The 45742-nt window shown below is 34.0% G+C and carries 36 protein-coding genes and 3 pseudogenes; all 39 read right to left on the reverse strand.

Annotation, left to right across the window (positions count from 1 at the left end; translation table 11 throughout):
* Positions 1-253: pseudogene (locus tag HMPREF3264_RS07170) on the reverse strand (DNA recombination/repair protein RecA); the annotation flags it as partial.
* A gap of 164 nt (positions 254-417) precedes the next feature.
* Positions 418-1569 (reverse strand): CinA family nicotinamide mononucleotide deamidase-related protein, encoded by a 1152-nt coding sequence (locus HMPREF3264_RS07175; RefSeq protein ID WP_070872713.1) that lies wholly within the window; start codon positions 1567-1569, stop codon positions 418-420.
* 185 nt (positions 1570-1754) lie between these two features.
* Positions 1755-2336 (reverse strand): CDP-diacylglycerol--glycerol-3-phosphate 3-phosphatidyltransferase, encoded by a 582-nt coding sequence (gene pgsA, locus HMPREF3264_RS07180; RefSeq protein WP_002442602.1) that lies wholly within the window; start codon positions 2334-2336, stop codon positions 1755-1757.
* Positions 2337-2367: 31 nt separating this feature from the next.
* On the reverse strand, positions 2368-2760 hold the full coding sequence (locus tag HMPREF3264_RS07185; RefSeq protein WP_002442599.1) for a helix-turn-helix domain-containing protein: 393 nt from the start codon (positions 2758-2760) through the stop codon (positions 2368-2370).
* An 18-nt stretch (positions 2761-2778) separates the two neighbouring features.
* Positions 2779-3606, reverse strand: a complete 828-nt coding sequence (locus tag HMPREF3264_RS07190; RefSeq protein ID WP_070872715.1) for a YmfK family protein — start codon at positions 3604-3606, stop codon at positions 2779-2781.
* Between the two features lie 184 nt (positions 3607-3790).
* Entirely contained in the window at positions 3791-4495 is a 705-nt protein-coding gene (ymfI, locus tag HMPREF3264_RS07195; RefSeq protein WP_070872717.1) for an elongation factor P 5-aminopentanone reductase, read from the reverse strand.
* Entirely contained in the window at positions 4495-5781 is a 1287-nt protein-coding gene (gene yfmH, locus HMPREF3264_RS07200) for an EF-P 5-aminopentanol modification-associated protein YfmH (RefSeq protein WP_070872719.1), read from the reverse strand. Before yfmH ends, ymfI begins: the two co-directional genes overlap by 1 nt.
* Positions 5781-7046, reverse strand: coding sequence for an EF-P 5-aminopentanol modification-associated protein YfmF (gene yfmF, locus HMPREF3264_RS07205; RefSeq protein WP_070873269.1), 1266 nt, complete (start codon positions 7044-7046; stop codon positions 5781-5783). The genes yfmH and yfmF overlap by 1 nt, the downstream gene beginning before the upstream one ends.
* Positions 7047-7092: 46 nt before the next feature.
* Positions 7093-7803, reverse strand: coding sequence for a GntR family transcriptional regulator (locus HMPREF3264_RS07210; protein ID WP_002442591.1), 711 nt, complete (start codon positions 7801-7803; stop codon positions 7093-7095).
* Between the two features lie 2 nt (positions 7804-7805).
* Complete coding sequence (locus HMPREF3264_RS07215) at positions 7806-10217, reverse strand: DNA translocase FtsK (RefSeq protein WP_070872721.1); 2412 nt, start codon at positions 10215-10217, stop codon at positions 7806-7808.
* Positions 10218-10480: 263 nt separating this feature from the next.
* Complete coding sequence (rnjB, locus tag HMPREF3264_RS07220) at positions 10481-12124, reverse strand: ribonuclease J2 (protein WP_070872722.1); 1644 nt, start codon at positions 12122-12124, stop codon at positions 10481-10483.
* A 271-nt stretch (positions 12125-12395) separates the two neighbouring features.
* Positions 12396-14495, reverse strand: coding sequence for a polyribonucleotide nucleotidyltransferase (gene pnp, locus HMPREF3264_RS07225; protein ID WP_070872724.1), 2100 nt, complete (start codon positions 14493-14495; stop codon positions 12396-12398).
* Positions 14496-14628: 133 nt separating this feature from the next.
* On the reverse strand, positions 14629-14898 hold the full coding sequence (gene rpsO, locus HMPREF3264_RS07230) for a 30S ribosomal protein S15 (protein WP_002442583.1): 270 nt from the start codon (positions 14896-14898) through the stop codon (positions 14629-14631).
* Between the two features lie 261 nt (positions 14899-15159).
* On the reverse strand, positions 15160-16131 hold the full coding sequence (gene ribF, locus HMPREF3264_RS07235) for a riboflavin biosynthesis protein RibF (RefSeq protein WP_070872726.1): 972 nt from the start codon (positions 16129-16131) through the stop codon (positions 15160-15162).
* Between the two features lie 15 nt (positions 16132-16146).
* Complete coding sequence (truB, locus tag HMPREF3264_RS07240) at positions 16147-17064, reverse strand: tRNA pseudouridine(55) synthase TruB (protein WP_070872728.1); 918 nt, start codon at positions 17062-17064, stop codon at positions 16147-16149.
* Between the two features lie 147 nt (positions 17065-17211).
* Entirely contained in the window at positions 17212-17562 is a 351-nt protein-coding gene (gene rbfA, locus HMPREF3264_RS07245) for a 30S ribosome-binding factor RbfA (RefSeq protein WP_037541413.1), read from the reverse strand.
* A gap of 161 nt (positions 17563-17723) precedes the next feature.
* Positions 17724-19889 (reverse strand): translation initiation factor IF-2, encoded by a 2166-nt coding sequence (gene infB, locus HMPREF3264_RS07250; RefSeq protein ID WP_044466282.1) that lies wholly within the window; start codon positions 19887-19889, stop codon positions 17724-17726.
* Between the two features lie 4 nt (positions 19890-19893).
* The gene (locus HMPREF3264_RS07255; RefSeq protein ID WP_002442572.1) at positions 19894-20211 is read right to left on the reverse strand and encodes a L7Ae/L30e/S12e/Gadd45 family ribosomal protein; all 318 of its coding nucleotides are present in this window, start codon (positions 20209-20211) and stop codon (positions 19894-19896) included.
* A complete protein-coding gene (rnpM, locus tag HMPREF3264_RS07260; protein ID WP_002442571.1) occupies positions 20208-20492 on the reverse strand; it encodes an RNase P modulator RnpM in 285 nt (94 codons plus the stop codon). The genes HMPREF3264_RS07255 and rnpM overlap by 4 nt, the downstream gene beginning before the upstream one ends.
* A gap of 16 nt (positions 20493-20508) precedes the next feature.
* Positions 20509-21720 (reverse strand): transcription termination factor NusA, encoded by a 1212-nt coding sequence (gene nusA / locus HMPREF3264_RS07265; protein ID WP_070872730.1) that lies wholly within the window; start codon positions 21718-21720, stop codon positions 20509-20511.
* Between the two features lie 20 nt (positions 21721-21740).
* Positions 21741-22208 (reverse strand): ribosome maturation factor RimP, encoded by a 468-nt coding sequence (gene rimP, locus HMPREF3264_RS07270; protein ID WP_037541410.1) that lies wholly within the window; start codon positions 22206-22208, stop codon positions 21741-21743.
* Between the two features lie 181 nt (positions 22209-22389).
* Positions 22390-26699, reverse strand: a pseudogene (locus HMPREF3264_RS07275) (PolC-type DNA polymerase III).
* A 252-nt stretch (positions 26700-26951) separates the two neighbouring features.
* A pseudogene (locus tag HMPREF3264_RS07280) lies at positions 26952-28654 on the reverse strand (proline--tRNA ligase).
* 19 nt (positions 28655-28673) lie between these two features.
* Complete coding sequence (gene rseP, locus HMPREF3264_RS07285; protein WP_070872732.1) at positions 28674-29960, reverse strand: RIP metalloprotease RseP; 1287 nt, start codon at positions 29958-29960, stop codon at positions 28674-28676.
* Positions 29961-30200: 240 nt separating this feature from the next.
* Positions 30201-30983: a phosphatidate cytidylyltransferase gene (locus tag HMPREF3264_RS07290; protein ID WP_002442562.1), complete on the reverse strand. Its 783-nt coding sequence runs from the start codon at positions 30981-30983 to the stop codon at positions 30201-30203.
* 3 nt (positions 30984-30986) lie between these two features.
* Complete coding sequence (locus tag HMPREF3264_RS07295) at positions 30987-31757, reverse strand: isoprenyl transferase (RefSeq protein WP_037541408.1); 771 nt, start codon at positions 31755-31757, stop codon at positions 30987-30989.
* A 283-nt stretch (positions 31758-32040) separates the two neighbouring features.
* The gene (gene frr, locus HMPREF3264_RS07300; RefSeq protein ID WP_070872733.1) at positions 32041-32595 is read right to left on the reverse strand and encodes a ribosome recycling factor; all 555 of its coding nucleotides are present in this window, start codon (positions 32593-32595) and stop codon (positions 32041-32043) included.
* A gap of 16 nt (positions 32596-32611) precedes the next feature.
* Positions 32612-33334 carry a UMP kinase gene (gene pyrH, locus HMPREF3264_RS07305; RefSeq protein ID WP_002436299.1) on the reverse strand — a complete coding sequence of 241 codons (723 nt, stop codon included), beginning with the start codon at positions 33332-33334 and terminating at the stop codon, positions 32612-32614.
* Between the two features lie 137 nt (positions 33335-33471).
* Complete coding sequence (gene tsf / locus HMPREF3264_RS07310) at positions 33472-34350, reverse strand: translation elongation factor Ts (RefSeq protein ID WP_002442557.1); 879 nt, start codon at positions 34348-34350, stop codon at positions 33472-33474.
* Between the two features lie 153 nt (positions 34351-34503).
* The gene (gene rpsB / locus HMPREF3264_RS07315) at positions 34504-35292 is read right to left on the reverse strand and encodes a 30S ribosomal protein S2 (RefSeq protein WP_002442555.1); all 789 of its coding nucleotides are present in this window, start codon (positions 35290-35292) and stop codon (positions 34504-34506) included.
* Positions 35293-35543: 251 nt separating this feature from the next.
* Complete coding sequence (codY, locus tag HMPREF3264_RS07320; protein WP_037541406.1) at positions 35544-36317, reverse strand: GTP-sensing pleiotropic transcriptional regulator CodY; 774 nt, start codon at positions 36315-36317, stop codon at positions 35544-35546.
* 22 nt (positions 36318-36339) lie between these two features.
* A complete protein-coding gene (gene hslU / locus HMPREF3264_RS07325) occupies positions 36340-37743 on the reverse strand; it encodes an ATP-dependent protease ATPase subunit HslU (protein ID WP_002442550.1) in 1404 nt (467 codons plus the stop codon).
* Positions 37744-37827: 84 nt separating this feature from the next.
* Complete coding sequence (gene hslV, locus HMPREF3264_RS07330) at positions 37828-38370, reverse strand: ATP-dependent protease subunit HslV (protein WP_002442548.1); 543 nt, start codon at positions 38368-38370, stop codon at positions 37828-37830.
* A 3-nt stretch (positions 38371-38373) separates the two neighbouring features.
* Entirely contained in the window at positions 38374-39264 is an 891-nt protein-coding gene (gene xerC, locus HMPREF3264_RS07335; protein ID WP_037541405.1) for a tyrosine recombinase XerC, read from the reverse strand.
* A gap of 233 nt (positions 39265-39497) precedes the next feature.
* On the reverse strand, positions 39498-40805 hold the full coding sequence (trmFO, locus tag HMPREF3264_RS07340; protein ID WP_070872735.1) for an FADH(2)-oxidizing methylenetetrahydrofolate--tRNA-(uracil(54)-C(5))-methyltransferase TrmFO: 1308 nt from the start codon (positions 40803-40805) through the stop codon (positions 39498-39500).
* A 26-nt stretch (positions 40806-40831) separates the two neighbouring features.
* On the reverse strand, positions 40832-42907 hold the full coding sequence (gene topA / locus HMPREF3264_RS07345; RefSeq protein ID WP_176746836.1) for a type I DNA topoisomerase: 2076 nt from the start codon (positions 42905-42907) through the stop codon (positions 40832-40834).
* Positions 42908-43084: 177 nt separating this feature from the next.
* Positions 43085-43957 carry a DNA-processing protein DprA gene (gene dprA, locus HMPREF3264_RS07350; protein WP_070872738.1) on the reverse strand — a complete coding sequence of 291 codons (873 nt, stop codon included), beginning with the start codon at positions 43955-43957 and terminating at the stop codon, positions 43085-43087.
* A 263-nt stretch (positions 43958-44220) separates the two neighbouring features.
* The gene (sucD, locus tag HMPREF3264_RS07355) at positions 44221-45129 is read right to left on the reverse strand and encodes a succinate--CoA ligase subunit alpha (protein WP_070872739.1); all 909 of its coding nucleotides are present in this window, start codon (positions 45127-45129) and stop codon (positions 44221-44223) included.
* 21 nt (positions 45130-45150) lie between these two features.
* Positions 45151-45742, reverse strand: a 592-nt coding sequence (locus HMPREF3264_RS07360) for a succinate--CoA ligase subunit beta (protein WP_371106823.1), incomplete at its 5' end; no start/stop codon positions are given.

Below are 45742 nucleotides of genomic sequence, written 5' to 3' on the forward strand. Positions count from 1 at the left end.
TTTTTTGTACTTCTGCAATTGCATGTAATGCTACAGTTGTTTTACCTGAACTTTCAGGTCCATATATTTCAATAATTCTTCCTTTAGGATAACCACCCACTCCTAGTGCGTTATCCACTGTGACAGAACCACTTGATGTGCTTGAGACTCTGCGACCTTTATTATCGCCTAATTTCATTACTGCACCTTTACCAAATGATTTCTCCATATTTTTTATTACTGTATCTAAAGCTTTTTGACGTTCATTATCCAAAGCGAGACCTCCTAATTCAGAAAGTAATCTGTTTAATATCTTACCCTTACTATACAAGCTATCAAATCAAAACACAAGCATTTTGCGAATATTTGTTCGTGTAATTTGTGATTTTACCAGAACAGAAACGAACAAACGTACTTATATTTTGCACTAAAAATGAATTATTCTTGTTGTTCGAACCATTTTAATAATCTTATCATCGCATAATTTTGACTTCTGTTTCTTAATAAATTTCGACTTTGAGCCATTTTGAAGGTATCTATATTCAAGTTTTCACCATCATATATCGCTAAATATACCTCTCCGTCTTTATTTAATAACACAATACCCAATTCTGTTTGATATAAATCTCTTACATATTGAGCTGCACTTAAAAGCTGAGCATGTATGTTTTCATCATTTTCTACAAAAACAGAACTATGCGGTAAAATGCCTTTAAGTAAATTGTCTGTATCTACATTTTTCAGCCTTGTATATAGCGCACCATTGGTTACACCATCGTATATTGCGAATGTACGTTTCACCTTAGACATAACCGATTCTTCAATCGTAATATCATCCGATCCAAAGTAATATTCTCCTATTCGATTAAGAATTTCTTTCTTAATAGGTTGGATGAGTTTCTCACATTCTGTTTGCGTATCTGCGTTAGCTGTTAATCTAATGTATACTTCGTGTGTCCCTGCTAAAGGTGCGATAGTTGGGTTTGACTGATTGTCTATAAGATCCATCAATATCGTTTCAACTTTAGATTCACCAATACCTGCAAATCTTAATAATTCTGAAAAGATAACCCTGTCATCATCTAATAAGTAAGGCAATAGCTCATTTTTAGCCATGGGTTTCATTTCTTTAGGTAGACCTGGTAATAGCACAACTTTTTTATCTTCTTTTTCTACTAACATACCTGGTGCCATACCTGTTTTATTAGGTAATACTTTAGAACCTTCAATGACTAAAGCTTGTTGTTTATTATTTGGAGTCATCTCCTGACCTTGTTCTCTAAAATAACTTTCAATGTAACTTAAAGATGATTCATCAGTAACTAATTCTCTGCCCAATACTTTCGCTACAGTATGTTTTGTTAAATCATCTTTTGTAGGACCTAATCCTCCAGTTAAAACAAGTGTATCAAAACGCTTTAGACCTTGTTTGATAACATATTCTAATCTTTTAGGATTATCACCAATAACTGTATGCTCAACAACACTTTTACCAATACTATTGAAAAGTTTAGAAAGATATTGACCATTTGTATTAGCAATTTGGCCTAAAAGTAATTCAGATCCTACAGCAATTATTGAAATTTTCATTGAACTTTTACCCCTTTATCTATCGATTTCCACAATAAATTCATTATATATTTTTTAGAGTTATAAATCTAAAATAAGCGTTTAAAAAGTGCACGTGCAATTCAGATATCTACTTCTAATATATTAAAAAAGGCTGAGATAACTAACGATATCTCAACCTCAAATCTAAACATATTAAATTATAATTATTTTGATTGTTTAAAGACGTCTCTACCTTTATAAAAATACTCAATACCAGAAAGAATAGTAAAGAATACACCAATATATAATAAAGTAACGCCTAATGGGAAATGAATAAAGTGTACAAGTGGATCACCTAATAATATCCAGATAATTGCAACCATTGTCACAGCAGTTTTAATCTTACCTAATTGACCTGCAGCACTTACAAATCCTTGTTCAATTTGTAACAAACGGAGTCCTGTCACAGCAAATTCACGTGCAATAATAATGATTGCAACTACTGAGTTTGTAAAACCTAATTGAACCATTACTATCAACGCACTTGCAACAAGTAATTTATCTGCAAGAGGGTCTAAAAATTTCCCCATATTCGTTACAAGTTGCCACTTACGTGCTAAATAACCATCCGCAAAATCACTCAACGAAGCAATAATAAAGATGATTGCACTGATTAAAATTTCAATTCTAATATGATAACCGCCAAGGAAGGAAACTTGTCCAAATCCGAAGTCTACTAACGCAAATAGAATAAAAACGGGTATCAATATAACTCTAAATACCGTAATCTGATTCGGTATATTCATTTTAAATCCTCATTTCTAAAACTTTATTTATTTACAAAATTAATACTGCAAGTATCCAAATAATTAAAGATACAATAACAATCATACCTATTAACATGACAAGTTGAATGGTTTCTTTCGACTTGCTGCGATAAGAAGGTACTTGACCATTAGAAAAAGTTGTCATCAATTGATCCATTTGATGCTGATTGCTAGGTATTTCATCTCGATGTGCTTCAATCAGTTGATTAGGTTCAATATTAACAACATTGGCATATTTTCTAATAAATCCCTCTGTGTAATCTTTTTTGGCTAATAGGTCAAAATCATTATTTTCAATATGTATTAAAGTCTGACGCTTAAGCTGAGTTCGTTGCTCTAATTCATTTAACGTCATACCCAATCTTTCACGTCTACCTTTTAACGCTTCACCAACCGTTTTCACACAAAGTCCTCCTCACACTTATTCAAAGAAACCAAATCCCCCACCGAATGGGTCTCCAAATTCTAAACTATTTTTACTTTGAACCGTTTGTTTCTTCATTTCATCATAATGTATTTCTTGGTTCTCATTTTCTCTCAATTCTATAATATAGTCAAAATCATCCATACTGTAGTTACATGCTTCAACGAATAAATCCGGATGCTCTACGACCTTGATGGATGGCAATGTCATCACTTCTCTAACTAGGTCCTGATGTTTAGGGTTAGACTCACGAGCTGTCACAGCTCCATCAATAATATAGACATGGTTTGACTCATATTCACCCTTGATAAGTGAACTCCTTACCGTCTGTTTAATTAAAGTAGAACTTATGAATAACCATCTTTTATGTGCACAAACGCTTCCTGCTACAATAGATTCTGTTTTACCAACTCGAGGCATGCCTCGAATACCTATTAATTTGTGACCTTCCTCTTTGAAAAGTTCAGCCAAAAAGTCTACAAGTAAACCTAGGTCTTCTCTTTCAAATTTAAATGTTTTCTTGTCATCTGCATCTTGCTCTATGTATCTACCATGTCTAACCGCAAGTCGATCTTTAAGTTCAGAAATTCTTAATTTAGTAATATCAATTTCATTGATTTCTTTGACAATCTGTTCAAAACGTTCAACTTTCTCAAGTTTATCGGTTTTGATAAGTAGACCCCTTTTACCTTGATCAACACCATTGATTGTTACAATACTAATTCCTAGCATACCTAGTAAACTTGAAATATCACCGAGTAATCCAGCTCGATTGATAGTAATTTCATATTCTAAGTACCACTCTTTTCTTTCTGCAACTGTCATGATTCGACCACCCCTTGTTTACAATCACGCACTTGAAAGCTATTCAAAGTTTGATTTAATCACATTATAACATCGTTTATGAGAATCGCACTTAATAATTGTATTAATTTTCTTATAAAAATAAACAAGAATGATTAATCAAAGACAATAAATAGAAAGCTTCTATCCCGTAAGAGTAGCTAACTTATAAATACCAACCGCCATTAACTTTTTGAACGGTACCTGTAATGCTTCTAGACATTGGATGGCATAAATACGCACAAACGTGAGCAACTTCGTATGGTTCAATCATTCTGTTTTGAGGCAATTCTGCTACAATAGATTCCATTTCTTCTTTAGACCACGCCTTGCTCATGTTACCAGAGACAAAGCCAGGTGCAATTGCATTTACTGTCACTGAAGTGAGTGCTAATTCTTGGCTAAGTGCTTTAACGAAACCAATCTGAGCGCTCTTCATTGCAGAATAAATCGATTCCATACTAGCACCTGTTTCTCCCCATATTGAAGAAATCACAATGATACGTCCATGATTACTTTTTCTTAAAGTGTCAACAAAATATCTAGATATACGAATAAATTGTCTTACATGAAGTGCATAACTAAAGTCTATATCTTCATCGCTCATATCTTGCAACATACCATATAAGGCAGTTCCACTCGTATATATGAGGCAATCTATATCATTGAGATGCCCGAAATATTCCGATAATGTTATATCTTGAGCTAAATCACATTGGATAAATTCTACATTATTATTTTTATACTTTTCTTTTAATGAAGTTAAATCCGCAGTGTTGTAATGAATAATCACTTCATAACCTTCATCTAATAAGCGGTCTACAATTGCAGTGCCGATACTACCTGAACCACCAAATACTAGCGCTTTCATTACTCTTTCAGCTCCAAACGACTATCAACAAGATGATCAAAGTCAAGGAATAGCTTAGATGTTTCATTTACACTTTCTAAAGTAATATTTTCAACAATCTCTAACATATCAAAGACACTCACGCCTTCGAAATATAACTTTGCATATTGATTCGCAATATACTCAGGGGAGTTTAAACTAGAAATAAATTCGCCGATAAATTGTTTTTTCAATAAATCAAACGCTTCTTGATCCGCTAAATGTCCTCTGTATTTCTTAAGTTCATTAATTAATAATTCTTTCAACTCGTCGGGGTGTTGTGTCGCACTCGTAATAATAGAAAAACTGTAACTTGGTTCTAATACAAATTGGTAACCAAACGTTTCATCGATAAGATCTTTGTTTAACAAATCTTGATAAAAATCTGTTTCCTCGCCGAAAATCAACTCATAGAAAAATGTCATTTCTAAGTCTCTTTGAACGTATTTTTCTGAGCTTTCATTGAGTGGTTGATTTTTAAATCCTAGCATGAGTCGTGGCGATTGTAATTTCATCTTTTCAGTTACTGTATGTGTATTGACTTCTTCCGGTTCTTTAATTTGTGCACGCTCTATCTTAGGTTGATTAGTCTTGTTGCGTTGCTTTTCATGATTATCAACTAGATCAACGATACTTTGAGGATCAACATCGCCTACGACGAAGAGAACCATATTGGATGGATGGTAAAACGTTTCATAACATAAATATAAATCGTCTTTAGTTATGTCATAAATACTGTCTACACTTCCAGCAATATCAACTCGGATAGGATGTTTAGAGTACATAGCTCTTAGCGTATTGAACATCAATTTATAACCAGGTTGCTCTTGATACATCTTAATTTCTTCAGCGATAATGCCTTTTTCTTTATTCACTGTTTCTTCAGTAAAATACGGTGTTTCAACCATGGTTAATAAACGCTTAATATTACTTTCGATGTGATTTGTAGCACTAAATAAGTAACTTGTACGGTCAAAACTAGTGAAAGCATTCGCCTGGGCATTTTCTTCAGCAAATGCTGTAAATAAATCTTCTTCTTCTTTTTCAAAAAGTTTATGTTCTAAAAAATGAGCTACGCCGTCTGGAACCTTTACAAACTCATCACTACCAAGAGGTTTAAAGTGATTATCTAACGAACCAAATTGTGTTGTATAAGTTACAAATGTTTTTTGAAATCCTGGCTTAGGTATAATAAACAGTTTTAGTCCATTATCAAGTTCATGTTCAAAAACCTTTTCATCAATAAGTTCATAATTATGTACTTTCATTATTCACTTTGACCTCCCTTCGTTAAAACATAAATGGTATCAAGGACAGCTTCGTTAGCTAACTCAATTACATCTTCTTTTGTAACCTGATTAATTGCTTTAATAAAGTCTTCATCAGATTGATATTCGTCTAATAATAGTTGATTATGTAGCAATTCAATCATGCTTTTAGGTCTATCAGTAGATTCATGTCTGTGTGAAATAATAATTTTTTTAGCTAATTCTAATTTAGTTTCATCAAATTCACCATTTTTTAATTTATCGAATTCTTCTAAAATAGTATCTTTCGCGCGTTCATATTTATCAGCAGATACGCCACTTAAGACAAATAAGAATCCATTTTTACCATCAATTTGAGAATGGATCGAATAAGCTAAACTTTGCTTTTCACGAACTTCGTTGAACAATACAGAAGAGGGATCTCCACCAAACATCATATTAAACACGACAAACGCATAATAATTTTGTTTACCATAGTATGTTGGGAATCGATAACCAAGATTAAGTTTTGCTTGGTCCACTTCATCTTCTTCAATAATAACCTTTGGCGAACCAATATGATTTATTTGTGTTAATGGTGAACCCTTTTCTAACTCAAACGGTTTGATTTCAAAGTTATTTTGGATTAAATTTCTCGTTTCTTGTTCGTTAACATTTCCTACTACGTAAATTGCACATTCATCATTATGTATCATGGATTTATATGTATCATACAAGTTTTGAGCAGTCACTTGTGGTATTTGTTCCAATTGACCCGTAGCAATATATTTATATGGCTCATCTTCAAACATATAATTCATTAATTTTAAAAATGAATATTGCGCCTTATTATCTGTCATTGCTTCAATTTTCTTAGTAAGGAGAGATTTTTCTTGGGCCACATATTTTTCATTGAATTGTTCATCTTCAATTAAAGGGTTCCATATTAACTCTTTCAGCATTTCTAATCCCTTTTCAAATAGAGGCGTAGAATCCTTTAAGTAGCGCTCATTTACAATTTCTAGAGAAATAGTAATGACATGTTTATCTTTAAATTTAGTTACAAAACTATTGATATAAGCCCCATATAGGTTTGACAAATGTCTATTTAACGCTTTATCGTTAGGCCATTTTTGAGTGGCACGTACTAATACTTTACTTAGAATAGAACGAGACGTAATCGTTTCATAATCTAATGGTGCCATGAATTTAAATGTCACCATCGTTGTTTTAAATTTTTCAGTTGGTAAAACATTGATATGTATATTTGAATGGTCATGGTTCATTGTCTCCAAATGCCATACCTCCCTTTTCTGTAAAAACATTTACTATTTAATTTTTATTAACTTTAAACTTAACTAAACTACTTTTAAGATAGTTTAAAGAGTATAAGATGGGTTGTCCATTTTCATCATAATGTACAACTTTCAATAACATTAAACCTTCGTGTGGCGACGCGTTGAGCACTTCAGAAATGTGTGGTTCGTAACTAATCGCTTCTAAGTCCATTTCAGCATGAGTCACTTCGTGTCCTGTCGCATCTTTAATGGCTCTTAACATTGATCCGTTACTTTTCTGATAATCTAAACAAGTTAAGTATTGTTTCGCAATTTTATCTAAACAATAAACGACAGGTTTATGGTCAGCAGTTCTCAATCTCTCAATGATAGTGACTGGTTGCTTGGTTTCTATTCCTAAATGTTCTGCATCTAAGATTGTTGCTGGTTGTTCATCAAAATTTAGATACTCTATACCTGCTTTATACCCAGCTTCTTCAATCATAGTACTAATACTTATTAATTTGTCTAATGGATAAAAGAAGGGAGGTTGTGCTTTAACGCTTGTCCCCTCTTCAAAATTATCCGTGACTATTTGTTCTGTGATTAATTCACCAATGCCGTCATAAACATCATCAGTTTTAACATTTAATGCACGTGCAATTGATAAATTACTAGGTAACTTACCACCGTTTTCTAGCTCACCATTTTTAATCATATTTAAAATATATTGTTTTACTCTATATATAGCATTCATTTCCGACATTTTTACACCTCATCATTATCTAAATCAACTAGAATTTGTCTAGGCTTGCTCCCTTTTTGTGGGCCTATGACCTGATTACGTTCTAAATCGTCCATTAATCTTGAAGCACGATTATACCCAATTCTAAATTGTCTTTGTAATAAAGATGTACTAGCCTTCTGTTGTTCTATAACAAATAAATAGGCTTCATCGTATAAAGAATCTTCACTTTTCATCTCTGATTTATCGACTGGTGCATCTGGTTCCATTTCTTTCACATAATTCGCTTGTTGTTGTTCTACAACATAATTGACTACGTCTTGAACTTCTTTGTCACTCAAGAAAGCACCTTGAATACGTGTTTGCGTAGACTCTCCGTTACCTATATATAACATGTCACCTTTACCTAGTAATTTTTCAGCACCGCCTGAACCAATAATTGTTCTAGAGTCTGTTTGTGAACTTACCGCAAAGGCAATTCTTGATGGGATATTATTCTTGATAATACCTGTAATGACATCAACTGAAGGTCTTTGAGTGGCTACAATTAAATGAATTCCAGCAGCTCGAGCCATTTGAGTAATACGTTGAATCGCATTTTCAACTTCTTTTCCTGCAACCATCATTAAATCTGCTAACTCATCTACAATAACAACGATATATGGTAATTCGGATTGTTTCTCTTCAAGTTCTTCATTTTGTTTACGAATATATTGGTTATAACCTTCAATATTACGTGTAGAAGAATGTTGGAAAAGATCGTAACGACGTTCCATTTCAGCAACTACTTTTTCTAGAGCCTGAGATGCTTTATGTGGGTTCGTAACAACTGGTATAAGTAAATGTGGTATACCATTATATACGTTTAATTCTACCATTTTAGGGTCAATTAACATAAGTTTTACTTCATGAGGCTTTGCGTTAAGTAAAATACTTGTGATGATACCGTTAATACAAACTGATTTACCACTACCTGTTGAACCTGCAACAAGTAAGTGTGGCATTTCATTTAATTGGATAGATACAGGCTCACCAGAAATATCTCGGCCTAAACCGACTTCTAACTTATGTTGTGAAGGGAATTTCTCTTCTAACACTTCTTTTAAAGATACTAATGAAATCTTATCATTTGGTACTTCGATCCCTACTGCAGAACGACCGGGTATAGGCGCTTCAATACGTACATCTTTAGCAGCTAATGCTAAAGCAATGTCGTTGTGTAAGTTAACGATTTTACTTACTTTAACACCTTGGGCTGGTTGGATTTCATATTGAGTTACTGCAGGACCGATTTTAATTTGTGTGACTTTCGCATTGACACCAAAGTTTTTCATCGTTGACTCTAATACTTGACCTTTGCGTTGAACTTCAGCTTTAGAAGTTGATTGTTGTTTCGCAGGTTGATTCAGTAAAGTTAAAGGTGGCACAGTATATTCGACATTAGCCACTTCTCCGGCTTCTGAAATAGAACTTTCCCCGTCGTTGTTATTATTGATTTCCTCTTCTAAATTCGTCGAAACATCTTTTTTATGATTATTTTCTTGTGAATTTGATGTTGTTTCGCTGCTTTTAGCTTCATTGTCAAAGATTCGTTTTTTACGCTTATTCGGTTGACTATTGACTTGATCCTCTTGTTCGTTATGTCCATATATAGGTATATCATTCGTTTGTCCTACTTCTGGTAAATCACTTACATCTTTAACTTGTTCGTGTTGTAATCTCTCTTGATTTTTAGCGCGTTTCTTTTCTTCAGCACGTTCAGCTTTTAATTGTGCGCGTTCTTCTTTTTTAGCTTTATTTTGTTCCCTTTTTTCTTTAAAAGACTCTGAAGCATTTTCACTTGAAGACTTCATGTTTTCAAATAAATTTTTAGTCACATCTCTATGTCTTAAGTTCATTAAAAGAATAATACTTGAAGCCACTAATAAAATCGTAATAATAATAACTCCTACAATAGAGATGAGCGGAATAAACAACTTAAGTAAGTAAAAACCAATGAGTCCTCCACCAAAATTTGGAAAATGCGTATGTTCATATGATCGATATACATATGAAAGTACTGGTTCTCTTTCAGATGAGATACCTTTTGTAAAATGATAATAAAGTTGTGCTATAAATAATAAAGCTAATTGTAAGATAATTGCCCCAACACTACGACGCGTTTTAGGAATCTTTTTAGAGTATGTAATAAAACCTGTTGCTAGGATTACTAAAATATATGTTAAAAATCTACTCATTCCAAATAAATAATTAAAGAAACTATCAATCATTCGACCAACTATGCCTAATTGAAAAGCTCCTAAAACGACAAGAATGACAATGGCAATAGCAATTAAATAGCGTAACGGACTTTCATTTTGTTTTCTTCTCTTAGAGTTTTTACGCGTAGCATTACTTTTCTTTCTAGTCGTTGTTTTTTTCTTTGCTTGTGGCAAGATTTTACACCTTCTTTTTTAATCTTTCACAGTTCTCCATTAGGTCTTATGACACCTATTTCTTATGTATATATTTAATAAGATGAAAGAGGCAGGAACAATTTAAATGTTTAAAGTTAATTTTAATCGTCCATATCTTTTGTTTCGATATAAAGTGAACAAAATTAAAATAACCTAAATGTAGAACATCATCATCTTTATGTTACAAAGTGATTGTGTTTTACTAAATTGTCCCAACCTCTTTAAAATATTTTTTATTTGGATTATATCTCAGAAATAACTGGAATAATCATTGGACGTCGTTTCGTACTTTCGAATAATAGTTTACTAATTTGATCTCGCATATTTTGCTTTATTTCAGACCATTCAATACGTTTTTCTTGTAAACCTGCTTCTACAATTGTACGCACTTTTTCTTCCGCTTCATTTAATAATTCTTCGCTTTCTCTAACATAAACAAAGCCTCTTGATTGTATTTCAGGACCTGCTGCAATTCGTCTGTTTTTAGGATCTAACGTTACCACAGCAATGAATATTCCATCTTCTGCTAATAAATGACGGTCTCTTAATACGATGTTACCTACGTCGCCAACACCAATACCATCAATAAGTACATTTCCTGAATTTACTTTTTCATTTAGAATCATATCTTTACCGTCATAATTAATAACGTCGCCTTTTTCTACTAAAAAGATTTTTTCAGGAGCAACACCTGACTCAGCAGCTAATTTAGCGTGTGCAATTTGCATTTTAAATTCACCTTGCACAGGGATAAAGTATTCCGGTTTCATAATATTTAACATCATTTTTAATTCTTCCATACAACCGTGACTTGAAGCATGAATCTTCTTATTGTTAGGAATGATGTGGGCACCGGCACGTACCAATTCATTTAAAGTATCCGCAATGATAACTTCCATATTCGCTGAAGCAGTAATTGCTAAGAAGACAGAATCGCCATCTTCGATATTCATAATTTTATGTTTCTTTTGAGCCATTTGACTTAAAGCTTCGACAGGTTCTCCTTGCATGCCTGTGGCAATGATAATGACTTCATTCTTAGGATAATTATCAACTTCATTAATAGGTATTAATAAGTCTTTAGGTATATCGAAATATCCCATCTTGCGGGCGATATTAAATGAACTTTCAAGTGAACGACCTAAGAATGATACTTTACGATTCAATTGACTCGCAATATTTAATACTTGTTGGATACGTATAAAATTAGACGCATAGCAAGAGACGATAAGTCTTCCTTTTACTTTAGCAAATGCATCGTACATATGGTGTTCGATGACATTTTCAGGTGTATTGTAGCCAGGCTTTTCAGCTTCAGTAGAATCACTGATTAATGCAAATACTCCTTCATCACCAATTTCAGCCATTCGTTTCATATCAGGTGCATACTGACCATGTAAACTTTGATCAAATTTAAATTCACCTGTATATACGATAGAACCATATGATGTGTGAATACAAATACCTAAACTATCAGGAATGCTATGTGTAGTATTAAAGAAACTCACATTTACATTTTTAAATCTCATTACTGAATCATGATTAACTGTATAGTAACGCACTTTCTTTTTAATATTACGGGCCTTCATGTTTTCTTTAATAAGTGCGATTGTCAACTTAGAACCATACACTGGTGCATCAATTTGTTCTAACACATAACTCACTGCACCAATCGCGTGTTCATGACCATGAGAAAGGAAAATGCCTTTTAACTTATCTTTATTTTCAATGACATATTGAATGTCAGGAATAACAATGTCTACACCAAGCATTTCATCTTCGGGGAACATTAATCCCGCATCTAACATAAACATTTCATCGTCTACTTCAACGATGTACATATTTTTAGCGATTTCGCCTACACCACCGAGTGGTATGATGCGAATATCTTTATTTTTTTTTCTTTATTAAACTCAAAATGTTACCTCCTATAAATAGTGACCCGTCCATATATAAACTCATCATTTATTATAAGTTAAAATAGGCGTGATGTACACTATTAAAGCACGGTTGACCATCTTGAAGATTTAAATTTTATTTTTCTTATACGCTTAATCAACCTTTGTAAATTGGCACGATTCATTTTTAATAGCCCAAAATATGTAAAATAAAAAGATTGAGTACTCCATTAAGAATACTCAATCTTAACCATTCACTTTATTCTTGTGTTAAAGCTTTATGAGAAGCATTTACTCTGCCTTGCTTGTCTATTTCAGTAATTTTTACTTCAATCGTATCACCAATATTTAATACATCTTCAACTTTATTGATTCTATCTTTAGAAATTTGAGAAATATGAAGTAACGCATCTTTACCTGGGAATAACTCTACGAAAGCACCATATTTTTCGATACGTTTAACTTTAGCATGATATACTTGACCAACTTCAGCTTCACGTGTAATTTCTTCGATAATTTCTTTCGCACGATCAATCATTTCTTGGTCTACAGCACCGATAAAGATTGTTCCATCTTGCTCGATATCAAGTTTAACGCCTGTTTCATCAATGATTTCATTGATTTTTTTGCCGCCAGGTCCAATGACATCTCTGATTTTGTCAGGTTTGATATGCATTGTAACAACTTTTGGAGCATAAGCACTTAATTCTTTACGTGGTGCATCGATTGTTTGAAGCATGTGATCCATAATAGCTAAGCGTCCTTGACGAGCTTGTTCAAGTGCTTCTTCAATTACTTCTCGTGTTAAACCATCAATTTTGATATCCATTTGAATAGCAGTAATACCTTCTTTAGTACCCGCTACTTTAAAGTCCATGTCACCAAGTGCATCTTCCATACCTTGAATGTCAGTTAAAATTGTATAGCTATCATCACGTGTAACGAGGCCCATGGCTATACCTGCTACAGGTGCTTTAATTGGTACACCAGCATCCATTAACGCAAGTGTAGAACCACAAATTGATGCTTGTGAAGAAGAACCGTTTGATTCTAACACTTCACTTACAATACGGATTGTATATGGGAAATCAGCTGTATCAGGGATGATATAGCGTAAAGCTCTTTCACCTAATGCACCGTGACCAATTTCACGACGTCCAGGCGCACGTACAGGGCCTGTTTCCCCAACAGAGAAGTTAGGGAAATTATAATGATGCATGAAGCGTTTTTCTACTTCTGGTCCTAGACCATCGATGAGTTGATAATCTCCTAATGCGCCTAATGTTAAAACAGATAGTGCTTGTGTTTGTCCACGTGTAAATAATCCTGAACCATGAGCTCTCGGTAAGAGTCCAACTTCTGAGTCAAGTGGACGTATTTCATCTACTTTACGACCATCCGGACGAATTTTTTCATCAGCAATTAAGCGTCTTACTTCTTCTTTTACGAGATCATTCAAGATTGAGTACACTTCATTGATAAGAGATTCATTGTCTGGATCTTCTTCATCTATAAAATGTTCTACGACTTCTTCTTTAAGTACATCTAAATTTTCATCACGTTGTTGTTTATCAAATGTTAATACTGTATCTTTTAAACCTTTTTCTTCAGTTAATGCTTTTACTTTTTCAACTAGCGCTTCGTCACGTTCAACAGGAATAAATTCTTGTTTTACTGGTTGAATATGATTAATAATTTCTTGTTGGAATGCAACTAAACGTTTAATTTCTTCATGTCCGAAGAAGATTGCCTCAAGCATTTCGCTTTCAGTGATTTCACTAGCCCCTGCTTCTACCATGTTTACAGCATCTTTATGACCAGCCACTTCTAAGTCTAATCTAGAAACTTCCTTTTCAGAAACTGAAGGGTTGATGACATAATTACCGTCAACATAACCTACATTGACACCTGCAATAGGTCCTTGGAAAGGAATGTCTGACACACTTAAAGCCATTGAAGAACCAATCATTGCAGCCATTTCAGGTGAACAATCTGGGTCAGCACTTAGAACAATGTTCATAATTTGAACATCATGTCTGTAACCTTTTGGGAATAATGGACGAATAGGTCTGTCGATTAATCGTGCAGTTAGTGTCGCTTCATCTCCAGGACGTCCTTCTCTTTTTTTGAATCCACCAGGAATTTTACCTGCCGCATACATTTTTTCTTCATAATTGACTGTTAATGGGAAAAAGTCACCATCTCTAGGTTCCTTTGAAGCAGTAGCAGTTGATAACACAACTGTATCTCCATAACGTACTAAAACAGCACCATTAGCTTGCTTTGCTAATTGACCTGTCTCAATAGTTAAAGAACGACCAGCCCATTCAGTTTTGAAAACTTTCTTCTCTTGAGACATTATGAATCTCCTCTCTTAATTCTATTATTTACATCATATCATTTATTTACTCAATTTTATATTTTTTATTATGTGTGATAATAAAAAAAGGAAAGTACCATCCAACTGGTGCTTTCCTAATTCTATATTAAGATTAACGACGGATACCTAATGATTTAATTAATTCACGGTAACGTTGAATATCTTTACTACGTAAGTAGTTTAATAAGTGTCTACGACGACCTACCATTTTTAATAGTCCACGACGAGAATGGTGGTCTTTTTTGTGTTCACGTAAGTGTTCGTTTAACGCAGCGATTTCTGCAGTTAAAACAGCGATTTGTACTTCTGGTGAACCAGTATCTGTTTCGTGTACACGGTATTCTTTAATTAATTCATCTTTACGTTCTTGTGAAATTGCCATAATCAATTTCCTCCTTAAAATTTTTTTACTCCTTAATCTGAGTTAGGCGTCGGAGACTCGACCTACTAAGAAAAAGGTATTTTAGAAGTGAGTTCGGGACAAAAGTGTTTAAGGTTTAAGCAGAACCGAATGATGAGCAAAATTTGAGAAACAATTTTGCCGGGTTGTGAAAGTTACTGCCGAAAATCCTGCTTTTGGGACGCCGTTAATCGGTTTCCCAGAGCATAAACTTTAAATTCCCTACTCTTTTCTTCCTCAACTTTAAATATTATACGATATATCATCACCGAAATCAACAGATAATAAATATTTCGCTTTAGCTTTATCTTCATTCATCTGTTCAACTAATGGATCTATGCCCTCAAATTTAACTTCTGGTCTTAAGAAGTGATGCCAATAAACTGTAACCCTTTCACCATAAATATTTTCATCAAAGTCAAAAATATTTACTTCAATCACTACTTCAGCTTTAGCTGGATCATGGAATGTAGGTTTTACTCCCACATTGGCTACCCCTCTATACAATTTACTCTCTGGACCTATCTCCATACTCACGGCATAGACACCTTTTTTAGGTAGCACGTAATCATCGCTCGGTTGTACATTAGCTGTAGGGAAACCAATCGTTCTGCCACGTTTTTCTCCTTGTACAACTGTGCCTTTAATTCTATATAAGTAACCTAACGCTTCATTTGCTTTTCTTAAATTACCTTCAGTTAATGCCTCTCTAATAGCTGTTGTAGATATCTTTTCAGAACCCATTTCTTGCTTACCTACAATGGTAGTATTGAATTCTTCAGATTCTTGTAAAACAGTCATATTCCCTTTACCAAATTTACCAAAAGTAAAGTCGAAACCTGCAATCACTTCTTTAACATGATTATTAATCACATATTCTTGAATAAATGCTTCGGAAGTTACACTTGCAAATCTTGAAGAAAAGTTAATGACAATACAATAATCAATATCATGTTGCGCAATCATTTCCAATTTATCTGAAAGTGGTGTTAAATATGTTGTACGTTTACGCTCGGGATTTAGCACTACTGATGGATGAGGGTCAAACGTCATTACAGCTTTTTTCAAATTACTTTCTTTGGCTTTATGGTCTAAAGTTTGAAAAACTTTGTCATGACCTCTATGCATACCATCAAAGAAACCAAACGCCATCGCTACATCTTCATTGATTAACTGTTCCTTTTGAATAGGATGGGTTACTTCTATCACTTTCATAAATAAATTGCTCCTTTAGTTAAAAACTTTTTTCGGTTTAATTTCGTGCGCTTTTTCCGGATGAATCATATATATAGCAAGCGCTTTATTTGTGTGGTTATCGATAAACACAAATTGCTCCTCAAATTCATACTGAAATTCATGACTATTGAATTTCTGACCATTTAAGATCCGCTTCTTGAGTTCATCATCACTGACTTCAATGTGTTGTAATCCTTTCAAACCATATTCTATAGGAAACAACTTTTCTTGTAATGAATCATGCTCATGCAATACTTTAATTTGATCAAGTGTTAAACTGGCCTCTTGCTTAAAACCGCCTGAAGCGATGCGAGTTAAAAGTGACATATGCGCAGGAAAGCCAAGACTGGCACCAATATCAGTAGCTAAAGTTCTAATATACGTACCCTTACCACATGTAACTTCAATATCGAAATGACACTGTTCACCTTCGAAGGTTAGTTCAGAAATTCTTTGAATAGATTTGATATAGACGTGCCTGATTGGTCTTTCTACTTCCTCATTATTTCGAGCATATTCGTATAGCTTTTTACCTTTAACCTTCACTGAAGAATACATAGGGGGAATTTGTTTTATAAGACCTAAAAATTGCTCAAGCGTATGATCTATGTCTTGTTCTGAAACATCTTCTGCTTTAATACGCTTAGTTTCTAATATATCCCCTGTTTGATCTTCAGTAGTCGTACTCATGCCTAGTGTGACAGTTGCTTTATACGTTTTACCCATATCCATCACGTAATCACTGACCCTCGTAGCATGACCTAAACAAACTGGAAGTACACCATTTACTTCAGGATCAAGTGTACCCGTATGTCCAATTTTCTTCATTTTTAAAATCTTTCTTAGTTTAAAAACAACATCGTGGCTTGTTAAACCTCTTTCTTTAAATACAGGTAATATACCGTTATACATTTTGTCACACCTTTTACTCAACGTTACTTTAACCTTAATTATTATAACATCTCTTAAACTCTATTTGACTGAAAATAATACATAAAAATAGTAGGTAGTGATTCAACAATTTCTTTTGTGAATACGCGTACCTACTTTCATAAATGATTATTTATCTTCTTTGTGTAAATCTTGAATCATACGTTCAATTTTATTACCGTATTCGATTGATTCATCATATTCAAATGTTAAATCAGGAATAATTCTTAAACGCATTCTTGAACCTAACTCGGATTTGATAAAGCCTTTCGCTTTTTCAAGTGCCTTAAATGTATTATCTACTTCTTTTTCATTTCCTAATACAGTTAAATAAACTTTTGCTTGTGATAGGTCATTCGTTAATTCAACATCTGTAATCGTAAGAAATCCAACTCTAGGATCTTTTACTTTAGTGTTTACAATATCCATAATTTCTTGCTTCATTTGTTCGCCAACACGTTCAGCTCTCATATTACTCATCTTCATTTCACCTCTTTTAATACATTTATTTTTTAAAATTATCCACGCTCAAGTAGATTATATTTTATTAAATAATGCGCTTTTTAGCAATGTGATTGATTCAAAAATCTCCTCCCTATTTGTATTTAATAGCGAGGAGATTGGCATGATATTCTAATTCATTATCTTTGGATTTCAACCATTTCAAATGCTTCGATAATGTCGCCTTCTTTAAGGTCGTTATATTTTTCGATGGTAATACCACATTCATAACCTTGAGCTACTTCTTTAGCGTCATCTTTGAAACGTTTAAGTGTATCTAACTCACCTTCGAATAAGACAATACCATCTCTTATAACACGTACACCTGCGTTACGTGTGATTTTACCTTCTGTTACATAACTACCTGCAATTGTACCAACTTTAGATACTTTGAATGTTTGACGTACCTCTGCTTGTCCGATAACTTGTTCTTCGTATTCTGGGTCAAGTAAACCTTTCATAGCAGATTCGATTTCTTCGATAACATTATAGATAACACGGTGTAATCTCATATCAACATTTTCCGCTTCAGCAGCACGTTTTGCACCTGCATCTGGACGAACGTTAAATCCGATAATAATACCGTTAGAAGCATTTGCCAATGTCACGTCAGATTCATTGATCGCACCGACAGCTGTATGAATAATGCGTACATTAACGCCTTCAACATCAATTTTCATTAATGAAGCTGCTAATGCTTCTACAGAACCTTGAACGTCACCTTTGATGATTACGTTAAGGTCTTTCATTTCGCCTTGTTTCATTTGTTCAAATAAGTTATCTAATGAAACATTTTTACTTTCTTGACGTTGCTGAATCACACTTGCTTCATGACGCGCTTCACCGATACGGCGTGCTTGTTTTTCATCACTAAATACGACGAAACGATCACCCGCAAGTGGCACATCATTGATACCAGTAATCTCGACTGGCGTAGATGGACCAGCTGATTTAATACGTTTACCTAAGTCATTTACCATAGCACGAATACGACCATACGTATTACCGACTACAATTGAATCTCCAACATTTAAAGTACCATTTTGTACTAATAATGATGCAGCAGGCCCACGTGATTTATCAAGTTCTGCTTCAATAACCGTACCGACAGCACGTTTTTCAGGATTTGCTTTTAATTCTTGAACTTCTGCTACTAAGCCAATCATTTCAAGTAAATCTTCAATGCCGTCTCCACTTAAAGCTGAAAGTGGTACGAAAATTGTATCGCCACCCCAGTCTTCAGGGATTAAACCGTATTCAGTTAATTCTTGCATAACACGATCTGGGTTAGCTGTCGGTTTATCAATTTTATTTACCGCAACAATTGTTGGTACTTCTGCTTCTTTCGCGTGATTAATCGCTTCGATAGTTTGTGGCATCACGCCATCATCTGCTGCTACAACTAGAATAGTAATATCAGTGACTTGTGCCCCACGTGCACGCATTGTTGTAAATGCAGCGTGTCCTGGAGTATCTAAGAAAGTAATTTTCTTACCAGCATTTTCAATTTGATAAGCACCGATATGTTGAGTAATACCGCCTGCTTCTCCTTCAGTTACTTTCGTATGACGAATAGAATCTAATAATGTTGTTTTACCGTGGTCAACGTGCCCCATGATTGTAACTACAGCTGGTCTTTCAATTGCATCTGGGTCTTCGCTTTCATCATCGAAATAAATCGATAAATCTTCTTCATCAATGACAACTTCTTGTTCGATTTCTACACCATAGTCTTCAGCAATTAATTCTAATGTTTCTTCATCTAATGATTGGTTAATATTAGCCATGATACCTAGTAAGAATAATTTCTTAATAATGCCTGAAGATTCAACATTTAATTTTTCAGCTAATTCACCAACTGTAATTCCTTCTTGGTAAGTGATTTTAGAAGGCATTTCTTTTGGTTCTGAAGTTTGGTTTTGTTGTTTATTATTCTTGTTGTTCTTATTATTTTTATTGTTTTTATTATTCTTATTTTGTTGCTTGCCTTTGTTGTTTTGTCCGTTTTTCTTGTTTTGATTAGATTGTTGGTTACCTTTTTGTTGTTGGTTATTTTTGTTTTGTTGTTTGCCTTTATTGTTTTGATTTTGTTTGCTATTAGATTTTTGGTGATTATCTTGAGTATTTTGTTTGTTGTCATTATTTTGTTCTTTTTTGAACTTTTTGTCTAAAGCTTTAATTTGGTCGTCTTCTAAAGCTTGCATATGGTTAGACACTTCAACATTCATACTTTTTAACTCATCTATAATCTCTTTACTCTTTAGATTCAATTCTTTCGCATATTCGTAAATTCTTTTTTTACTCATATAATCACTCCTTACGATATTCATCTATCATTGATAACAATTTTTTTGCAAAACCATTATCGGTTACACCAATATTTACTCTCTCGCCTTTACCAAGTGCTATCCCTAATTCAACTCTCGTTCCAAAGCTTCTTAGTGGAATTTGATTGCTCTCGCTCTTATTTTTCATAACTTTTAATGTGTTATCAGAGGCATCAGTTGCAACAATGACGAGTTTAATTTTATTAGTTTTAATGTCGCTTAGAATTACAGATTCTCCACTTTTTATTTTGCCTGCTCTCATTGCTAAACCAAGAAAATTAAATATTTGATCTTTCGTCATTTAGGAATCTCTTCTCTATAAATTAAACGAATAATTTCTTTATATACTGGTTCAAGTGTTTCTTTAGAAGCATTGAAATATTTTTCAAGCAATTCTTTTTGTTGTGCCTTTTCAACTAAAGGAACATCTTTAGAAACATATGCGCCACGACCTTGTTTCTTACCAGTCGCATCGGCAAATATTTCACCTTCTTTATTGATGACTACACGAATCATATCTTTCTTAGGATGCATTTCGTTAGATATAATACATTTTCTCATTGGAATTTTTTTCTTCTTCATAAATAGTCACTCCAATCTATTCTTCTGTATTCTTATCTTCTTCTGTTTCTTCATCCGTTTCTGCAGCTAATTCTGCCGTAGTTAAGTTAGATTCTTCTAAATTAACATCATCAAATTCTACATCTTCATCGCCAGTGTTAACAATTTCATCTGCTACTTCTTCTGACTCAATGATTGGGTAAATACCTGCTTCACGTGCATCTGTTTCAGATTTAATATCAATCTTCCAGCCTGTTAACTTAGCAGCTAAACGAGCATTTTGACCACGTTTACCAATTGCTAAAGATAATTGATAATCTGGAACTACAACAACTGTTGATTGATTTTCTTCGTCTACAATCACTTCTAAAACTTGTGATGGACTTAAAGCATTTCTTACGAATACTTTCGGATCTTCATTCCATTGCACAATGTCAATTTTCTCTCCACCAAGTTCTTCTACTACCGCTTCAACACGTGCACCTTTAGAACCTACACATGCGCCAACAGCATCAATGTCAGGATTTTCTGAATATACACTGATTTTAGAACGGTCACCTGCTTCACGAGCAACAGATTTAACAATCACTGTTCCGTCATAAATTTCTGGAACTTCTTGTTCGAATAAACGTTTTAATAAACCTGGATGGCTTCTTGAAACATAAATTTGAGGACCTTTAGTCGTTTGTTCAACTTTGTTCACATAAACTTTAATTCGTTCATTAGGAATATAACTTTCATTAGGACTTCTTTCCGCTTCTGATAATACCGCTTCAATACGACCTAAGTTCACGTATACATAACGATGGTCAACACGGTCAATCACACCTGTTAAGATATCTTCCTCTTTATCAATAAATTCATCGTATAAGATTTCTCTTTCAGCATCTCTTAATCTTTGCATCACGGCCTGTTTAGCTGCTTGCGCACCTACACGACCAAAGTCTTTAGGTGTTACATCTTCTTCGTAAATATCTCCAACTTCATAAGCAGGATTTTTTACTAAAGCTGTACTTAAGTCTACTTCTTCTCTATCATCAAAAACTTCTTCTACTACTTCTTTACGTGCAATAACTCTAAATGAACCTTCGTCCATATTTAATTCAACTCTAACATTTCTTGCACTGTCGTAATTTTTCTTATAAGCAGTAATTAATGCTGCTTCAATTGCATCGATAAGTACTTCTCTAGGAATTTTCTTTTCCTTTTCCAAATATTCAGTAGCTAATAATAATTCATTACTTGACACAGTTTTTCCTCCTCATCACGTTAAATCATAACAGCGTGACGTGCTTTTGCTATTTTATTTCTTGGTATTTCAATTTGTTTAGTTTTAGATTTCTCTTTTACTTCCATAACAATATTGTCATCATCAACAGATTGTAAAATGCCTAACCATTCTTTCTCACCTTCAATTGGAGCATAAAGTGAGATAAACACCGGTTGAGTTACCGCATTGTGAAAGTCTTTATCTTTTTTAATAGGTCTTTCTGCTCCTGGAGAAGCCACATCAAGATAATACATTTCGGGGATAGGGTCATTTTCATCCATAGCTTCACTAATTTTTTCAGAAGCTAGCGTACAATCGTTTAAATCTACACCGCCTTCTTTATCAATGGAAATTCTTAGAAAACGGTCTTTACCTTCTTTAACATATTCAATTTCAACAAGTTCAAATTTTAAGTCGTCTAAGATAGGTTGAATGATTGATTCTACTTGTTCAGTAACTTTACTCATACAGGCCTCCTTTTTTGGCAAATAGAAAAGAGCGGGTATATGCCCACTCTTCTGCCTGAGTTTAATCATTTTTTACACAATTTAAGTATATCATAACTATTGATACTAAACAAATTTCATCAGATGTAGATAGTTGTGTTGTGATTTATTTGTATTTAAAAAAATCTTTTTCATTAAATCATTACATATCAAAGATTGAAAGTTGTGCTTTATCTGGTAAGTCAGGTAATGAGCCCATTTCATCTAAGTAATCAATAACTTTTTGAGATAAACCGGCCTTCTTATTTAAATCTTCTTTAGATAAGAATGGTCCTTCCTCACGTGCTTCTACAATTCGTTTGGCAACATTTTCACCTAGTCCTGGAACTGCCACGAATGGTGGGATAAGCGTATCTCCTTCAATAATGAAGTCAAACGCCTGACTTTTTTCTAGACTGATGGGTTGCATACGATAACCACGATGTGCCATCTCATTCATAATCTCAAGTACAGTTAACACGTCTTTTTCTTTTTTACCTAAATCCATATATCTTGAATACATGTCTTTAACTGTATTACGAATACTTGTTTTATCTTTAATCATAGTAATGAGATCAAAGTCAGAGGCTCTGATCGTAAAGTATGCTGCATAGTAATATAATGGATGATGAACTTTGAAATAAGCAATTCTAACCGCCATAAGTACATAAGCAGCCGCGTGTGCTTTCGGGAACATGTATTTAATCTTACGACAAGAATCTAAATACCAGTCTGGCACATCATTTGCCTTCATCGCTTCAACCATTTCATCAGTTAAACCACGACCTTTACGCACAAATTCCATCGTTTTAAATGCCATTGATGGCTCTAAACCAGCATACATAAGATAAACCATGATATCGTCACGACAGCCTATAACGCTTGATAAGTCACAAATACCTTGTCTTATTAACTCTTGCGCATTTCCAAGCCATACGTCAGTACCGTGAGATAATCCTGATATTTGAACAAGTTCTGAAAATGTCGTTGGCTTTGTATCTTCCAACATTTGTCTAACAAACCCTGTACCAAATTCAGGAACACCAAAAGTTCCTGTCTTACATAAAATTTCATCTTCCGTAACACCTAGACTTTCAGGGCCACTGAAAATTTGCATCGTGTCTTTATCATCAACTGGAATTGTTTTAGGATCTATGCCAGACAAGTCTTGAAGCATACGAATCATCGTTGGATCATCGTGTCCAAGTATATCGAGTTTAAGTACATTATCATGGATAGAGTGGAAGTCAAAGTGTGTTGTCATCCAAGCCGCACTTTGGTCATCCGCCGGGAATTGAATCGGTGTGAAATCATAAATATCCATGTAATCTGGTACTACGATAATCCCCCTGGATGCTGACCTGTTGTACGTTTGACACCTGTACATCCTTTGACTAATCTATCAATTTCTGCACCACGCTTATGAATGCCTTGGTCGTTCAAGTAGCCTTTGACAAATCCGAATGCTGTTTTTTCTGCTACTGTACCTATCGTTCCAGCACGGAATACTTTGTCTTCACCAAATAGTACTTTCGTATAGTTATGTGCATTCGGTTGATATTCACCACTAAAGTTTAAGTCAATATCAGGTACTTTGTCCCCTTTGAATCCTAAGAATGTCTCGAAGGGAATATCCTGTCCTTCCTTAATTAAATCATTTCCACATGTTGGACATTTTTTATCGGGAAGGTCAAACCCTGAACCTACGGAACCATCATCGAAGAACTCACTTGTCTTACAATGAGAACAGATATAGTGCGGTGGCAATGGATTAACCTCAGTGATTTCAGTCATCGTTGCTACGAAACTTGAACCTACGGAACCACGAGAGCCTACTAAATATCCATCATCGAGTGATTTCTTAACCAAACGTTGGGAAATTAAATAGATAACTGAGAATCCGTTACCGATAATACTTGCCAATTCCTTCTCTAATCTATCTATAACAATTTGTGGTAAGTCTTCACCATATAATTTTTTAGCATTAGAATAGCTTAACTCACGAATTTCATCATTCGCGCCTTCCATTCTCGGAGTGAACAATTTATCTTTAATTGGCACGACTCTCTCAATACGATCAGCTAACTCGTTTGTATTTTTTACAACAATCTCGTGCGCTTTTTCCTCTCCTAAAAAGTGAAACTCATCTAACATTTCATCAGTTGTTCTAAAATGAGCTTCTGGTAATGTAGAACGATTCAATGGATTACCTGGTTGAGAAGCGATTAATATTTTTCTCGCTATCGCATCATGTTCATATAAATAATGCGCATTACCTGTTGCAATAACTGGGATGTTGGCACTTTCGCCAGCTTCAATTAATCGCTTATAAATCTCAATCAATGTTTCTTTATCTCTAATCAATTCTCTATCCATTAAATCTTGATAAAGGGCTGGCGGTTGAACTTCGATAAAGTCATAATACTTTGCAATTTTTTCAACTTCTGATTGATCTTTCTGCATTACTGCAGTAAATAACTCACCTTCGTCACATGCGGTTCCCACTAATATTCCTTCTCTATATTCATTTAAAAGAGAACGCGGAATTCGTGGAGTACGATAATAATATTGAACTAAAGAGGCACTAACAATCTTAAATAAGTTTTTAAGTCCTTCTTGGTTTTGAACGATTAATGTGACATGTGATGGTCGAGCTCTTTTATATGCATCTTCATTCGTAAGTTTTTTATTAATTTCGTTATGGTTGTTAACACCTAGCTCCTTCATTTGTTGAACCATTTTAATGAAAATGTAGGCCGTAGCCTCTGTATCATAAATGGCTCTATGGTGTTGTGTGAGTTCGACGCCATACTTTTTAGCAAGGAAATTCAAACCATGTTTACCATACTCTGTATTAATCGTACGAGAAAGTTCGAGTGTATCAATAACACCGTTTGTTGATGGACCGAAACCTAAACGTTCATAACCTGTATCGATGAAGCCCATATCGAATGACGCATTATGCGCTACAAAAATGGCGTCTCCAACCCATTCTTTAAATTCAGTTAATACTTCTTCAATTTCCGGCGCATCTGTCAGCATATCATCAGTAATATGCGTCAAATTAATGATTGTTTCTGACAAACGTTCGTGTGGATTACTAAAACGTTCAAATTTATCAATAATTTCACCATCATGTACTTTAACTGCTGCTAATTCAATAATTTTATCGTACTGATTGGATAGACCCGTTGTTTCAACGTCGAACACAACATACGTCGCATCTTTTAAATTACGATCTGTTGGTTTGTATGCAATAGGAACGCCATCATCAACAAGCATGCCTTCCATACCATAAATCATTTTCAAGCCGTGTTTCTCAGCAGCATTATGCGCATCTGGAAAGGCTTGTACAACATTGTGATCCGTGACCGCAATCGCAGAATGTCCCCATTCCGCAGCTTGTTCAACATATGAACTTATATTTGGAATACCATCCATTTGACTCATCGCTGTATGTAAATGAAATTCAACACGTTTTTCGTCTGCTTTATCTCTTTTCGGAGTTTTCTTGATTTCCTCAATGTCAGACATCATCATCACTAAATCACGAACGAATGAATCTTCTTCAATTCGACCTTGAGCTCTTACCCATTTACCTACACTAAGTGCTTTGAAATGATCTAAATCATCTTTATTTTTACGTGTAAACATTTTTAAAACTAGAGAATCCGTATAGTCTGTAACTTTGAGTTCTACAATATGACGTCCGCTTTTTAATTCTTTTAAGTTAATATCGAAGATAACGCCCTCAATGGCTACTTTAAATTCTTCTTCAATGATAGACTCAATTGAACGCAGATTTTCAACTTGGATAGGCTTACCAATTTGACATTTATCAACAGTACTTTCGTTGTTGTCCTGTTGTTTGGCTTTTTCAGCTTTCATTTTTTCTAATTTCTCAGTTGCTTCTCTAGCGCTTTGTTCATCTTCTTGTTGAATATGCGCTTCTAAAGATGCTAAATCATCATCATGGTTTGACGTATCCGTTTCAAATACAACTTTATCGATATTGAAACCGCATTTTTGGAATGCTTTTACTAAGCTGCCGTTACACGCTTTATCGAAGTGATTACGTTCAATATCATTAGAAACTAAAACTTTAATGACGTTGCCAGACATAATCAACTTCTTCTGTTTAAGTTGACCTTTTACTTTAGGTGATAATCCAGTTTGATCAATACAATGGGCAAAATATTTTAATGCGTGTTCATCTTGGTTATGCGTGTCTTTAATTGAGAAATGTATTGTAACCGTGGCTATTTCTTTAAATTCTTCTTCAATTGCATGAGTAAATAATAGATAATCTTCATGAGAGAGAAAGCGTGGTAATGAAATTTGAAATTCCCATGTTCTGTTTTTGTTGGAGACATCAATGCGAGTCAGCTCTCCTTCTTGAAGAATGTCAGACTCTAATTGATTCGATATTTTAATTTGATCGGCAAGTACTTTGAATTTTTCTTGATTTGTCATTGCCAAAATAATAACCACCTTAAATATTTAATACTTTTACTAAAAATAATTTAACGTATGCTTTATTTGGAAATATTTCGATTTTTATGCAAAAGTGTTAAAGCAAATTTGATTCATATTATACTACTCATTGAGTTAATTTTCATGAGAAATTGATTGAAATTTAAACAATAAAGAAGAGCAGGTTAGAATCCTTATTTAAGAATTCGTCATCCTGCCCTATTTAAGTTATTACAATCATTTCATCATTGCTTATTTTAAATTTTCATATAAACTTTTTAAATAGTTTTCTAAATCATCAATATGGACGTCTTCACTTTCACCGTTTAAGCGTTGTTTAACTTCCACGATGCCTTCACCAGCTCTTTTACCGACAACAACACGGAGTGGTAGACCAATTAGATCGGCATCATTGAATTTCACGCCTGCTCTTTCTTGTCTGTCATCGTAAAGAACATCGTATCGTCCATTCAGTTGAGAATAGAGTTGATTACCTAATTCACGTTGCTCATCCTTTTAGGATTAATCGTAATAAGGTGTAATTCAAAAGGTGTCACTGATTTAGGCCAAATAATACCATTCTCATCGTTATTTTGTTCAACAATTGCACTAAGTGTTCTAGAGATACCAATACCATAACAACCCATAATTAATGGTTGCGCTTTACCTTGGTTGTCTAAGAAAGTCGCATTCATAGCTTCTGAATATTTTGTTCCTAATTTGAACACTTGCCCTACTTCGATTCCTTCAGCAAATTGAGCTTCTCCAGAACCATCGCTTAGCATTTCGCCTTCTAAAATAAATCTAAAATCACCATATTGATCAATTTCAAAATCTCTTCCAACATTCGCATTCACATAATGATAACCGTCTTCATTAGCACCTACGACAAGATTATTTAAGTCTTGAACATAATTGTCTGCATAAATTTTAATTTCTTTATTATGGATAGGGCCAAGAGAACCTGGATTTGCGCCTACAAGATTTACAATTTCATCTTGAGTAGCCATTTCTACATGGTCTGTTCCAAAATATGATTTTAATTTAACATCATTTAATTCATGATGGCCTCTAATAAGAACCATGATGAATTCGCCATCCACTTTGAATATCATTGTCTTAACAATTTCATCTAGCGGACGATTTAAGAAATCTGCTAATTCTTGTGCAGTTTTAACATGAGGTGTTTCAATTTTTGTTAGTTCTGCTGTTTCGGTATGTTTTTTAGAAGGATGATAAACGACTTCTGCCTTTTCAATATTAGCAGCGTATTCACTTTCATTACTATAAACAATTGTATCTTCACCGATTTCACTTAATGCCATGAATTCATGTGTGTGATTCCCACCAATCGCTCCGGAATCAGCAACGACTGGACGTGCATTAATACCAACACGTTTAAAGATCCTGCTATACGCATTATACATGTCTTGATAAGTCGCATCTAAAGAAGCTTCATCTGCGTGGAAAGAATAAGCATCTTTCATAATGAACTCACGACCTCTAAGCAAACCAAAACGTGGTCTCTTTTCATCACGGAATTTAGATTGGATTTGGAATAATGTAAGAGGTAATCGTTTATATGATTTTAACTCATCTCTAACTAGAGATGTTACAACTTCTTCATGTGTAGGCCCTAATGCGAATTCTCGTCCATTTCTATCTTTTAAGCGCATCAATTCAGGACCGTATGCTCCCCAACGTCCAGATTCTTCCCATAATTCTGCTTGTTGTAATGCAGGCATTAGTATCTCTACCGCGTCTATACTTTCCATTTCTTCACGCACAATTTTAGAAATATTATTTAAAACGCGTGTTGCAAGTGGTAAATAACTATATATTCCACTGGTACTTTGTTTAATTAACCCTGCTTTAAGCAATAATCTATGGCTTAATGCTTCAGCTTCAGCAGGAACTTCTCTCATCGTTGGTATAAATACTTTAGATTGCTTCATTCTCTATTTTCCTCCCTAATTATAAGAAATACCGTTGTATGTCATTCCACGTCACTATTATCATAATGATAACTACAAATAGTGCACCTGTTGCAATAATTGCAGTTTCGGCTTTTTTATTTATTGGCTTTCTGAAAATGGCCTCATATAATACAAATAAGATTCGACCACCGTCTAACGCTGGTATAGGTAATAAATTCATGATACCTAGGTTTACACTCAATAGCGCTGTATAGCCTATTAAGTTTATAATACCAGACTTAACTACTGAGTCCACATTATGGTAAATACCTACAGGTCCATTGAGCATGTCGAATGAGAATCCACCTGTAAAGATGCTCGCAATCATACCAACAACCGCTGTAAAAATTAATTTACCTTTATCAAAGAAATTATAAATTCCATAGCTAATTGGCTTGAATATGCTATGTTCCGTCTTAGGTGCAAAACCAATTTGATAGCTCGTTTGACTCTTATTCTTGCTAATTTTAGTATTTACTTTTTTAGGTTCCAGTTGCATCGTTTTTGTATGATGATCTCTTTGAACTTTAATTGTTGTTTTAGATGTTTTGTTTTCATCTAAAACTTTTTTGATTTCACTAAAATCATTAATTTTTTGGCTACCGATTTGAACTATTTTATCACCTTTATGTAGTCCAGCTTCATCGGCAGGTGAATGCTTCACTACTTCTCCAATTGTATTCGTAGGCGTCCCTTGATAATATGCTAAACCTATAAATAGAACCAACGCTAAGATAAAGTTGAATAGCGGTCCTGCAAATAATGTTAAAAACTTAGGGAGTGGTTTCTTATGTGCAAATTGTCTATCTCGTGGTGCAATTTGAATAAGACTACCATTCTCTACGAAATATGCTTTTTTAGCTATAGGATAGTGATGTCTTTCATCGTCGTACGACGTAATTCCTTCAATATATAAATCATCTTTGAAGTCACATTTTTTAACTTCTATTGCTTCGATTTGTTGGAATTTATGTTGGTCATCTAAGATGATATGCGTAATTTCATCATTATCGTTTAATTTTATCTTCACGTTCATACCTGGTTGAACGGGTGGTTCTTCTAGACCATCACCAGCCATTCTGACATAACCACCTACAGGTAATAATCGTATCGTATATAATGTTTCATCTTTTCTAAAACTAAAAATTTTAGGCCCCATGCCGATAGCAAATTCGGGACACATGATACCTGCTCTCTTCGCAAAGAACATATGACCGTATTCGTGTACAGTTACGAGCACGCCAAATACGATGATAAATGCAACTACTGTTATTAAAATGCTCATGCGCTACACCTCTATTGATATTGTGTTTTAATTTTTAGAAATAATCTAAGCATTGTAATAAATTGGCAATATAAAACATTATAATACGCTTAGATTCATTCTCAAATTGATATGTATAGTTGTCGTTTGAAATTTAAAAATGTGGTAGTGATTAAAAGGAGTTAAGAAATATTGATTACGCCTCAATATCTCAATAACTCCTTTATTATAACATCTATTTTATTTTATAGACTGTGCGATTTAAATTTGAATTAATAAAATATTTAACAGTGGTAAAACAAACATGAAACTATCAAATCTGTCTAGAATACCACCATGCCCTGGAAGAATACGACCTGAATCTTTCACACCAAAATGACGTTTAAATCCAGATTCAACTAAATCACCTAATTGGCCAAACATACTCAATATGACTGTGATAAGTAATAAAAGCCAAATATTTAATTGGAAATTAACGAAGAATTGCATAATTAAAGGGACTAGCAAACTACAAATAATTCCTCCGATAAATCCTTCGATTGTTTTGTTCGGACTAATGACTGGCCAAAGTTTATGTTTACCCATTAAACGACCAAAAATATATGCCCCTGTGTCAGTTAACCAAACGATTAAGAATGCAAATAATATGTAATGTAAACCTTCTGAACGAGTTTCATAGAAATACATAAATCCAATACCTACATATGCTACTGTCATTAAACAAAATGCTGAATCCATGAAACTAAATCTATTTTTAGATAATACAGTATAACTTAGCAGTATAAAACTCATAGCAATTAAACTTTTGAGTTGAATCGTTTGAACCCATTCTCCCGCATCTTGAGGTAACATGATAATAATCAATGCGAGTGCACTGATCAGTCCTGGTATAGATAAGAATTTGATCATATTCATGTTTAATAATTCTTTTAAAGCAATTAATGCTAACAAGTAAGCAAATAGCATTAATACCATGCCACCTTTAAGAAGGATAGGCAAGAATATTAATAAGGCTATAATTGCAGTTAATGTTCTTACTTTCATACTCTACTCCTCACTTAATCCCCCAAAACGTCTTTGGCGTGATTGATAAATTTTTATACATTCTTTCAATTCATTCTCATCGAAATCTGGCCATAACTTCTCATTGAATATAAATTCACTGTATGAAGCTTGCCAAATTAAAAAGTTACTAATTCTCTGCTCACCAGAGGTACGAATTAATAATTCTGGATCAGGATAATTGTGAGTCATTAAATGCTTATTAAATAATTCTTCATCTATAGCATTAGCACTTTGATTATTGGTTTGTAATTCTTCATAAATCTCTTTCATACTCTGAATAATTTCTGCACGTCCACCATAATTTATAGCAAAAACAAGTGTTAGGCCTGTATTATGTTTTGTCTTGTCTTTGGCATAATCAATTGCTTCAATTGTGGATTTAGGTAATCCATTATTAAACCCAATCGTTTCGACTTTAACATTTTTCTCAATTAATTCTGGTAAAAATGTCTTAAGGAAATTAACAGGCAAATTCATAATATAATTAACTTCGCTTTCAGGTCTAGACCAATTCTCAGTAGAGAAAGCATAAAGTGTTAAGTACTTAATACCAATATTACTCGCTTCTCGAGTAATTTTCTTGATTGTTTGCATCCCTTCATAATGGCCTTTAATACGTGGCATTTTACGTTTTTTAGCCCATCGACCATTTCCATCCATAATGATAGCAACATGTTCAGGTATATTATGTAAATCTAAATCATTGTCTAGATTATTCTCAGTTTTATTTTTATTTTTTAGCTTTTTAAACATGGTCTTTCCTCCGAGCCTGATCATCTCTGTTTTATTCTATACGTTAATTAAACAATCATCTATCATTTTATCATACTCATTTATTCCATTGAATAAGCAAATAAAAAAACTGTACCAAAGTCCTACTCGGTACAGTTTAGACTAAAAAGATTATTGGTGTCTAGAGGAATAGTTATAAAAACAACTATACATTTAAATCAATTGATATGATTTTATTATTATGACCATATAAGGTGTCCTATGACATCAATATCTTAAATATTTTATTTTTGAAATTATGTGATTAAACAGACATAATATCTTTTTCTTTGTCATCTATTAATTGGCCAATTTCTTTAATTGAATTATCAGTAGCTTTTTGAACATCATCAGTTTGACTTCTTAAATCATCTTCAGTGATGTCTCCATTTTTCTCTTGTTTTTTAAGATGATCATTGATGTCGCGACGAATGTTTCTAATTGAAACTTTTGCATCCTCACCAATTTTTTTAACATCTTTAACTAATTCTTTACGTCTTTCTTCAGTAAGAGCAGGAACTGAAATACGAATTACTTCGCCATCACTAGTTGGATTGACACCTAAATTTGCTGCGATAATCGCTTTTTCGATGTCATCTACAGAAGTTTTATCGTATGGTGAAATCACTAACAAACGTGCTTCTGGCACACTAATACTTGCTAGTTGTTGAACAGGCGTTGGCGCGCCATAGTAATCAACAGTTACACCGTTTAATAAGTTTGAATTTGCTCTACCTGCACTAATATTAGCTAATTCACGTGATAAGTTGTCGATAGATTTTTGCATTCTAGCTTTTGTATCTTTAATTATGTCACTCATTTTTTACACCTCTAGATTATTTTGTAATCAACGTTCCGATTTTTTCACCCATTACGGCACGTTTAATATTTCCTTCTTCCATAATTGAGAATACATTTAATGGAATATTATTGTCCATACAGAATGATGAAGCTGTTGAATCCATTACTTGTAATCCTTCTTGTAACATTTGTATATGTGTTAAATGTTCATATTTAACGGCATTTTCATCAACTTTAGGATCTGCTGAATATACGCCATCTACATTATTTTTACCCATTAAAATTACATCTGCTTCTACTTCAGCCGCACGTAAAGCTGCTGTTGTATCTGTTGAGAAGTAAGGGTTGCCAATACCAGCTGCAAAGATAACAACGCGTTTTTTCTCTAAGTGTCGAATTGCACGACGACGAATATATGGTTCAGCAACTTGTTTCATTTCAATAGAAGTTAAAACACGTGTATCACAATCTAACTGTTCTAAGCTATCTTGTAAAGCTAAAGCATTCATCACAGTCGCTAACATACCCATATAGTCAGCTGTACCGCGATCCATACCTAAGTCACTACCTGTTTTACCTCTCCAAATATTTCCGCCACCAACGATAACTGCGATTTCACAGTCCATTTTAGCAACTTCAGCAACTTGTTTTGCTACACTTTTAATGATGATTGGATTAATACCAAATCCTTTATCACCTGCTAATGCTTCACCACTCAATTTCAAGACTACACGTTTATATTTAGAAGTTTGAGCCATTTTCTTATCCTCTCTATAGTAAAAATATGTAAAAATATATAAGTAAAGAAGACACGGATGGCTTCTTTCTATAGCTATGCAACTAATAGAAAGGAAACGTAATAGGTGTCTTCTTCCTTGTTAAACTTTATGACAGATTATTTCATTTGTCCTTTAACTTCTTCAGCGAAGTTTTCTTCGCGTTTTTCCATTCCTTCGCCTACTTCATAGCGAACGAAGTCAGCAAGTTGACCACCTTTTGATTTTAAGAATGCTTCAACTGTTTCATCTGGGTTTTTAACGAAGTTTTGATCTACAGCACAAATTTCTTGTAAATATTTACGTAAACGACCTTCAACCATTTTTTCAACGATATTTTCTGGTTTACCTTCGTTTAATGCTTGTTGTTTTAATACTTCTCTTTCGTGGTTGATTTCTTCTTCGCTTACTTGATCAGAAGAAACATATTTAGGGTTGATTGCAGCAATGTGCATAGCTACATCTTTAGCAGCTTCTTCATCAGTAGAACCTTCAACAACAGTTAATACACCGATGCGTCCACCCATGTGTAAGTATGCACCAAATGCATCATTGTCAGTTTTAGTTCTGATAGCAAAACGACGAATGCTTAATTTTTCACCAATTGTAGAGATAGCTTCTTTCATTCTTTCATCAACAGTTTTACCATTAGATAATTTAGTTTCCATTAAAGCATCAACTGTTTCAGCTTTACTATCAAGAATTTGGTTAGCAATTTCTTTAACTAATTCTTGGAAACCTTCATTACGAGCAACGAAGTCAGTTTCAGAGTTGATTTCAACGATTGCTGCTTCGTTTCCTTTAACTTCTACGTGTACAAGACCTTCAGCTGCGATACGGTCAGCTTTTTTAGCTGCTTTAGCAATACCTTTTTCACGTAAGTAGTCGATTGCTTTATCGATGTCTCCATCAGTTTCAGTTAGCGCTTTTTTACAATCCATCATACCTGCGCCTGTTTTTTCACGTAATTCTTTAACAAGTTTTGCTGAAATTGCCATTAATTATTCCTCCAATGTATATAATTGTATTTATTGATATACCCAAATTTTACCATTATTTTAGGTTATATTTCCAATACTCTATAATTATTTATTTTACTTTTAAAAAAAGGTGATAAGCATTAGTATCTTATCACCCATTTAAACTATATCTTAGTTTGATTCAACAGAAGTGTTGTCTTCAGTTGTTTCTGCTTGTTCAGATTCTTCTTTTTCATCTAAATTGATGTTTTGTTCTGCAGCTACTTCTTCATTAGATACACCTTGTTGACCTTCTAAGATAGCATCTGCCATTTTACCAGTTAATAATTTAACGGCACGGATAGCATCATCGTTTGCTGGGATAACGTAATCGATTTCATCTGGATCACAGTTAGTGTCAACAATACCTACGATAGGAATATTTAATTTACGTGCTTCAGCAATAGCGTTGCGCTCTTTACGAGGGTCAACAACGAATAATGCTTGAGGCATTGATTTCATATCACGAATACCGCCTAAGAATTTAATTAAACGGTCATATTCTTTTTTAAGTTCAACAACTTCTTTTTTAGGTAATACTTCGAATAAACCGTCTTCTTCCATTTTCTCGATTTCAGAAATACGTTTAATTCGTTTAGAGATTGTTTTGTAGTTAGTTAAGATTCCACCTAACCATCTTTGGTTAACGTAGAATTGACCAGCACGTTCTGCTTCAGCTTTAACTGATTCTTGTGCTTGTTTTTTAGTACCTACGAATAAGACTTTACCGCCATCTTCAGATACTTGTTTGATGAAGTTATAAGCTTCTTCAACTTTTTTCACTGTTTTTTGTAAATCAATGATATAGATACCATTTCTTTCAGTGAAGATATATTTTTTCATTTTTGGGTTCCAACGGCGTGTTTGGTGACCGAAGTGAACACCGGCTTCTAGTAATTGTTTCATTGAAATTACTGCCATTTTAAAATTCCTCCTATTGGTTATTTACCTCCATAACTAACTCATATAAAGACAAATAGATTTATTTGCACCCTCTATATTTTAATTAATTATGTGTGTATTGACTTTATAGCCGTCATTTAATATATCATAACTCACCTTGAAACGCAATGACTTTCTAACAAGATCATCACAATGAATTTATGAACAAATTAAAAGAGTATCGCTTTTCAATTGCTGACACTCTTTTAAACTTCTCATATCTAATTCGCTTATTTTGTTCTTTCTAATTCATCAAGGAATTTTTCTTTTTTAACTTTAATGAAAGTACCTTTCATACCTAGTGAGCGTGATTCGATGACGCCGGCACTTTCTAATTTACGTAATGCATTGACAATAACAGATCTAGTGATTCCAACACGATCAGCTACTTTAGATGCAATAAGCAACCCTTCATTTCCACCTAATTCTTCAAAGATATGTTCGATTGCTTCTTTCTCAGAATAAGAAAGCGAATTAATCGCCATTGTGATTGCAGCTTTATCACGAGCTTCTTTTTCAACTTCATTATGTTTCTCACGTAAGATTTCCATACCTATTACAGTTGCAGCGTATTCACCTAAAACTAGGTCGTTCTCATTGAAATCGTCTTGAACGCGACCTAAAACTAATGTTCCAAGTCTTTCTCCTCCACCTAAAATTGGGAAAATCGTTGTTCTACTATTTTCAAATACGTCTCTATTTTCAGGAGGGAAAACAGTTAACACATTATCAATATCAATGTTAGATTGCGTTTGTTTTACGTCCATAAGTTGTTCAGTATATTCAGTTGGAATATGTCTTTCTTCTAACATATTTATGATTCGGTCACTCTTTAATAATTCGTTAAGACTCGACCCTAAAATTTTACCTCTTCTCGAAACGATAAATACATTTGTTACGGTAACACTACTAATAGTTTGGGCAACATCCTTGAAATCTACTGCAATGCCTTTATGTTTTTGTAATAACGTGTTTAATTCTCTAGTTTTAGATAATAAGCTCATAATTTTTCTCCTTCTATTTATATTATAAAATAAATGCACTTAAATCCTTATTCGTTGAGATTGTTTTTAGTTTATCGTCAACATATTGTGGTGTTATGTCTACAACAGCATGTGGCATGTTTGGTGCTTCAAATGATAAATCTTCAAGCATTTTCTCTAAAATTGTGTGTAATCTACGCGCACCGATGTTGTCAGTATCCTGATTGACTTGGTACGCAATTTCAGCTAAGCGTTTAACAGCTTCTTCAGAGAAGTTGACTGTCACTTCTTCTGTTTGAAGCAATGCTTCATACTGCTTGATTAAAGACAATTTAGGTTCAGTTAGAATTCGAACAAAGTCATCAACTGAAAGGCTTTCCAGTTCCACTCTAATTGGGAAACGACCTTGCAATTCTGGAATCAAATCACTAGGTTTTGATACGTGGAATGCACCAGCGCCAATAAATAGCATGTGTTCAGTATTTACAGTACCATACTTCGTTTGTATCATGCTACCTTCAAGAATTGGTAAAATATCTCGTTGAACCCCTTGTCTAGAAACATCTTGACCACTATTTTGATTATTTGTCGCAACTTTATCGATTTCATCAATGAAAATGATACCCATCTGTTCTGCAAGCTCTAGTGCCTCTTGATTTGCAGTTTCTTGATCAATAAGTTCGTCAGCATAGTCATCAGCAAGTATTTTTCTAGCAGTTTCAACTGAAACTTCACGTTCTACCTTTTTCTTAGGCATCAATTGGTTCATCATATCTTGCATTTGTTGATTTTGATTCGTGCCTAACATGCCCATAGCTGCTGGATCTTGTTCTACTTTAATTCTTACTTTTTCTTTTTCAAGTTTACCTTCATCTAATTGCTTTTTAATTTCAGAACGTTTAGTTTTAATCTCTTCAGTAGGTGGTTCTTCCTCTTCTTCATTATTTTGTCCGAAGTTTGGAATCGCACCTCCAAAAAGATTCTCTAGAGGGTTATTACCTTGAGAAGCTTTTTTCTTCATGCTTGGAACTAACAATTTAACAAGTTTGTCGTTAGCTTTTGAAATAGCTTCGTCTTTAACTAAAGCTTTCTTCTCCTCTTTAACCAAGCGCACGGCTACGTCTACTAAATCTCTGACCATACTTTCAACATCTCGACCTACATAGCCTACTTCAGTAAATTTAGTGGCTTCAACTTTGATGAATGGTGCACCAACAATTTTCGCCATACGACGAGCAATTTCGGTTTTACCTACACCTGTTGGCCCTATCATCAGAATATTTTTAGGAGCAATTTCTTGTTTAGCTTCTTCGTCTAATAAACTTCTTCTATAACGATTTCTTAACGCAATTGCTACTTTTCTTTTAGCATCATCTTGTCCTACTATATATTCATTTAATTTAGATACGATATCTTTTGGAGTTAATTTAATTCCATTAGTATCCATGTTTTACATTCCTCCATCTTGCTACTTTGTATCAGTCATTCATTTCCATTATTTCTTAAAATTAAACTACAACATTAACCGATACTACAACGTTTCAACAATAATGTTATCATTCGTAAACACACAAATGTCGGCTGCGACTTTTAAACTTTCATAAGCCATTTCCTTAGCAGAAAGTTGTGACGCATGACGTTTAAGTGCACGGCCTGCACTCAACGCATAATTACCTCCTGAACCGATTGCGATTAAGTCATCATCTGGTGCAATCACTTCGCCTGTACCACTTACAACGAGAATAGCGTCTTTATTCATTACGATAAGCATCGCTTCTAATTGACGTAATTGTTTATCTCCACGCCATTCTTGTGCTAATTCAACTGCTGCTCTTTCAAGATTACCGCTAAATTGTTGAAGTTTTGTTTCAAACTTTTCGAATAACGTAAATGCATCAGCAACGCTTCCAGCAAAGCCAGCTAACACTTTACCTTCATAGAGGCGTCTCACCTTTCTAGCAGTTTGTTTCATAATAACTTGCTGACCTAATGTGACTTGACCATCACCTGCCATAGCCGCTTCACCATTATGACGGACAGCATATATTGTTGTTGCATGTAAAGAATTACTCATAAATTACTCTCCTTTTTTTGCTCGAGGATGTGCGTTTAAATATACCTTACGAAGTTGTTGGTTTGAAACATGGGTATAACGTCCAGTTGTTGATAAGTTTACGTGTCCTAAGAGGGATTGTACTGTTCTTAAATCAGCACCTTGATTTAACAAATGCGTCGCGAATGTGTGTCTAAGCTTATGTGGATGAATATCAGTCACTCCCGCAGTACGTTTGACAACATCGTTGAGTACGTATCTCACACCACGTTCAGTTATCGGTTCGCCTTTCATATTAACAATTAAATATTCATGATCTACCGCTTTTCGTGGCTGAAATTCATCTAAGTATCTCTCAATACTTTGCTTACAAAATTCGCCAAATGGGATAAAACGTTCTTTATTACCTTTACCTAATACCTTGACACCAGGCAAATTCATATCTATATCTTTAATTTTTATATTAACTAATTCAGACACACGTATACCTGTTGCATATAACAACTCGATAATAACCCTGTCTCGCATGCCCTTAGTACGATCTTGCTCTACAGTTCGAAATAGTGCTTCCATTTCCTCTTCGTAAAAGAATTGAGGAAGATACTGTTCTTTCTTAGGGTGTACAAGTTGAACAAAGGGGTTTACTACAGATTCATCTTGAGTCATCCAATATTCATAGAAAGTACGTAATGTTGAAATTTTTCTTGAAACAGTAGTCCTTTTTAAATTATTTGAATATAAATAAGACAAATAATTTCTAGCATCTTTATATTCAAAAGTAGTTAACTCTAAATGTTCACTATTTAAAAATTCATTAAACTGAACTAAATCATCATGATATGATTTCAAAGTATATTCAGAAAAATTTCTTTCTACCTTTAACATATATAAAAATGTTTTTTGGATTTCATTCAATATAATTCCCCTCCATCATATTGCATTGTAGCATATGAATGATAGGGCATACAGTAATTTGATAACCAATTCAAAATCTTTAGAGAATTAATGTCAAAAATTTTATAAATCTTTCAAATATACAGTAAAATAGCATTATTTATTTTTTTGATAAAAACCTATGCTTTTTCGACAAAACAACAAAAAAACTAGGTAGCAAATTTAATCTACTACCCAGTCTGTCTATTCTACTTTTAAAGTGTTTGCTTATAGTTGTCGAGATATTCTAAAGCTCTGTTCGCTTGAGCCTCATATCTTTCCTTTTTGTCTTTAATACGTTTTTCTAATGATGGTAATAAACCGAAGTTTGCATTCATTGGTTGGAAGTTTTTCTCGTTCTTAGCATGAGAAATATAATAAGCCATACTACCTATCATCGTTTCTCTTGGGAAAATGACTTCACCTTTACCTGCAAGTTTGTGAGCAAGGTTAATCCCAGCAACTAAACCACTTGCGGCACTCTCTACATAACCTTCTACACCAGTCATTTGGCCTGCAAAGTACAAGTTTTCATGCCCTTCAAGTTCGTATTTTTCATTTAATACATCCGGTGAGTTAATAAATGTATTACGGTGCATTACACCATATCTAACTATATCCACATTCTCTAATCCCGGGATAAGACGAATAACTTCTTTTTGAGCTCCCCATTTTAAATGTGTTTGAAAGCCAACAATATTATAAAGTGTGCCAGCTGCATCATCTTGTCTTAATTGTACAACTGCATAAGGGCGTTTACCTGTTTTAGGATCTTCTAATCCAACCGGTTTCATTGGACCAAATAACAACGTTTTACGTCCTCTTTCTGCCATAACTTCAAATGGCATACATCCTTCAAAATATGTTTCTTTTTCAAACTCATTGACTGGTGCTACTTCTGCTTCTAAAACAGCATCATAAAATCTATTAAATTCTTCTTCAGTCATAGGACAGTTTAAATATGCCGCTTCACCTTTGTCATAACGAGATTTAAGATACACTTTATTCATATCAATTGTTTCTTTTTCAACAATTGGAGCAGCAGCATCATAAAAATAAAGTTGATCTTTACCAGTAATATCAACAATTTCTTGCGCTAAATGTTCTGTAGTGAGTGGACCCGTAGCAATAATAGTATAACCTTCAGGTATACTATTAACCTCTTCATTTAAAACAGTAACATTCGGATGATTTCTGAGTGTATCAGTTATATAACCAGCAAAATCATGTCTATCTACTGCTAAAGCTCCTCCAGCAGGAACACGCGCCTTGTCTGCAGCTTGTATAATTAGAGAGTCTAGACGTCTCATTTCTTCTTTAAGTACACCAACCGCATTTGTAAGAGAATTCCCTCTCAATGAGTTTGAACATACAAGCTCAGCAAATTTATCAGTATGGTGTGCAGGTGTTTGTTTAACTGGTCGCATTTCAATTAAGTTAACTTTTATTCCACGTTGCGCTAATTGATACGCAGCTTCCGAACCAGCTAAACCAGCCCCAACGACATTAACCGTTTGAGTCATCATTTTCCTCCTAATTTTAAATTTATCTATTTTTGAACTTCTTCTTGATAGTCACAATTTGAACATACAACTTGACTACTTCTACCTTTTTTCTTATCAACTAAGTAATGGTTACATTTTGGACAATCTCTGCCAACTGGTTTGTCCCAAGAAATAAAGTCACAATCAGGATATCTGGAACAACCATAAAAGACTCTGTTCTTTTTGGATTTACGTTCTACAACGTCTCCTTCATTACATTTTGGACATTTCACGCCTATAGATTTAACAATAGCCTTTGTATTTCGGCAATCAGGGAAATTCGAACAAGCCATAAATTTACCATAGCGTCCCATTTTGATTACCATCGGAGCACCACATACTTCACAATCTTCTCCAGCAGGCTCATCTTTAATTTCTATTTTCTCCATTTCTTCTTCAGCGCGCTCAACATCTTTTTTGAAACTATTGTAGAAATCACCAACAACCTTACGCCAATTCATGTCACCTTCCGCAATTTTATCTAGTAATGTTTCCATATTAACTGTAAACTCTACATCAATAATTTCTGGGAAGTATTCTTTCACTTGCTCATAAACGATTTCTCCTAACTCGGTAGGAACAAAACGTTTACTTTCTAATTTAACGTAATTTCGTTTTTGAATGGTATCTATTGTTGGTGCATAAGTAGAAGGTCTACCAATTTTCAACTCTTCTAAAGTTTTAACTAAACGTGCTTCAGTATAACGAGGAGGTGGTTGAGTAAAGTGTTGAGCAGGTTCGATTTGAGTAGCTGTAACTTTATCTCCTTCCTCAAGTTTCGGAAGTTTGTTCTCTTTCTCATTATCTTTGTCATCTTTAGCTTCCACGTACAACGTCATGAAACCTTTAAATTTAATAGTTTGTCCGTTAGCTCTGAATTTAATGTCATTCTGAGTGACGTCTAACGCGATAGTATCTAGTATAGCTGGTGCCATTTGACTTGCTACAAATCGTTCCCATATCAATTTATACAAACGATGTTGATCTCTAGTTAAATATGGTTTCATATCATCTGGTGTTCTTAAAGCACTTGTAGGTCTAATTGCTTCGTGAGCATCTTGATCACCTTGTTTACCAGTTGCCTTACGTTTTGAAATATACTCTTTACCGTATTTATCAGTAATATAATTCTTCGCCTCAGCTTTTGCTGAGTCAGATATACGAGTAGAATCCGTACGCATATAAGTGATTAAACCAATAGTACCCTGACGTTTTAAATCAATACCTTCATATAATTGTTGTGCCAACATCATTGTTTTACGTGCTTTAAAGTTTAATTTACGTACAGCTTCTTGTTGAAGCGTTGATGTGGTGAATGGATTTGCTGGATTACGTGTTTTTTCTTTCTTATTTACATTCGTAATTTCAAATTGATCTCCATCCAGTGCTGCAGTAATCTTTTCAACATCTTCTTTTTTATTTAATTTATATGGCTTATTTTTATAATGAAGGAATTTGGCATTAAATTTAGATTTTTTATATCTGAATTCGCCTTCAATTGTCCAATATTCTTCAGGTTTGAAATTTCTAATTTCATTTTCTCGATCGATAACCAAACGAAGTGCTACTGATTGGACACGTCCTGCAGATAATCCCTTCTTCACTTTCTTCCATAGAACAGGAGAAATATTATAGCCTACTAATCTATCTAAAATACGACGGGCTTGTTGAGCATCCACGAGTTCCATTTCAATTTCTCTTGGATGTTTAAAACTATCTTTAACCGCATCTTTAGTAATTTCATTAAATACGACTCTGTTTTCTTTTGAATCTTCTAATTCTAAGATTTTTGATAAATGCCAGGCAATCGCTTCACCTTCACGGTCAGGGTCACTTGCAAGAAAAACTTTTTTTGCCTTCTTCGCATGTTTCTTTAAATCTTTGACGACCGGCCCTTTACCGCGAATTGTAATATATTTTGGTTCATAGTTATCTTCAGTGTCCACACCCATTTGACTTCTAGGTAAGTCACGAACGTGTCCCATTGAAGCAATAACTTTATATCTTTTTCCTAAATATTTTTCAATGGTTTTAGCTTTTGCAGGCGATTCAACTATGACTAAATTATCTGCCAAAGTGATTTCCCCCTTGCAAATTGAATTACTAAAGATAAATGATAAACGCTTAATTTTGTGTTTGTCAACGTTTTAATTTTTAATTTCCAATTTTGTTTGAAATATTATTAATTTTGTCACATAAATCTTTAACTAATTTAATACATGTCTACACTGATTAATCGCAAGTAACTCAATGTCTGTCTAGAATGTATAGTCTGATAAAATGCTGCTTTCATCTAATACGACTTGAGCACCTTCTTCTAATCTAAGTAAATTTCCCTTTGTCATTTGATTAAACATGGATCCAGGTAACACATACACATTTCGATTTTGTTCTAAAGCACAATCAACAGTAATTTGACTGCCACTTTTTTCTTCAGCTTCCGTAATAAGTAAGCCACGTGAAAGCCCACTTATCAATCTATTTCTTTCTGGAAATTTATACTTACTGATTGCTGAGTGAGGAGGATATTCACTTAATACTAATCCACTTTTTTCAATCTTATCTCTTAATTGATATGTGGATTGAGGATAGTGATAATCATGACCGAATCCCAGAACTCCTATGGTGGGTAAATGGTATTTGAGAGCGACTTGATGCGCTACACTATCTGCGCCGTATGCTAAACCCGAAATTATAGTCATTTGAATTTGTTGAAATGAGGGAAAAAGATACTCTAAAGCTTGTGTCGTATATGAAGTAGATTTACGAGAGCCGATTACAGCTAATGTATGAGGTTGATTAAACAATTGTTTGTTTCCTTTATAAAAAATAACGTAAGGAAAATGATAGATTTCTTTGAGAAGTAAAGGATAATCTTTGTCAAAGTAAGTCACATATTTTAGTTTTATACGTTTCATATAGTTGTATAAATACTCAGTTTTTAGCATTTTAAATTGATCAAGTTTTCTTTGCAATGCGTGGGAATTTTGTTTTAATACCCAATCTTTTATAATATCCATTCTTGTTTGTTCATTTTCCAAGGAAAAGTTAGGATGAAAATCAATGATTTGATGTACTTGCATTGTAGTGAAATTAGCCCAATAAAGTTTTAATAAAGTGTGTTGAATCAATGGCATTACTCCTTTAAGAGTATTATAGCTGATGATTCAAGAATATGTTGTTACTGTTTAAATACATTTAGCTCTTATTATTTAATGGAATTGTAAGGAGTAATTTTCAAATATGTTAATTTCTAATCAAATGATTTAAATTCTAGATGATAAAACGAGTTTCTACTATTATATATAGTCCTTATAACTTTTAAGATATGCCCATATAACTTAAAAAGCCCGAACCCTAATAAGAGTTCGAGCTATCAATCATAACTTTTTAGTTATTTATCAACTGTTAATAATTCATCATAAATTCCAGCTTTTTTAGCTGATTCAATTAATGTTGTACCAATTTCTGATGGAGTATCTGCAGTTTCTACACCACAATCATTAAGTGTTTTAATTTTTTCATCTGCAGTACCTTTACCGCCAGAAATAATCGCACCAGCATGACCCATACGTTTACCTGGAGGTGCTGTTTGACCACCGATGAAGCCTACAACTGGTTTATTCATGTTTTCTTTAATCCATTGTGCAGCTTCTTCTTCCGCAGTACCGCCGATTTCACCAATCATAACTACTGCTTTGGTTTCAGGATCTTCATTAAATTCTTTTAATACGTCGATAAAGTTAGTACCGTTAACTGGGTCACCACCGATACCAACAGCTGTTGTTTGACCGATACCTTCTTCAGTTAATTGATGTACTGCTTCATAAGTTAATGTACCTGAACGAGATACAACGCCTACGTGACCTTTTTTGTGGATGTAACCAGGCATGATACCGATTTTACATTCATCTGCTGTGATAACACCTGGGCAGTTTGGTCCTACTAGACGTGTTTTACGACCTTGTAAGTAACGTTTAACTTTAACCATGTCTACAACAGGAATATGTTCAGTAATACAAATTACCATATCTAAATCAGCTTCAGCCGCTTCTAAAATTGAGTCAGCAGCGAATGGTGCTGGAACATATACTACAGATACGTTAGCGCCAGTTTCATTTTTAGCTTCTTGAACTGTATTATATACTGGAACACCTTCTACAACTTGTCCACCTTTACCAGGTGTTACCCCTGCGACAATTTGTGTTCCATAATCAAGCATTTGTTTTGTATGGAAAAGGGCAGTAGACCCTGTGATACCTTGTACCATTACTTTCGTATTTTTATCAATAAATACACTCATCTTAGTGCTCCCATCCTTTCCTTACGCTTCTTTGACAAGTTTAACAATTTTTTGTGCGCCTTCAGCCATTGTAGCTGCTGGTTCGATTGCTAAACCTGAATCGTTTAAGATTTCTTTACCACGTTCAACATTTGTTCCTTCTAAACGTACTACTAAAGGTAAAGTTAATTCTACTTCTTTAACTGCTGCTACGATACCTTCTGCGATAACGTCACATTTCATGATTCCACCAAAGATATTTACAAAGATACCTTTAACATTGTCATCACCTAAGATGATTTTAAATGCTTCAGTAACTTTTTCTTTAGTAGCACCGCCACCAACGTCTAAGAAGTTAGCTGGATTTCCACCAAAATGATTAATAGTATCCATTGTTGCCATAGCTAAACCTGCACCGTTAACCATACAACCAATGTCGCCATCTAAAGCGATATATGATAAATCATATTTAGATGCTTCAATTTCTTTTGGATCTTCTTCTTCTAAATCACGTAATTCAACGATATCTTTATGTCTGAATAAAGCGTTGTCGTCGAAGTTTAATTTAGCGTCTAGAGCTAATACTTGTCCGTCACCAGTAGTTACTAGTGGGTTAATTTCTACGATAGAGCAA

This window comes from Staphylococcus sp. HMSC62A08 (assembly GCF_001839105.1).
Classification (GTDB): domain Bacteria; phylum Bacillota; class Bacilli; order Staphylococcales; family Staphylococcaceae; genus Staphylococcus; species Staphylococcus caprae.

What these genes read in the sequence shown, in the direction of transcription:
- HMPREF3264_RS07190 (WP_070872715.1), bottom strand. Translation starts at nt 3,606, where the DNA reads ATGACAGTTGCAGAAAGAAAAGAGTGGTACTTAGAATATGAAATTACT.
- HMPREF3264_RS07210 (WP_002442591.1), bottom strand. Translation starts at nt 7,803, where the DNA reads ATGTCGGAAATGAATGCTATATATAGAGTAAAACAATATATTTTAAAT.
- rpsO (WP_002442583.1), bottom strand. Translation starts at nt 14,898, where the DNA reads ATGGCAATTTCACAAGAACGTAAAGATGAATTAATTAAAGAATACCGT.
- rnpM (WP_002442571.1), bottom strand. Translation starts at nt 20,492, where the DNA reads ATGAAGAAGAAAAAAATTCCAATGAGAAAATGTATTATATCTAACGAA.
- HMPREF3264_RS07295 (WP_037541408.1), bottom strand. Translation starts at nt 31,757, where the DNA reads ATGTTTAAAAAGCTAAAAAATAAAAATAAAACTGAGAATAATCTAGAC.
- hslV (WP_002442548.1), bottom strand. Translation starts at nt 38,370, where the DNA reads ATGAGTAATTCTTTACATGCAACAACAATATATGCTGTCCGTCATAAT.
- rpsB (WP_002442555.1), bottom strand. Translation starts at nt 35,292, where the DNA reads ATGGCAGTAATTTCAATGAAACAATTACTAGAAGCCGGTGTTCACTTC.
- hslU (WP_002442550.1), bottom strand. Translation starts at nt 37,743, where the DNA reads ATGGATACTAATGGAATTAAATTAACTCCAAAAGATATCGTATCTAAA.
- sucD (WP_070872739.1), bottom strand. Translation starts at nt 45,129, where the DNA reads ATGAGTGTATTTATTGATAAAAATACGAAAGTAATGGTACAAGGTATC.
- rseP (WP_070872732.1), bottom strand. Translation starts at nt 29,960, where the DNA reads ATGAGCATTTTAATAACAGTAGTTGCATTTATCATCGTATTTGGCGTG.
- trmFO (WP_070872735.1), bottom strand. Translation starts at nt 40,805, where the DNA reads ATGACTCAAACGGTTAATGTCGTTGGGGCTGGTTTAGCTGGTTCGGAA.
- pgsA (WP_002442602.1), bottom strand. Translation starts at nt 2,336, where the DNA reads ATGAATATACCGAATCAGATTACGGTATTTAGAGTTATATTGATACCC.
- yfmH (WP_070872719.1), bottom strand. Translation starts at nt 5,781, where the DNA reads ATGAAAGTACATAATTATGAACTTATTGATGAAAAGGTTTTTGAACAT.
- pnp (WP_070872724.1), bottom strand. Translation starts at nt 14,495, where the DNA reads ATGTCTCAAGAGAAGAAAGTTTTCAAAACTGAATGGGCTGGTCGTTCT.
- HMPREF3264_RS07255 (WP_002442572.1), bottom strand. Translation starts at nt 20,211, where the DNA reads ATGACGAAAGATCAAATATTTAATTTTCTTGGTTTAGCAATGAGAGCA.
- rimP (WP_037541410.1), bottom strand. Translation starts at nt 22,208, where the DNA reads ATGAGTAAAGTTACTGAACAAGTAGAATCAATCATTCAACCTATCTTA.
- rbfA (WP_037541413.1), bottom strand. Translation starts at nt 17,562, where the DNA reads ATGAGTAATATGAGAGCTGAACGTGTTGGCGAACAAATGAAGCAAGAA.
- yfmF (WP_070873269.1), bottom strand. Translation starts at nt 7,046, where the DNA reads ATGAACCATGACCATTCAAATATACATATCAATGTTTTACCAACTGAA.
- HMPREF3264_RS07175 (WP_070872713.1), bottom strand. Translation starts at nt 1,569, where the DNA reads ATGAAAATTTCAATAATTGCTGTAGGATCTGAATTACTTTTAGGCCAA.
- codY (WP_037541406.1), bottom strand. Translation starts at nt 36,317, where the DNA reads ATGAGCTTATTATCTAAAACTAGAGAATTAAACACGTTATTACAAAAA.
- ribF (WP_070872726.1), bottom strand. Translation starts at nt 16,131, where the DNA reads ATGAAAGTGATAGAAGTAACCCATCCTATTCAAAAGGAACAGTTAATC.
- HMPREF3264_RS07290 (WP_002442562.1), bottom strand. Translation starts at nt 30,983, where the DNA reads ATGAAAGTAAGAACATTAACTGCAATTATAGCCTTATTAATATTCTTG.
- pyrH (WP_002436299.1), bottom strand. Translation starts at nt 33,334, where the DNA reads ATGGCTCAAACTTCTAAATATAAACGTGTAGTCTTGAAATTGAGTGGT.
- ymfI (WP_070872717.1), bottom strand. Translation starts at nt 4,495, where the DNA reads ATGAAAGCGCTAGTATTTGGTGGTTCAGGTAGTATCGGCACTGCAATT.
- frr (WP_070872733.1), bottom strand. Translation starts at nt 32,595, where the DNA reads ATGAGTGACATAATTAAAGATACAAAAGCTAGAATGCAAAAATCTATC.
- truB (WP_070872728.1), bottom strand. Translation starts at nt 17,064, where the DNA reads ATGTATAACGGTATATTACCTGTATTTAAAGAAAGAGGTTTAACAAGC.
- tsf (WP_002442557.1), bottom strand. Translation starts at nt 34,350, where the DNA reads ATGGCAATTTCAGCAAAACTTGTTAAAGAATTACGTGAAAAAACAGGC.
- infB (WP_044466282.1), bottom strand. Translation starts at nt 19,889, where the DNA reads ATGAGTAAAAAAAGAATTTACGAATATGCGAAAGAATTGAATCTAAAG.